The organism is Bosea sp. PAMC 26642 (assembly GCF_001562255.1).
In the GTDB taxonomy this organism is placed as follows: Bacteria; Pseudomonadota; Alphaproteobacteria; order Rhizobiales; family Beijerinckiaceae; genus Allobosea.
The window spans coordinates 451,879-506,788 of sequence record NZ_CP014301.1 but is presented as its reverse complement, the minus strand read 5'-3'; the positions used below and the strand labels follow the sequence as shown (position 1 = coordinate 506,788).

The 54,910-nt window shown below is 66.1% G+C and carries 60 protein-coding genes (1 of these 60 cut by a window edge); 10 read left to right on the top strand and 50 right to left on the bottom strand.

The features are described 5' to 3' along the window. From AXW83_RS02370 to AXW83_RS02355, 4 genes are all read right to left on the bottom strand, one after another. A protein-coding gene (locus AXW83_RS02370) for an ABC transporter permease (RefSeq protein ID WP_066610287.1) crosses the window boundary here: on the bottom strand, positions 1–693 show its 5' portion. It extends 24 nt beyond the left edge of the window; the window shows 693 of its 717 coding nt (coding positions 1–693); its start codon is at positions 691–693; its stop codon lies beyond the left edge, outside the window. Next, positions 690–1,418, bottom strand: a complete 729-nt coding sequence (locus tag AXW83_RS02365) for an ABC transporter permease (protein WP_066610286.1) — start codon at positions 1,416–1,418, stop codon at positions 690–692. The genes AXW83_RS02370 and AXW83_RS02365 overlap by 4 nt, the downstream gene beginning before the upstream one ends. Positions 1,419–1,740: 322 nt before the next feature. Further along, a complete protein-coding gene (locus tag AXW83_RS02360; protein WP_066610284.1) occupies positions 1,741–2,517 on the bottom strand; it encodes a transporter substrate-binding domain-containing protein in 777 nt (258 codons plus the stop codon). Between the two features lie 209 nt (positions 2,518–2,726). Next, positions 2,727–3,947, bottom strand: coding sequence for an MFS transporter (locus AXW83_RS02355; RefSeq protein WP_082766900.1), 1,221 nt, complete (start codon positions 3,945–3,947; stop codon positions 2,727–2,729). Positions 3,948–4,179: 232 nt separating this feature from the next. On the opposite strand from AXW83_RS02355, the gene AXW83_RS02350 reads away from it, so the two are divergent. Further along, positions 4,180–4,851: a spermine/spermidine synthase domain-containing protein gene (locus tag AXW83_RS02350; protein WP_066610283.1), complete on the top strand. Its 672-nt coding sequence runs from the start codon at positions 4,180–4,182 to the stop codon at positions 4,849–4,851. 5 nt (positions 4,852–4,856) lie between these two features. Here AXW83_RS02350 and AXW83_RS02345 read toward each other — a convergent pair whose 3' ends face one another. After that, a complete protein-coding gene (locus AXW83_RS02345) occupies positions 4,857–6,056 on the bottom strand; it encodes a Fic family protein (protein ID WP_066610282.1) in 1,200 nt (399 codons plus the stop codon). A gap of 167 nt (positions 6,057–6,223) precedes the next feature. Further along, entirely contained in the window at positions 6,224–7,276 is a 1,053-nt protein-coding gene (speB, locus tag AXW83_RS02340; RefSeq protein WP_066610281.1) for an agmatinase, read from the bottom strand. Positions 7,277–7,576: 300 nt separating this feature from the next. On the opposite strand from speB, the gene AXW83_RS02335 reads away from it, so the two are divergent. The 3 genes from AXW83_RS02335 (at position 7,577) to AXW83_RS02325 (ending at position 10,588) form a co-directional block, all read left to right on the top strand. After that, positions 7,577–8,662 (top strand): TRAP transporter substrate-binding protein, encoded by a 1,086-nt coding sequence (locus AXW83_RS02335; RefSeq protein WP_066610278.1) that lies wholly within the window; start codon positions 7,577–7,579, stop codon positions 8,660–8,662. A 289-nt stretch (positions 8,663–8,951) separates the two neighbouring features. Then, complete coding sequence (locus tag AXW83_RS02330; protein ID WP_066610276.1) at positions 8,952–10,046, top strand: TRAP transporter substrate-binding protein; 1,095 nt, start codon at positions 8,952–8,954, stop codon at positions 10,044–10,046. Between the two features lie 164 nt (positions 10,047–10,210). Next, positions 10,211–10,588, top strand: coding sequence for a porin (locus tag AXW83_RS02325; protein ID WP_066610275.1), 378 nt, complete (start codon positions 10,211–10,213; stop codon positions 10,586–10,588). A gap of 10 nt (positions 10,589–10,598) precedes the next feature. On the opposite strand, the gene AXW83_RS02320 is transcribed toward AXW83_RS02325, so the two are convergent. The 5 genes from AXW83_RS02320 to AXW83_RS02300 all read right to left on the bottom strand — a co-directional run bounded on the left by AXW83_RS02320 (position 10,599) and on the right by AXW83_RS02300 (position 13,441). Beyond that, complete coding sequence (locus AXW83_RS02320; protein WP_066610274.1) at positions 10,599–11,219, bottom strand: uracil-DNA glycosylase family protein; 621 nt, start codon at positions 11,217–11,219, stop codon at positions 10,599–10,601. 2 nt (positions 11,220–11,221) lie between these two features. Further along, complete coding sequence (locus tag AXW83_RS02315; protein WP_066610268.1) at positions 11,222–11,695, bottom strand: hypothetical protein; 474 nt, start codon at positions 11,693–11,695, stop codon at positions 11,222–11,224. Beyond that, positions 11,695–12,174 carry a hypothetical protein gene (locus AXW83_RS02310; RefSeq protein WP_066610266.1) on the bottom strand — a complete coding sequence of 160 codons (480 nt, stop codon included), beginning with the start codon at positions 12,172–12,174 and terminating at the stop codon, positions 11,695–11,697. Before AXW83_RS02310 ends, AXW83_RS02315 begins: the two co-directional genes overlap by 1 nt. After that, a complete protein-coding gene (locus AXW83_RS02305) occupies positions 12,174–12,785 on the bottom strand; it encodes a glutathione S-transferase family protein (RefSeq protein WP_066619696.1) in 612 nt (203 codons plus the stop codon). Before AXW83_RS02305 ends, AXW83_RS02310 begins: the two co-directional genes overlap by 1 nt. A gap of 104 nt (positions 12,786–12,889) precedes the next feature. Next, on the bottom strand, positions 12,890–13,441 hold the full coding sequence (locus AXW83_RS02300; protein WP_082766899.1) for a thermonuclease family protein: 552 nt from the start codon (positions 13,439–13,441) through the stop codon (positions 12,890–12,892). 84 nt (positions 13,442–13,525) lie between these two features. On the opposite strand from AXW83_RS02300, the gene AXW83_RS02295 reads away from it, so the two are divergent. Beyond that, positions 13,526–15,043, top strand: coding sequence for a sensor histidine kinase (locus AXW83_RS02295; protein WP_066610263.1), 1,518 nt, complete (start codon positions 13,526–13,528; stop codon positions 15,041–15,043). 42 nt (positions 15,044–15,085) lie between these two features. Here AXW83_RS02295 and AXW83_RS02290 read toward each other — a convergent pair whose 3' ends face one another. From AXW83_RS02290 to cobT, 3 genes are all read right to left on the bottom strand, one after another. After that, positions 15,086–16,843 carry a cache domain-containing protein gene (locus tag AXW83_RS02290; protein WP_236841797.1) on the bottom strand — a complete coding sequence of 586 codons (1,758 nt, stop codon included), beginning with the start codon at positions 16,841–16,843 and terminating at the stop codon, positions 15,086–15,088. A gap of 16 nt (positions 16,844–16,859) precedes the next feature. Then, the gene (locus AXW83_RS02285) at positions 16,860–17,840 is read right to left on the bottom strand and encodes an ABC transporter substrate-binding protein (RefSeq protein ID WP_066619691.1); all 981 of its coding nucleotides are present in this window, start codon (positions 17,838–17,840) and stop codon (positions 16,860–16,862) included. 238 nt (positions 17,841–18,078) lie between these two features. Beyond that, positions 18,079–19,140 (bottom strand): nicotinate-nucleotide--dimethylbenzimidazole phosphoribosyltransferase, encoded by a 1,062-nt coding sequence (cobT, locus tag AXW83_RS02280; protein WP_066610262.1) that lies wholly within the window; start codon positions 19,138–19,140, stop codon positions 18,079–18,081. A 114-nt stretch (positions 19,141–19,254) separates the two neighbouring features. Here cobT and AXW83_RS02275 point away from each other — a divergent pair, with 114 nt between their 5' ends. After that, the gene (locus tag AXW83_RS02275; protein ID WP_066610261.1) at positions 19,255–20,109 is read left to right on the top strand and encodes an adenosylcobinamide-GDP ribazoletransferase; all 855 of its coding nucleotides are present in this window, start codon (positions 19,255–19,257) and stop codon (positions 20,107–20,109) included. Further along, positions 20,106–20,282, top strand: a complete 177-nt coding sequence (locus AXW83_RS02270) for a DUF1289 domain-containing protein (RefSeq protein WP_066610260.1) — start codon at positions 20,106–20,108, stop codon at positions 20,280–20,282. The genes AXW83_RS02275 and AXW83_RS02270 overlap by 4 nt, the downstream gene beginning before the upstream one ends. Before the next feature lie 4 nt (positions 20,283–20,286). Here AXW83_RS02270 and AXW83_RS02265 read toward each other — a convergent pair whose 3' ends face one another. Both AXW83_RS02265 and AXW83_RS02260 read right to left on the bottom strand, forming a co-directional pair. Then, positions 20,287–20,790 carry a GNAT family N-acetyltransferase gene (locus tag AXW83_RS02265; RefSeq protein ID WP_442855215.1) on the bottom strand — a complete coding sequence of 168 codons (504 nt, stop codon included), beginning with the start codon at positions 20,788–20,790 and terminating at the stop codon, positions 20,287–20,289. Positions 20,791–20,803: 13 nt separating this feature from the next. Further along, entirely contained in the window at positions 20,804–21,637 is an 834-nt protein-coding gene (locus tag AXW83_RS02260; RefSeq protein WP_066610259.1) for a sulfite exporter TauE/SafE family protein, read from the bottom strand. Positions 21,638–21,955: 318 nt separating this feature from the next. Between AXW83_RS02260 and AXW83_RS02255 the strand changes: the two genes are divergently transcribed. After that, positions 21,956–23,182 carry an SMP-30/gluconolactonase/LRE family protein gene (locus AXW83_RS02255; RefSeq protein ID WP_066610258.1) on the top strand — a complete coding sequence of 409 codons (1,227 nt, stop codon included), beginning with the start codon at positions 21,956–21,958 and terminating at the stop codon, positions 23,180–23,182. Between the two features lie 102 nt (positions 23,183–23,284). Here the strand turns inward: AXW83_RS02255 and AXW83_RS02250 are convergent, their stop codons facing one another. From AXW83_RS02250 to AXW83_RS02140, 23 genes are all read right to left on the bottom strand, one after another. Further along, positions 23,285–23,995 (bottom strand): DUF1428 domain-containing protein, encoded by a 711-nt coding sequence (locus AXW83_RS02250; protein WP_066610257.1) that lies wholly within the window; start codon positions 23,993–23,995, stop codon positions 23,285–23,287. An 87-nt stretch (positions 23,996–24,082) separates the two neighbouring features. Further along, positions 24,083–24,841 (bottom strand): DUF899 domain-containing protein, encoded by a 759-nt coding sequence (locus tag AXW83_RS02245; RefSeq protein ID WP_066610256.1) that lies wholly within the window; start codon positions 24,839–24,841, stop codon positions 24,083–24,085. 147 nt (positions 24,842–24,988) lie between these two features. After that, complete coding sequence (locus AXW83_RS02240) at positions 24,989–25,429, bottom strand: SRPBCC family protein (protein WP_066610255.1); 441 nt, start codon at positions 25,427–25,429, stop codon at positions 24,989–24,991. A 25-nt stretch (positions 25,430–25,454) separates the two neighbouring features. Continuing rightward, positions 25,455–25,775 (bottom strand): ArsR/SmtB family transcription factor, encoded by a 321-nt coding sequence (locus AXW83_RS02235; protein WP_236841796.1) that lies wholly within the window; start codon positions 25,773–25,775, stop codon positions 25,455–25,457. A gap of 72 nt (positions 25,776–25,847) precedes the next feature. Beyond that, positions 25,848–26,309 (bottom strand): PaaI family thioesterase, encoded by a 462-nt coding sequence (locus AXW83_RS02230; RefSeq protein WP_066610249.1) that lies wholly within the window; start codon positions 26,307–26,309, stop codon positions 25,848–25,850. Between the two features lie 9 nt (positions 26,310–26,318). Beyond that, positions 26,319–27,326 carry a tRNA dihydrouridine(20/20a) synthase DusA gene (dusA, locus tag AXW83_RS02225; RefSeq protein WP_082766898.1) on the bottom strand — a complete coding sequence of 336 codons (1,008 nt, stop codon included), beginning with the start codon at positions 27,324–27,326 and terminating at the stop codon, positions 26,319–26,321. 43 nt (positions 27,327–27,369) lie between these two features. Beyond that, on the bottom strand, positions 27,370–28,395 hold the full coding sequence (locus tag AXW83_RS02220) for a DNA topoisomerase IB (RefSeq protein WP_066610247.1): 1,026 nt from the start codon (positions 28,393–28,395) through the stop codon (positions 27,370–27,372). Between the two features lie 99 nt (positions 28,396–28,494). Continuing rightward, complete coding sequence (locus tag AXW83_RS02215; protein WP_066610245.1) at positions 28,495–30,078, bottom strand: sulfite reductase subunit alpha; 1,584 nt, start codon at positions 30,076–30,078, stop codon at positions 28,495–28,497. Positions 30,079–30,283: 205 nt separating this feature from the next. Next, positions 30,284–32,080: a NirA family protein gene (locus AXW83_RS02210; RefSeq protein ID WP_066619675.1), complete on the bottom strand. Its 1,797-nt coding sequence runs from the start codon at positions 32,078–32,080 to the stop codon at positions 30,284–30,286. 165 nt (positions 32,081–32,245) lie between these two features. Beyond that, positions 32,246–33,037: an ABC transporter ATP-binding protein gene (locus AXW83_RS02205; protein ID WP_066610243.1), complete on the bottom strand. Its 792-nt coding sequence runs from the start codon at positions 33,035–33,037 to the stop codon at positions 32,246–32,248. A gap of 10 nt (positions 33,038–33,047) precedes the next feature. Next, positions 33,048–33,956 (bottom strand): nitrate ABC transporter permease, encoded by a 909-nt coding sequence (gene ntrB / locus AXW83_RS02200; RefSeq protein WP_082767436.1) that lies wholly within the window; start codon positions 33,954–33,956, stop codon positions 33,048–33,050. A gap of 38 nt (positions 33,957–33,994) precedes the next feature. Then, entirely contained in the window at positions 33,995–36,703 is a 2,709-nt protein-coding gene (locus AXW83_RS02195) for a nitrate reductase (protein ID WP_066610241.1), read from the bottom strand. Between the two features lies 1 nt (position 36,704). Beyond that, complete coding sequence (locus tag AXW83_RS02190) at positions 36,705–37,931, bottom strand: NAD(P)/FAD-dependent oxidoreductase (RefSeq protein WP_066610236.1); 1,227 nt, start codon at positions 37,929–37,931, stop codon at positions 36,705–36,707. Between the two features lie 4 nt (positions 37,932–37,935). Then, complete coding sequence (locus tag AXW83_RS02185) at positions 37,936–39,249, bottom strand: CmpA/NrtA family ABC transporter substrate-binding protein (RefSeq protein ID WP_066610234.1); 1,314 nt, start codon at positions 39,247–39,249, stop codon at positions 37,936–37,938. 302 nt (positions 39,250–39,551) lie between these two features. Beyond that, on the bottom strand, positions 39,552–40,598 hold the full coding sequence (locus AXW83_RS02180; protein WP_066610232.1) for a CmpA/NrtA family ABC transporter substrate-binding protein: 1,047 nt from the start codon (positions 40,596–40,598) through the stop codon (positions 39,552–39,554). Next, on the bottom strand, positions 40,595–41,179 hold the full coding sequence (locus AXW83_RS02175; protein ID WP_066610229.1) for an ANTAR domain-containing response regulator: 585 nt from the start codon (positions 41,177–41,179) through the stop codon (positions 40,595–40,597). Before AXW83_RS02175 ends, AXW83_RS02180 begins: the two co-directional genes overlap by 4 nt. A 44-nt stretch (positions 41,180–41,223) precedes the next feature. After that, entirely contained in the window at positions 41,224–41,802 is a 579-nt protein-coding gene (locus tag AXW83_RS02170; RefSeq protein ID WP_066610228.1) for a HupE/UreJ family protein, read from the bottom strand. Between the two features lie 28 nt (positions 41,803–41,830). Then, a complete protein-coding gene (gene ureG / locus AXW83_RS02165; RefSeq protein WP_066610227.1) occupies positions 41,831–42,463 on the bottom strand; it encodes an urease accessory protein UreG in 633 nt (210 codons plus the stop codon). Then, positions 42,460–43,137, bottom strand: a complete 678-nt coding sequence (locus AXW83_RS02160; protein WP_066610226.1) for an urease accessory protein UreF — start codon at positions 43,135–43,137, stop codon at positions 42,460–42,462. The genes ureG and AXW83_RS02160 overlap by 4 nt, the downstream gene beginning before the upstream one ends. 9 nt (positions 43,138–43,146) lie before the next feature. Then, positions 43,147–43,794 (bottom strand): urease accessory protein UreE, encoded by a 648-nt coding sequence (locus tag AXW83_RS02155; protein WP_066610224.1) that lies wholly within the window; start codon positions 43,792–43,794, stop codon positions 43,147–43,149. 28 nt (positions 43,795–43,822) lie between these two features. Beyond that, positions 43,823–44,131, bottom strand: coding sequence for a putative quinol monooxygenase (locus AXW83_RS02150; RefSeq protein ID WP_066610223.1), 309 nt, complete (start codon positions 44,129–44,131; stop codon positions 43,823–43,825). A 138-nt stretch (positions 44,132–44,269) separates the two neighbouring features. Continuing rightward, positions 44,270–44,725, bottom strand: coding sequence for a hypothetical protein (locus AXW83_RS02145; RefSeq protein ID WP_066610220.1), 456 nt, complete (start codon positions 44,723–44,725; stop codon positions 44,270–44,272). 83 nt (positions 44,726–44,808) lie between these two features. Further along, the gene (locus AXW83_RS02140) at positions 44,809–45,228 is read right to left on the bottom strand and encodes a winged helix-turn-helix transcriptional regulator (protein WP_066610217.1); all 420 of its coding nucleotides are present in this window, start codon (positions 45,226–45,228) and stop codon (positions 44,809–44,811) included. Between the two features lie 76 nt (positions 45,229–45,304). Between AXW83_RS02140 and AXW83_RS02135 the strand changes: the two genes are divergently transcribed. After that, positions 45,305–45,928: an FMN-dependent NADH-azoreductase gene (locus AXW83_RS02135; protein ID WP_066610215.1), complete on the top strand. Its 624-nt coding sequence runs from the start codon at positions 45,305–45,307 to the stop codon at positions 45,926–45,928. 25 nt (positions 45,929–45,953) lie between these two features. Here AXW83_RS02135 and AXW83_RS02130 read toward each other — a convergent pair whose 3' ends face one another. The 11 genes from AXW83_RS02130 to AXW83_RS02085 all read right to left on the bottom strand — a co-directional run bounded on the left by AXW83_RS02130 (position 45,954) and on the right by AXW83_RS02085 (position 53,283). Next, positions 45,954–46,211: a GSU2403 family nucleotidyltransferase fold protein gene (locus AXW83_RS02130; protein ID WP_066610213.1), complete on the bottom strand. Its 258-nt coding sequence runs from the start codon at positions 46,209–46,211 to the stop codon at positions 45,954–45,956. 49 nt (positions 46,212–46,260) lie between these two features. Then, complete coding sequence (gene ureC, locus AXW83_RS02125) at positions 46,261–47,997, bottom strand: urease subunit alpha (protein ID WP_066610212.1); 1,737 nt, start codon at positions 47,995–47,997, stop codon at positions 46,261–46,263. Between the two features lie 8 nt (positions 47,998–48,005). Beyond that, complete coding sequence (locus AXW83_RS02120; RefSeq protein WP_066610211.1) at positions 48,006–48,404, bottom strand: PIN domain-containing protein; 399 nt, start codon at positions 48,402–48,404, stop codon at positions 48,006–48,008. Then, positions 48,401–48,688: an AbrB/MazE/SpoVT family DNA-binding domain-containing protein gene (locus AXW83_RS02115; RefSeq protein WP_066610210.1), complete on the bottom strand. Its 288-nt coding sequence runs from the start codon at positions 48,686–48,688 to the stop codon at positions 48,401–48,403. Before AXW83_RS02115 ends, AXW83_RS02120 begins: the two co-directional genes overlap by 4 nt. 58 nt (positions 48,689–48,746) lie before the next feature. Next, on the bottom strand, positions 48,747–49,367 hold the full coding sequence (locus tag AXW83_RS02110) for an urease subunit gamma (protein ID WP_066610208.1): 621 nt from the start codon (positions 49,365–49,367) through the stop codon (positions 48,747–48,749). Next, complete coding sequence (locus AXW83_RS02105) at positions 49,364–49,696, bottom strand: hypothetical protein (RefSeq protein WP_066610206.1); 333 nt, start codon at positions 49,694–49,696, stop codon at positions 49,364–49,366. Before AXW83_RS02105 ends, AXW83_RS02110 begins: the two co-directional genes overlap by 4 nt. 10 nt (positions 49,697–49,706) lie before the next feature. Beyond that, positions 49,707–50,561, bottom strand: a complete 855-nt coding sequence (locus AXW83_RS02100) for an urease accessory protein UreD (protein WP_066610204.1) — start codon at positions 50,559–50,561, stop codon at positions 49,707–49,709. A gap of 98 nt (positions 50,562–50,659) precedes the next feature. Next, on the bottom strand, positions 50,660–51,553 hold the full coding sequence (locus AXW83_RS02095) for a PfkB family carbohydrate kinase (RefSeq protein WP_066610202.1): 894 nt from the start codon (positions 51,551–51,553) through the stop codon (positions 50,660–50,662). 4 nt (positions 51,554–51,557) lie between these two features. After that, positions 51,558–52,607: an aldose epimerase family protein gene (locus AXW83_RS02090; RefSeq protein WP_066619665.1), complete on the bottom strand. Its 1,050-nt coding sequence runs from the start codon at positions 52,605–52,607 to the stop codon at positions 51,558–51,560. Positions 52,608–52,621: 14 nt separating this feature from the next. Beyond that, positions 52,622–52,786 carry a hypothetical protein gene (locus AXW83_RS26900; RefSeq protein WP_156639704.1) on the bottom strand — a complete coding sequence of 55 codons (165 nt, stop codon included), beginning with the start codon at positions 52,784–52,786 and terminating at the stop codon, positions 52,622–52,624. Between the two features lie 47 nt (positions 52,787–52,833). Next, positions 52,834–53,283 (bottom strand): VOC family protein, encoded by a 450-nt coding sequence (locus AXW83_RS02085; protein WP_066610196.1) that lies wholly within the window; start codon positions 53,281–53,283, stop codon positions 52,834–52,836. Positions 53,284–53,377: 94 nt separating this feature from the next. Between AXW83_RS02085 and AXW83_RS02080 the strand changes: the two genes are divergently transcribed. Further along, positions 53,378–54,811 carry a cation diffusion facilitator family transporter gene (locus tag AXW83_RS02080; protein ID WP_082766896.1) on the top strand — a complete coding sequence of 478 codons (1,434 nt, stop codon included), beginning with the start codon at positions 53,378–53,380 and terminating at the stop codon, positions 54,809–54,811. Positions 54,812–54,910: the final 99 nt, after the last annotated feature.

Here is a 54,910-nt window from a genome sequence, read left to right as displayed (position 1 = left end):
CAGCCTGGCCTCCCAGGCGTCCCAAATCCGGCGGACGACCTCCACCAGGAGCAGATAGATCAACGCCGCATAGAGATAGATCGTCAGGTCGAAGGAACGCGAGAAGGCGAGTTTGGTCGCGCCCATCAGATCGTAGATCGTCACCAGCGACGCGACCGCGCTGGATTTGACCATCACGATGAGTTCGTTGCCGAGCGGGCGCAGGGCCAGGATCATCGCCTGGGGCATGATGACGTGGCGCAGCGTCGCCCACCGGTGCAGGCCGAGTGCCAGCGCGCCCTCGAACTGGCCGCGCGGGATCGACTGGATCGCACCGCGCAGGATTTCGGCCTGGTAGGCCGCCGTGTTGATGGTGAAGGTGAACACCGCGCAATAGAACGGCTCGCGGAAGAACCACCACAGACCGACATCCTGCCAGAACAGGCGGAACTGGCCGAGGCCGTAATAGACGAGGAAAAGCTGGCAGAGCAGCGGCGTGCCGCGAAAGAAGGTGGTGTAGCCGTTGATCGTCATCTGCGCCCAGCGCGGCCCGTAAAGCCGTGCTATCGCGAGGCCGACCGCCAGCGCGAATCCAAGTGCGACCGAGACCGCCACCAGTTCGAAGGTGATCCAGAGGCCGGAGAACATCCGGCAGCCATAGTTCTGGAAGACCTCGCTGCCGAGGGCGTAGCCCGGATACTCGCACCAGTTCATCGCGTCGCGCCCCCGAATGTGGCCATGCCGCGATTGGTTCGCGCTTCGAGTTTGCCCAGACCCCAGGCCGAAGCGAGCGAAAAGGCGAAATAGATCAGGATTGCCGCGCCGAAAAACAGGAACGGCTCCTTGGTCACCACATTGGCGCGCGTCGTGATGAACATGATATCGGGCAGCGTGATGACCGAGACCAGCGAGGTCTCCTTGAGCAGCACCATCCAGTTGTTGCCGAGTCCCGGCAGGGCGACACGGATGAGCTGCGGAAACACCACGAGCCGGAAGGCATGGGCCTTGCTCAGCCCGAGAGCGGCGGCAGCCTCGCGCTGGCCCTTCGGGATCGCGTTCAGCGCGCCGACCCAGACCTCGCTGGTGAAAGCAGAGAGCACGACGCCGAGCGCGACCATGCCGGCGACGAAAGGCGGCATCGAGAAGGCGCCCGGCAGACCAAGCCACTGCCAGAATTCCTGAAGGACGATCTGGACGCCGAAATAGATGATGTAGAGGGTCAAAAGCTCGGGAACGCCGCGAAAAACCGTGGTGTACCCGGTCGCCAGCCAGCGCAGCACGACATTGTCGGAGCGCTTGCCGAGCGCGACCAGAAGCCCGAGCACGAGCCCGAATGGCAGCGTCGCCAGCGCGATCGATATGGTGATGAAGGCGCCCTGGAGAAGCGGCTGACCCCAGCCGCCGGGTCCGAAACCGAGCAATGCGAGCTTGTCGAGCATGGGGCTCCTGAGAGACTGCCCACAGTCCGTTCCTCAGAGGCTGGCCTGAAAAGAATTGGATGATTCAGGATTTGCCCTCGGCGTCATTCCGGGCGTAGCGAAGCGGAGACCCGGATCCATTCCTGAAGCTAAATGATAGCCGATCAGGCATGGATTCCGGATCGGCGCGGCTTCGCCGCTTGTCCGGAATGACGGCGCGTTGGAGAAAAACCAGAAAGAATCATAAGCTTCTTTTCGAGCCAGACTCTCAGGATGGGCGGTGGCAACAGTCGCGTTAAACCGGAGCGGCTAACCCGCCCCGGTTTCGGTTAATCCGACCACCTCACATGATGGCGATCTTGAACCACTTGTCCTGGATCTTCTTGTGCGAGCCATCGGCGAGCGACTCGGCGATCGCCTTGTCCCACATCTCCTTGAGCGCCGTGTCGCCCTTGCGGACCGCGCCACCGACGCCAGGGCCGTGGATCGTGGGATCGCGCGTCACTTCGCCGGCCTTCTTGCAGCAGTCCTTGCCCATGCCGTCGAGGAAGTCCTGCAGCGCCAGCGAATCGGCGATGATGTAGTCGAGGCGACCGTTGATCAGGTCGAGATTGGCCTCTTCCTGCGTCGGGTAGAGGCGGATGTTGCTGTCCTTGTAGTACTTCTCGAGGAAGTTGGCATGGATGGTCGAGCCCTGCGTGCCGACCGCCTTGTCCTTCAAGGCCGCAGGCGAGATGTCCGTGCCGGCCGCCTTGGCGCCGATCGCCCAGATCGGGGTCTTGGTATAGACGGAGGTGAAATCGACGCGCTTCTTGCGCTCGTCGGTGGCGTTCATGCCGGCGATGATGATGTCGTATTTATTGGCGAGCAGCGCCGGGATGATACCGTCCCAGTCCTGGACGACCCAGGTGCACTTCACCTTCATCTTCTCGCAGAGCATGTTGGCGTAGTCGATCTCGAAGCCTTCGAGCTCCTTCTTGGCGTTCAGGTTGTTGAAGGGCGGATAGGCGCCCTCCGTGCCGATCCGGATCTCCTTCCACTCCTTGGCCTGAGCCAGGGCGCCGGTGGCACCGACGACCGTCAATGCGGCCGCGGCGATGAAACGAACGAAACCTTTCATAGGACCTCCCACAGGTTTGACCGGCCGGGCGTTTCGAGTTCCCAAGTCCGGCTTGTGCCTACAGATTGGGCGATGAGGGGCCATGGCCGCAAGAGGGCGCGCGCAGCTTTTGTAAGCCGCCGCGCTCAATTAATTTGCAGAATAATCGGCTGTTTTCGTTGGGAAAATTCGGGTTCCCCAGACGACAACGTGTAGTGGCGCCGGTCGTTCTACCGCACCCTGGCGGCGCGAACGCGATCGTCGAGCAGCGAAACCGCCCAGATCGCCAACCCGCCCAGTGCCAGCGCGACGCCGACCCAGCCTGTCGAGGTCCAGCCGAATCCGGCCGCGATCGCCATACCGCCGAGCCAGGGCCCGAGCGCGTTTGCGGTGTTGAAGGCGCTGTGGTTGAGCGCGGCGGCCAGCGTCTGCGCCTCGTCTGCGACATCCATCAGCCGCGTCTGCAGCATGGGGCCGAGACCACCGCCGCAGCCGATCAGAAAGATCACGCCCGAGATCGCCCAGATGTTGCCGGCGGTGAACGGAAACAGCGCGAGCGAACCGGCGCTCCACAACAACATCCCGCCGATCGAGGGCATCAACGCGCGGTCGGCGGCCCAGCCGCCGAAAAGCGTGCCTACCGTCAGGCCGATGCCGAAGACACCGAGCACCAGCGGAACGAGATGCGGCGACACCTGCGTCACCTCGATCAGGGTCGAGGCGACATAGGTGTAGACCGCGAACATGCCGCCGAACCCGATCGCGCCGATGCCCAAGGTCAGCCAGACCTGCCGGCGCTTGAGCGCGCCGAGTTCGCGCAAGGGGCTCGCTCCGGGCTGGAGTACGTCGCGCGGGGCATAGCGCCAGACCAGCAAAACGGTCACCAGCGCCAGCACGGCTGTGATCCCGAAGCCCCAACGCCAGCCCAGCGCCTGCCCCGTCAGATTGGCCGCCGGCACGCCGAGAATGGTCGCGATGGTCAGGCCGAGCATGACCCGCGCCACGGCCTGAGCCCTGCGGTTGGGCGGCGAGAGCGAAGCTGCCACCAGCGAGGCGACGCCGAAATAAGCACCGTGCGGTAGGCCACTGAGGAACCGGAAGGCCAGCATCCAGCCATAGCTCGGCGCCAATGCGCTCAAGAGGTTCGCCACGGCAAAAACCGCCATCAGCGCGATCAGCAGGGTACGGCGCGTGACCTTGGCCGCCAGAACCGCAATGACCGGCGCACCGACGACGACGCCCAGCGCATAAGCGCTGATGACGTGCCCGGCGGTCGGTTCGTCGATGCCCAGTCCGACGGAAAAGAACGGCAGTAGGCTCATCGAGGCGAACTCGGTCGTGCCGATCGCGAAGCCACCCATCGCCAGGGCAAATAGCACGAGGCCGACATGCGCCGGCTCTCGGGTGGCGGCCATGGCGGTCGGAGAGGGGTCAACAGCGGCGACGGTCATGCTAACGTCCAGGAACATAACGCGCCGCAGCAATTATGCTGCGGCGCAATGTGTCTAGATAGTCATGCCGCAGGCGCTGCATCAACAGGATAAAGGCAGCATCCTCATGAGCCTTCCGCATGACGGGACGGTCGCCATCCGCATGTCTGCCGCGAGAGTGGCCCGCCGTGCGTCCGACCGGCTATAGGCTTTGCCGGACGAACCGCCCTGCCCTCACCAACCGAGACGGCCCGTGCTGCCCTGGATCCTGCTCGACACAGCGACATTGCCCGGCGAGGCGGGCGAACTGCGCCTGAAGCAGCGCGGGACCGAGTTCTCGATCATGCTCGGCGCGAACGAATTGATGAACAGTCGGCTCAGCGGCTCCGAGGAGGCGCTTGCGACGCTTGCCGCCGCACGTCTCGCAGGCCGCGAGCAACCTCATATCCTGATCGGCGGGCTCGGCATGGGCTTTACCCTGCGCGCGGCGCTGGGGAGCTTCGGGGCGCACGCGCAGATCGAGGTGGTCGAGCTCGTGCCGCAGGTCGTGGCGTGGGCGAAGGGTCCGATCGCGGAGGTCTTCGCCGACAGCCTCGACGACCCGCGCGTGACGGTGACGGTCGCGGACGTCGCCGCGGTCATCGTCAAGGCAAGCGCTCGTTATGACTCCATCCTGCTCGACGTCGACAACGGTCCCGATGGTCTGACGATCCAGGCCAATGACGGCCTCTACAGCGAGTCCGGTTTGGCGGCGGCCATGCGGGCGCTGCGGGCCGGCGGGGTGCTGGCCGTCTGGTCGCAGGGGCCGGACCCGCGCTTTACGCAGAGGCTCGGGCGCGCGGGTTTCAAGACCGAGGAAATCGGCGTCCGCGCCGGGCGCGGCCGCGGAAAGCGGCATGTAATCTGGCTGGCGACACGGCCGTGACGAGGTCAGGTCTGCGGGTATAGACGCGGAAACAGAACATCCAGAGAGGCCGCAGGGAAACGAAGCGAAACGGGCCCCTTGGGCGTCTCGGAAGCGAGCAGGCCATCCGCGACGACATCGTTCAGCAGGCGCCGGGCTGTTCGTTCGGGCACGCCAGTAATTCTGGCCGCCTCGCCGCGCTCGAACTCGCCCCGGAACAGAGCTTCCTCCAGCAGACGGGCCGATTCCGGCTTGAGCTTTTCATGTTGCTCGACATAGCCGCGCAGCCGACGGGCCAGGGCATCGAGTTCGAACAACCCGGCCATGAAAGTGACCTGATCCAGGCAGACGCGCAGGAACCACAGGACGTAATCGATCAGTGCGCGCTCGGAGAGATTTCCCCGGCCGTCCCTGTCACCCTGCCGCGGCATGTCGGCATGGCTTATCATCGCCTTGTACTCGGTCCGGCTCTCGAGGCCGCGCGCAAGCCCCCGCGAGACGGACCACAGCCCCTGCGCGCCAATGCCAGCAGAGTGTGCCATCGCGTGACTCATCAGGCGGCTGACGCGGCCGTTCCCATCGGGAAAAGGATGGATGTAGTTGAACCGGTGATGAGCAGCCGCCATCGCCATGATCCGACCGGCCTTGCCAAGATGCTCGAAGCGAAAGCGCGCCTCGAAATGCTCCATGAAGGCATCGACGTGATCGCTTGACGGAGGAACGTGCCGCCCAACCTGAACGTCGTGCTCGGGACGCGAGCGCCACTCGCCTGGCTGCATGACGAAACTCCGGCCGGCGCCTTCGATCAAAATCATCGCGTCAGGAGCATCGTGATAGAATTGCCAATGCAGCCAACGCAGGAATTTTTGAGAGGCGGGCTCAGGGAGGAGCTCTTGCCGCTCCATGCTGTCGATGCTCGCCTGCAACCTTACATGCGCCGCGGCCTCAATCTGCAGGTTGCGGCTTCCTTCGTCCTCGTTAAATCGGCCGGCCAAAGCGCGTTCAATATCGCGGGGACGGGTGTCGTGGCCCTCGATCAGATTGCTGTAGTATGTGTTCATGATCCGAACGAGGCCGGACAAGTTTGCTGCCGTTTGAGGATGAAGCCTGTGCCCCAGCGCCGCCGATGCGGCGGACAGGTCGGCGATCGCATCGGCTATTGCGGCCGTCGGCTCTTCGAGCAGGGCGGGCTCGATTCGACTTGGCGATTCGATTGCTAACGACATTCGCTTGGCCGATCTTTCATCTTGCCACTTCGTCCCTTCTACAGAACGAATCCTAAGATAGGCCAATACCTTATTCAGGCCGTTCGTTCAGAACCGCTTTCCCTGAGCAAGGCTCTGGCCGATCCTCTGGCCGATCCTGGCTGCAGTGGTGAGAACTCATTCAGCTCTCAGGGCCTGCCTTTGCCCCGCGCCCTCGCCTCGGCGATCAGGCAGAGTTCTGTGAACAGCACCTGCGCGGCGCATTGGGCGGTGTTGGTGGTCGCATCGTATTGCGGCGCAACCTCGACGACGTCGGCGGCGACGATGTTTGCGCCCTTCAGCCCGCGCAGGATGGCGAGCGCCTCGCGCGGCGTCAGGCCGCCGACCTCGGGAGTGCCGGTGCCCGGCGCGAAGGCCGGATCGAGCGAATCGACATCGAAGGAGACATAGGTCGGCCCGTCGCCGATGACCGTGAGCGCCTTCGCGATGACGGCGTCCAGCCCAAGATCATCGACCTCGTTGGCGTGGATCACGGTCATGCCGCTCTCATAGGAGAACTCCCAGAGGTATTCCGCGCCGCCGCGAATGCCGATCTGGATCACGCGCTGCGGGTCCAGCACACCGTCGAGCACCGCCTGCCGGAACGGGCCGCCATGGTGGAATTTCGAGCCTTCATAAGGACCCGAAGTGTCGCAATGGGCGTCGATATGGACCATGCCGACCGGCTGCTTTTCGCCGACCGCGCGCATGATCGGATAGGTGATCGAATGGTCGCCGCCGACCGCGAGTGGCGATACGCCCGCAGCGACGATGGTCTTGAACGTCGCCTCGATATCCTCGTGGCAGCTTTCGAGCGAATAGCGCGAACGGAACGGCACGTCGCCGATATCGGCCGCCTTCACCATGCCGAAAGGCGCGGTGCCCAGGACATGGTCCATCGGCCCCATGCGCTCGACGGCCCGAACCGCACGCGGGCCGAGCCGGGTGCCGGCGCGGTTGGTAACGCCGAGATCCATCGGCAGGCCGATGATCGCAACGTCGAGCCCGCCGAGGTCCGGCAGGCCCAGCGCATCGGGTCGGTAGGGCGCGCTGAGGAAGGTCGCGACATCGGAGAACGGCCATTTCCGCTTGTCGCCCTTGAACTGGTCGGCGGCGACTTTGGCGAAGCGCGGATCGTGGATGTCGGCACCGCTCGCATAGGCGTAGCGAGCCCTCAAGCGGGCGAGTTTGTCCTGATCCATGTCGCTTTGCCTTTTGCGTTTCGTCCGTGGAGGTTGACCACGCGCGCGAAAAGTTTCATGCGCTTGCCGCGCAGCCGTGCCATGTCCAAGACGCAATTGCCGCGCCTGCTGGCGATATCCGGTTCCAGGGGCTCGCGAAGATGCCGATACAAGGCTCGAATGGCGAAAGGCTTTCCACTAAAGAACAAACGCCTTCCAGCCGCCATGCTTGCTACAACCACCCATCCTCGTTTTGAAACGCCGCAAGGCGGGATCAACCCGCCTGCCCGTTGTCGCTACCCGATCCCCAAGGAGATGCTTATGAAGCGCCGTCAATTCATCCAGACCGCCGCCGTCGGTGCAGCCGCCGCGGCTGTTGCCGCGCCCGCGGTCGCACAATCCAACCCCGAGGTGAAGTGGCGCCTGGCGTCGAGCTTTCCGAAGTCGCTCGACACGATCTATGGCGGCGCCGAGGTCATGGCCAAAATGGTCTCCGACCTGACCGACGGCAAGTTCCAGATCCAGGTCTTCGCGGCCGGTGAAATCGTGCCCGGCCTGCAGGCGGCCGACGCGGTCACCAACGGCACGATCGAGATGTGCCACACCGTGTCGTATTACTATGTCGGCAAGGATCCGACCTTCGCGGTTGCGGCCTCGGTGCCGTTCGGCCTCAATGCCCGCCAGCAGAACGCCTGGCTCTACCAGAACGGCGGCAACGAGCTGTTCAACGAGTTCTACAAGAAGTTCAACATCTACGGCATGCCTTGCGGCAACACCGGCGCGCAGATGGGCGGCTGGTTCCGCAAGGAGATCAAGACCGTTGCCGACATGCAGGGCGTCAAGATGCGCATCGGCGGCATCGCCGGTTCGGTGCTGCAGAAGCTCGGCGTCGTGCCGCAGCAGATCGCCGGCGGCGACATCTATCCGGCACTCGAGAAGGGCACCATCGACGGCGCCGAGTGGGTCGGCCCCTATGACGATGAGAAGCTGGGTTTCTCCAAGGTCGCGCCGTTCTACTATTATCCCGGCTTCTGGGAAGGTGGCCCGACGGTCCACGCCTTCGTCAACCTGGACAAGTGGAACGCGCTGCCCAAGGCCTATCAGGCCGCACTGACCGCCGCCTGCACCTATGCCAACACGCAGATGGCCGCGAAATACGACGTGCAGAACCCGGCGGCTCTGAAGCGTCTCGTCGGCGCCGGCACGCAGTTGCGCCCCTTCTCGCAGGAGATCCTCGAGGCCTGCCTGAAGGCGTCGAACGAGCTCTATGCGGAGATCTCGGCCAAGAACCCCGACTTCAAGAAGGCGATCGAGTCCATGGCTGCCTTCCGGTCCGACCAGTATCTCTGGTGGCAGGTCGCGGAGCTGAGCTTCGACGTGTTCCAGGTGCGGTCGCGCGCGCGCTGAGGCGGCGCGGCGCGCCACCACCAACTGAGCGATTCGACCAGGAAGGCCCGGCTCATGCCGGGCCTTCGGCGTTTGCGGAGCCCGACATCGGCCGGGATCTCTGCTCGGGTGAACCCGCGTTTAGAGATCGTCCGCCCACGCGGAGGTCGAAGCCTGTTATCTATTATGTGAATTTCGCATACCAGCCATGCTTTCTATCTTGCGCTTCCCGATAGACCTGCTTTGTTTGTGAAATCGCGAAAACCGGGCTCAACCGGTGCGTCATGTCTTTGAGGGAGGACAGGTCCAGATGAAGCGTCGTCAGTTTTTGAAGGTGGCCGGAGCCGGAGCCACAGCCGGCACGATCGCCAGCCCGGCCATCGCGCAGACAACCCCGGAGGTGAAATGGCGCGTCACCTCCTCCTTCCCCAAATCGCTCGATACGATCTACGGCGCATCCGAGGTGATGGCGAAGGCGGTCTCCGAGGCGACTGACGGCAAGTTCCAGATTCAGGTCTTCGCGGCAGGCGAAATCGTGCCCGGCCTGCAAGCCGCCGATGCCGTCACCAACGGCACCGTCGAAATGTGCCATACGGCGTCCTACTACTATGTCGGAAAGGATCCGACCTATGCTTTCGGTACGGCAGTGCCCTTCGGCCTGAACTCACGGCAGCAGAATGCCTGGTTCTACCATGGCGGCGGCATGGAGCTGCTGAACGAGTTCTACAAGAAATCCAACATCTACGCACTGCCAGGCGGGAACACCGGCTGCCAGATGGGCGGCTGGTTCCGCAAGGAGATCAAGACCGTCGCCGACCTCCAGGGCGTCAAGATGCGGATCGGCGGCTTTGCCGGCCAGGTGCTTCAGAAGCTGGGCGTGGTGCCGCAGCAGATCGCCGGCGGTGATATCTACCCGGCGCTGGAGAAGGGCACCATCGATGCGGCGGAATGGGTCGGCCCCGCCGATGACGAGAAGCTAGGCTTCAACAAGGTCGCGCCCTATTATTACTATCCCGGCTGGTGGGAGGGCGGCGCCGCGCTGCATTTCTTCATCAACACGGCGAAATGGGACGCGCTGCCCAAGACCTACAAGTCCGTTCTGACGACCGCTGCCGCGCTCGCCAATATCGACATGCAGGCGAAATATGATGCCCGCAACCCGGCCGCGCTCAAGCGCCTGGTCGGCGCCGGCGCGCAATTGCGGCCGTTCTCGCAGGAGATTCTCGAAGCCTGCCTGAAGGCGTCCAAGGAGGTCTATGCCGAAACTTCCGCCAAGAACGCCGACTTCAAGAAGATCTACGACGCGATGTCGGCCTTCCGTGGCGACCAATATCTCTGGTTCCAGATCGCCGAATACACCTATGACAATTTCCTGATCCGCGCGCGCGCGGCCAACCAGCTCTGAAGAGAGCGACCGGCCGGCCCACCGGCCCAACTCGAAGCCTCTCGAACCCTGGCCGCAAGGCCGGGGTTTTTCATGGCGGGCCATCGTATATAACCATGCGCAAGTGCCATCGCTTCGCCATGACGCCCACGTAGCAAGGCCAACGCCGCCAGGAACCGTCCGCCATGCGCCCTTTCGCCACCGCTCTCGGCCTTCTGCTCGTCGCCACAGCACCGGGCGCCGCGCAATCGATCGGAGAGCCGCTTCCCGGACGCGGTGCGCCCAGGACGAACCCGAAACCGGCGCAGGCCACACAGGCCGCACGACCCTGCCCCGCTTACGGTCCAGGCTTCGTGCGGGTCGAAGGCTCGTCGCTGTGCGTGCGGGTCGGCGGGGCGGTGCGGGTCGAATACGGCAAGAGTTCGCACAACGGTTATGGCTCGTCGGCCGGTGGCGCGGTGCGAGTCGAGAGCAGGGGCGAGACAAGCCTCGGGCCGGTCCGCTCGTTTGTGCAGATGCGCGGACAGGTCGATCGCGGACTGGAATCGTCGCCCTTCCGCTGAGTCTCGGCGCTCAGCCGAGCAGGCGCCGGACCTCCGTGCGGAGCACGGGCAGGCAATCGACTTCGAACCAGGGATTACGCTTCAGCCAGGTGTTGTTGCGCCAGGAGGGATGCGGCAACGGCAGCACGCGTGGATGAGCGGGTCGGGCCAGAATGTCTTGCCAGTTCGCCATCGTCTCCGACAGCGTCGCCGCCTTGTCGGGTCCCAGGTGCCAGGCTTGCGCATAAGTGCCGATGGCAAGAACAAGCTCGATGTCGGGTAGCGCAGCGAAGACGCGGACGCGCCAATGCGGCGCGCATTCGCGCCTTGGCGGACGGTCTCCGCCCTTGGCATCGAGGCCGGGGAAGCAATGGCCCATCGGCACGATCGCGACCCGGCGCTCGTCATAGAATGTCGCTTCGTCGAGCCCGAGCCAGCCGCGCAGGCGCACGCCCGACGGATCGGTGAACGGCCTGCCGCTGGCATGGACGCGGGTTCCCGGTGCCTGGCCTGCGATGCAGAGCCGGGCACTCGCCGCGGCCTGGATCACCGGGCGCGGCTCATGGGGAAGCGGCGGCGGATAGAGCGGCGCATCGCGACAGATGCGGCAGGCGCGCAGTTCGCCCAAGACGGTCTGGAGCGGTTCCGACATGCTCACCGCTGCGCGATGGCGCGTGCGCCCGGCGCGCGGGAGATCAGGCCGTCGCAGGTCCATTGCGGCGGCGTGTCGCCAAAACTGTGCGTATCGCCCGGCTCGACCGTGGCGATGCCGTTGATGCGACCGCTCGGACGGCTGCGCAAGACGGTGAGCCTGCCGCTGAGCTCGACCTTGAAGCAATAGGTCCGACGGGTCTCGTGCGGCCCGTAATAGTAGCAGACCGCATTCTCCGTCGTGGTCCAGCAGGCGTCGCGGTTGGGGACGTTGCGGTTGTGGCCCAGCGCGCGGCCGTCGGGGTGATGGAATTCGGAGAAAGGCAGATTGCTGCCGGAATAGCGGCCGCTGACGGTATTGCCCTCGAATGCGCTGCGGATGGCAGCGCCGTCGAGGCGCTCGGCCGCCTGTCCGCTGCCGGCGCAAGCGGCAAGCGACAGGGCGAGCAGCAGCGATCCACCGGCGGAGTGGCGCATCAGCGGGCCGCGAGGCGACGCCGCGACATCGGCGGAAAGGCCGGGAGGTTCGGCGCCTTCGAGATCAGGCCGTCGCAATACCAGGGCTCGCCTTGGTCGGAATGGTTGCGCGGATTGCCCGGCTCGACGGTCGCCAGCGCGTTGATCTGGTTGCTTGCGACGTTGCGCAGGACGTAGAGCCTGTCGGTGAGTTCGACCGTGAAACAATGCACCGTGCGGTCGCTCGCCGGGCCGTAGTAATAGCAGATCTGGTCTTCCTTGGTGATCCAGCACGCGTCCTTGTTCGGCTGCCAGCCATTGTGACCGAGCGCGCGGCCATCCGTGTCGTGATATTCGGTGAAGAAGCCGCCATTGGCATAGCGCCCGCTGACCGTATTTCGCTCAAAGGCCTGCTTGATCGCCTCGCCGCTCAGCTTCTCGACGGCACGGGCCGGCGCAAGCAGCGCGACCAGCGCCAGAACGACGACGACGAGCCGCATCAGGCTTTCCAGCTCGGCCGGGCCGAGAGTTCGCCATGCCAGCGGCGGATGTGGACGAAATCCTCCGGCAGCGGAATGCGCGAGGGCTTCATGAAGTCGATCGCGATGCCGGCGGTGATGTCGGCGACCGTCAGCGTCTCGCCGCAGAGGAAGGTATTGCCGGCGAGCTGCAATTCGAGGATCCAGAGATGGTCGTCGATCTGCTCGCGATTGGCTTCCGCCCATTCGGGCACCTGGTCCTCCAGCTCGGCCATGGAGGGATGGGAGTGGCGGAAGACGGCGGCGACGGCGGAAAACAGGCCAAGCTCGATGCGCCGGTTCCACATCTCGACGAGAGCCTGTTCTCTGGCGTCCTCGCCAAAGAGCGGCGGCCGCGGGTGAAGGCTCTCGATATAGCGACAGATCGCGATCGTCTCGGCCAGCGCGGTGCCGTCATCGAGCACCATTACGGGCAGGCGCTGCGCCGGGTTCAGCCTCGTGAAATCCTCGCTCTTGTGCTCCTTCCTCGCGATGTCGATCGGAACGATCTCCGGCAGGGGAACGCCTTTTTCCGAAAAGAAGATCCGCACCCGTCGCGGATTGGGAGCCCGCCCGCCATCGTAGAGCTTCATCTCGTCCTCTCCCGTATCCGCGCCCGACCCGACCATGCCGAGGCCGGCGCGGTCAACCTCGTGGCGTGACTTCTTGACGATGGCAAGGCGCCGATCAGCGCTCCTCAGCGGCCCTGTCCGCGCCGCCAGGCCTCCGGACGTTCGAAGCGCAGCGCCCAGAGGCCACGCCCGGCAGCCTTCGCCTCGTCTTCCTCGCTGCGATAGCCGCCATAGGCCACGGCCTGCCCATCGCGTACCATCGTCGCGTTGATGTCGGTGTCACCCTGGCGGCAGCGGGCGAGGCCCCGGCCGTACCGATCGGCCCGGCCGATCTCGCAGGTGACGATGCCGCGTTCGAGAAGAGCGACCAGAGCCCGCCGCGCGGTACGTCCGCAATCGACCTGGGCGCCCGACCTCGCCGTGCAGCTCTGGCGATATTCCGGCGCATCGATGCCCTCCAGCCGCAATTCCTCGCCGCCGAGCCGCAGCGAGTCGCCGTCGATCGCCTGAGCCGCTCCGACCAAATGTCGCGCCGGGCCGAGCCGGTATTGCAGAACGGCCCCTGCGATCGCCAATAATCCAATGATTCCAAACGCGACCACGAGATCGACCCCACGGCCGACGCGGCGCCAGCCTAACGGTCCCGAGCGGGAATGAGGGAATCCGAAGCGTGCCATCAGGAAGAGCTTAACGATTTACCGACCATGATGGCGAGCCGGTCGCGCATGGCGAGCCGAGGAGCGGAGCGACGCGTCTTTCACATGGCGGAAGTGACGGCCGAACAGGTGCAGCGCGGGCGTGGGCCCGACCCTTCCGTGCTGGCACGCCGCAAGCTCGTCACGCGCGAGGTGAAGTCCGTTCGCGAGCGCCTGACCTCTTCGACCGGACTGGTGCGCGCCTTCGACTACGAATTGCTGAGGCTCTTCGCCCAATATCGAATGAACAGCATGATCGGCGCCCTGGTGCTGGCGCTGTGCATCGCGACCGCGGCGTTCCTCTGGGTGCCGATCTATCGGGTCACGCCATGGCTTGCCTTCATCGCCCTGAGTGCGATGCTGCAGGTCGTTCTGGGCCGGCGGTTCCTGTCGCAAGCGACGGGCGACGTGCGGATCGGCCTGTGGCGGAAGCTGTTCACGCTGGCGGAGGGGCTGCATGGCCTTGCCTGGGCATTGCTGCCGCTGCTGTTCGTCCAGATCGAGGCGCCGGGCATCAAGGTGTTCGTCACGACGACGCTTCTGATCGTCAGCGCGCTGACGGTGATGCTGTCGGCCTCGATCCCGGTCGCCGTCTATACCGGCCTGTTCCCGATCGCGGTCAGCATCACACTGTTCTTCTGGGGCCGCTCCGATATCGACAGCGTCACCATGGCGATGATGGCCGGTTCGGCGCAACTCTTCTTCGTCTTCCTGGCCAACCGGCTCTATTCCAGCTCGGTCTCGACCATCGAGTCCCGAGCTGAAAAGGACGCACTGATCGCGGAGCTGGAAACCGCCACCGCGAATTCCGACGAGGCCCGGCGCAAGGCCGAGGAGGCCAATCTCGCAAAATCGCGCTTCCTCGCAACGATGAGCCATGAGCTGCGCACGCCGCTGAACGCGATCCTGGGTTTCTCCGAGGTGATGAAGAACGAGGTTTTCGGTGGACACGCCAATAGCGCCTACAAGGAATATTCCGCCGATATCCACGGCTCGGGCCAGCATCTGCTGAACCTGATCAACGAGATCCTCGATTTATCGCGCATCGAGGCCGGCAAATACGAGCTGAACGAGGAAGCGCTGAGCCTGGCCGCGATCGTCGACGACTGCCAGCACATGCTGAACCTGCGCGCCAAGGCCAAGGGCCAGACGATCCGCGCGGCGATCGAGCCGGAGCTGCCGAAAATCTGGGCCGACGAGCGTGCGATCCGGCAAGTGGTGCTGAACATCCTGTCGAACGCGATCAAGTTCACGCCCCAGGGCGGCGAGATCTCGATCAAGGTCGGCTGGACCGCCACCGGTGGGCAATACGTCTCGATCACCGATACCGGCCCCGGCATTCCCGAGGAGGAGATCCCGGTCGTGCTGCAGACCTTCGGACGCGGCTCGCTGGCGATCAAGACGGCCGAACAGGGCTCGGGCCTCGGCTTGCCGATCGTCAAGGGCCTGATCGACCTGCACAAGGGCGGCTTCCACCTGAAGTCGAAGCTACGCGCCGGGACCGAGGTGACGATCACCCTGCCCGCCGAGCGCGTGATGGATACGCTGGCAGCCCTGCCGGAGCCGAAGACGCGGGCGGCCTGAAGGCGGCGGGACGGTTTGGCGGAGCGGATCGGGCCCAGCGCCTCAGGCGTCTATTTGCCCGAGACCGATGGCGAAGACCGGAACCGGCTCCTCGAACCCCTTCAAGGTCCGCGCTTCCAGTTCGACCAGAGGCAGGCTCGATCCGACCGCTTCCGCCGCGACGCGGTCGATCAGGATTTCGAAATCGTCCGCGCTCGAACACAGGCGCGATGCCAGATTCACGACGTTGCCGATCGCGGTGTAGTCGAGCCGCCCCCGGGAGCCGATCCGTCCGACCGTGGCGGGTCCCATGGCCAACCCCACGCCGAAGCCCAGCCGGTCGTCCAAGGCGCGCCAGCCGACCATAAGCTTCTGGACGCTCGTCTGCATGTCGCACGCCATGGTAACGGCTCGCAGGGCCGGATCGGGACATGGCACGGGCGCGTTGACCAGAATCATCATGCCATCGCCGGAGAAGTTCGTCAGGGTCGCGCCATGCGCGCTGACGATGCTTTCGAGCGAGTCGTAATATGCGCTCAACACGTCCATCACGGTCTCGGGTTCCGTTTGAGCCGAGAAGGCCGTGAAGCCCCGCAAGTCGCAGAACACGACCACCACCTCGACGCGCCGGCTGTCGAGAACGTGGGCGTCGCCCGTGCGGTCGACCAGTTCGGCAACCTGCGGGGCGAGAAAGCGCTTGAGCCGGCCTATCCGCTCCGACCTTTCCTGCGAAACCGCTAGCTCGCTGGCCATCTCGTTGAAACGGGTCGCAACCCGCTCGAATTCGTCGCCGGTGGCGAGGTCGATCCGATGGTCGAACTGGCCGGCACCGATCCGCGCGACGCCGTCCTCCAGAAGGCGGATCGGGCCTATCATGTGCTGGGCCAGCAAATAGGCGAACAGCAGCGCGAGCGCCGCGCCGACGACAAGCAACGTCCCGGTGCGCCAAAGCGCGGCGTAAATCGGCCCAAGCGCCTCGGTGACGGGCTGCTTGACGATCACGCTCCAGTCGAGGCCTGGAATCTGCGCCATCGCGGCCAGGACCGTGTTTCCCCCCGTATCCCGGCCGGCGACCGCCTCGCCGGATCGCGCGAGGATCCCGGCGCGCAAGGCTTGCAGCGGCCGCGTCGCCGCTGCGTCGGCCCGCAAAACGAGGCTGATGTCGGGATGGGCGACGAGACGTCCCGGCTGGTCGAGAACGAAAGCCTCTCCGGTTCGACCGACCCGTATCGCCGAGATCACCTCCCAGATGAATTTGAGGTTGATCTCTGCCAGTACCACCCCGACCGCCGATCGGTTGCCCGCGATCGCGATCGTCATGAACGGCTCCGAACCGCCGTGAAACGTGACGGGCCCGAACCAGACCCCATTTGCACGGGCTCCGATCACTGCCGGGCTCGCGGAATGGTCTTCCCCGCCCTCGACCCTGTTCAGACCGATGCGCGAAACGAAAAGGCGTTCCTTGCCGACCGCATCGACGAGGGTGAGGCTGACGACGGCCGGAACCTGCCGCAGCAGGCGCAAGGCGTCGAGCCTTCGTCTTTCATCGGCACTCGCCGACCACGGCAACTGCACGGTCCATTGCAGCTGATCCTGGATTCCTTCGATGTAGTCCTGGATGCGCGCGCCCGCCGACCGGGCTTCCGCCTCGAGCAGATCGTTCAGTCTGGCTCGCTGGTCGCGGTAGCCGAACCATGCCTCGCTTCCGCCCGCGACGAGAAGCGGCACCACGACCGCTGCGAAGAGGGCGATAAAGTATTTCGCGAACAGCGAGGTCCGTGGGGCGGGAACCGGATCGGCCACCGCATTCAAGCCAGGCACGGGCTCGCCAGCCGAGTCATTCGATCACCATGTCGGCGCTGCTCAGGAGCGAAGGCGGAAAGGGCGTGCCAAGCTCGCGGGCTGCCTTCAGATTGATGAACAGTTCGACCTTGGTGACGCGCTGGACCGGCAGATCGGCAGGCTTCTCTCCCTTGAGGATACGGCCGGCGTAAACCCCGGTATGGCGATGCGACTGACGGAAATCGCCACCATAGCTCATCAGGCCGCCGGCAGCCGGAAAGTCGCGGGCCTGGGTGATGGCAGGCATACCGTATTGGACCGCCAGTTCGGCCAAACGTTTGCTGCGATAGGCGAAATAGGGGTCCGAGGTGAAGACGATTCCGCCTGCCTGCATCTGCTGTGCGCCTGCAAACACCCCGTCGAACTCCTGTTCGTTGCTGGCCGTCAGGAAGCGCAGGCGCACCCCCAGGCTGTCGGCCGCCGCCTGCAGATTTGCCGCTTGCAGCTTCGAGGTCGGGCTCGACGGATTGACGGCGGCAGCCAAAAGCCGGGCCGTGGGAAGCAATTCCCGCATGAACTCCAGGCGCTTGCTGGACGCCTCGACGCTCAGGCTCGACACGCCGGTCAGGTTGCCTCCCGGCCGGGACAGGCTGGCGACGACGCCGAGCGCGACGGGGTCGCCCCCCATTTCGAAGACGATCGGGATCGTTGCGGTCACAGACTTCGCGGCGAGCGCGACCTCGGCGCCTCCGGGCGCGACGATCACGCTCACCTGAAGGCCTGCGAGCTCCGCCGCGAGCGCCGGGAGCCGCTGATACTGGCCTTCCGCCCAGCGAAACGCGATCGAAACATCCCGCCCCGCGATGTACCCGGTCTCCGCGAGGCCCTCGCGGAAGGCATCGAGGCGACTGGCATAGGCTTCGGGGGTTTCGGAGCCGAGATATCCTATGACCGGCATGGCCGATCGCTGCGCGAAGGCGGGGGCGCCGTGCACCGCAGCTGCGCCCGCGAGCGCGATGACATCGCGGCGACTTATTCTACCGGCGGCCCGCCATGTCACGGAGGACATGTAACGCAAGATTCGTCCCCCTCCAGCCAAGGTCGAGCTTCGCAAACGAGTGATCAGCAAGGCGATCGTCGCCGAATCGCGGCACCGCCATGCGACATGCGCTGCGGAAGCGGTTAACCAATACCAGAAACCGCACTGCGGCACGACCGATAAGTGGCGTCTCAGCCATCAGCAAGGCCGATCTTCAGGTGCCACCCAACCTTCTTCAGCCAGCCCCACCGGCGTCGTAAACCACTTCAGACGTTCCTAAATCCTTCCCCGCGACGCCGGCCTGCGCGAAGGTCGCCATGCCGGCGTGGATCGCGGCGGCAGCCTTGACCAGGCTTGCTGCAAGCGCCGCGCCAGTGCCCTCGCCAAGCCGCATGTCGAGGGCCAGCAGCGGCTGCTTGCCGAGGCGGGCGAGCACCTGCGCATGGGCGCCCTCGGCCGAGAGATGGCCCGCGAGGCAATGGTCCAGCGCCAAAGGCTCCAGCGCATGCAGGATCGCGGCGGCGGCCGTGACCACATAGCCGTCGAGGATGACCGGTATGCGCTGCTGGCGCGCGGCGAGGATGGCGCCGCAGATCGCGGCCATCTCGCGCCCGCCGAAGCGGCGCAGAACTTCGAGGGGATCGTTCAGATGAGCGGCGTGGAGCGCCAGCCCCGCCTCGACGGCGGCGACCTTGCGCCTTAGCCCGTCATCGTCGAGGCCGGTACCGCGCCCGCACCAGAACGCGGCCTCGCCGCCATAGAGCGCGGCATAAATGGCTGCCGCCGAGGTGGTGTTGCCGATGCCCATCTCACCGAGGCAGAGCAGGTCGGTGCCGCCGGCGAGCGCCTCCATGCCGAAAGCCATGGTGGCGACGCAAGACCGCTCGTCGAGCGCATCTTCCCTGGTGAAATCGCCTGTCGGCAGGTCGAGCGCGAGATCGAAGACCTTGAAGCCGAGGTCGAACGCCGCGCAGATCTGGTTGATCGCCGCGCCGCCCGCCGCGAAATTCTCGAGCATCTGGCGGGTCACGGCCTGTGGGAAGGCCGAGACACCTTGCGCCACCACGCCGTGATTGCCGGCGAAGACGCAGACAAGCGGCCGGTCCACCCGGGGCTGCGCCTTGCCCTGCCAGGCGGCGAGCCATTCGGCGATCTCCTCCATGCGACCGAGGCTGCCTGCGGGCTTAGTCAGTTCCTTGTCGCGGGCGCGCACGGCATTGGCGGCGGCCATGTCGGGGCCGGGCATAGTGGCGAGCAGGGTGCGGATATCGTCGAAGGGAAGGCCTGAAGCGGGCATGGCATCTCGTCGGGGTTTGGAACAGGCGTTCGCCGCTGCATCCGCATGGCGACAGGCTTTGCGCTGCTGCTATAGGCTCACGTCCACGAAGACAATCGAGGGTGCGAAGCCGGCATGGCCGAGGCTGAGAGGGAGGCCGCGGGCGAACCGCAGACGACCGAGCCCGCATGGCCCGGCTGGCTCGTCGCGACCGCGATCTGTATCCGGTTCTATTCCCGGCTGCCGGTGCCGCGGCTGCCCGGCGAGACCGACATTCACGCCTTGCCGGATTTCAGGCTGATCCCGCGCGCGGTGCCGTTTGCGGCGCTGGTCATCGCGCTGCCGGCGGCGCTGGTCATGCTGGCGGCGGGGAGCGCGGGCGTCGCCCCGCTGCTGGTCGCGACGCTCGCCGTCACTACGCTCGTGCTGACGACGGGCGCGCTGCACGAGGACGGGCTCGCCGACACCGCCGACGGGCTGTTCGGCGGGGCGACGCCGGAGCGGCGGCTGGAGATCATGAAGGACAGCCGCGTCGGCTCCTATGGCGCGTTGGCGCTGGGGCTGTCGCTGCTGCTGCGCGTGACGGCGCTGGCGGCGATCCTCGATGCGGCGGGTGTGTGGAGTGCAGCCGGCGCGATCCTGATTGCCGCCATGTGGTCGCGGGCCGAAGGGGTGAGGCTACTCGCAGATCAGCCGCCCGCGCGTGCGAATGGCGCGGCGGCAGCCGTCGGGCGGCCGGTCTCGCAGACAGGGTGGATCGCGCTGGCGCTCAGCGTTTTCATCGGGTTCGGGCTGCAGCTTACGACGTCTCTGCCGGCTTGGGGTCTGCCGCTCGGGCTCGCCCTGGCCAGCCTCGCCGCGACCGGGCTGGCACGAACAGCGCGACGGCTGATAGGCGGCCAGACCGGCGACATCATCGGCGCGGCGCAGCAGCTTGGCGAGATCGGGATCTATCTCGGATTCGCGCTGGTGTTGGGCGCGACGCGATGAGCCGCATTTCGACGCCCTGCGTGAAAATCTGCGTGATCGACCCGATCAACCGGCTCTGCGAGGGCTGTGGCCGGACGCTGTCCGAGATCGCGGCGTGGTCGAGCATGAGCGAGGCGGAGCGGTTGGCGGTGATGGCGAGGCTGGCGGAGCGGGGCGCCGCGCGGACGACATGACGCGTCAACGCGACTGGGTGTCCGGATCGTTCGCCATCTGCGCCAGCGCCTCCCCCGTCAGCCGGTAAAAGATCTTTTCCGTCTGCGCGACAGCACCAAGGCTTTCGTAGAACCGCAGCAGTCCGGGGTTTGCTGCGTCCGCTGTCCAGTCGATGCGCCTGTGGCCGTGAGCCAGCGCCAGTTCGGCGAGCGCCCGCATCAGGGCGCGGCCGATGCCGGCACCTCGCGCCGCCCTCGCGACATAGAGTTCCTTCAGGAAGAAGCCGGATTTCAGGCCGGGCCCCGGGTAAACGTTCGCCGCGAAGGCGAAGCCGACCAGAGCGGTGCCGTCATGAGCGACTAGGACCTCGATGCCCTGCGGCAAGCCCGCCAAGCCGGACAGGATATCGGCCCGGTCGGGACGGGGCACGCGGTAATGCGCCTGCATCTCGGCCATCAGATCGGCCAGGGAGCCATGCGCATCCGCGCCAAGCAGGCCGATCCGAACCGTCGCGCTGCCGCTCGTCACAAGTGCGCTCCGCTTAGAACACCAGCGACCAGAGGAAGCGCGCCGCCACCACCAGCAGGAAGATGCCGAAGGCGACTTCGAGCCTGCGCTTGGACAGCCGATGGGCCATGCGGGCGCCGATGGGGGCCAGCCAGATGCTGGTCGGGATCAGAAGAATGAAGCCTATCAGCGAGACGTAGCCGAGCGACAGAGGCGGCAACTGATCCATCTTCGGCCAGCCGGCATAGATGTAGCCGAGCGCGCCGGGAATCGAGATCAGCACGCCCAGACCCGAGGAGGTCGCGATCGCCTGATGGATCGGCCGGCCGTAGAAGGTCATGAACAGGCTCGAGAGCTGTCCGCCGCCGATGCCCATCAGCGCCGACAGCACGCCGATGATGACGCCGTAGATAGCCATTACGGCTTTGCCCGGCATCGTATCGGCGATCCGCCAGCGGTCGGATGCGAAGAGCAGGCGCATGGCGCTGAAGATGGCCACGACCACGAAGACGATCTTGAACAGGTCGGCGGGCGCATAGCGGGCGATGAAGCTGCCGCCGATGACGCCGAGCACGACCGGTACGGCCCAGATCTTGAGGATGTCGAGATCGACCATGCCCTTGGCGCGATGGGCGTTGAAGGAGCGGATCGAGGTCGGAATGATGATGGCGAGCGAGGTGCCGATGCAGAGCGGCATACGGACGTCCTCGGGCACGCCGATGACACGGAAGACCTCGTAGAGGATCGGCACGATGACCGCGCCGCCGCCGACGCCGAAGACCCCCGCGAGCATGCCCGTGAGCGCGCCGGCGGCAACGAGCGAGACGGCGAGGAAGACGAGATCGCCCAGGGGTATTCCAGCAAACATGAGAGCGGTCCGGCGGCGGAGGAACGCTGACCGTGTGGTCGATTTCCGCGCCTTGGGCAAGGCGCGGACGGCAGGGCCGTCATGCTGCCGGCACCGCAAAGGAAGCAAGACCCGGACCGGAACGGGCGGCATCTCATGCGGCTGCGGCAATGCTGCTCTGCCGTCATGAGGGCTCGACCGGTCGGGGAGACGCTGATGATCTGGCCTGCGCGCTCTTACGGCGCGACCCAGCGCAATCGCCGGAAAGGATGCCAAAGGCCCGAGATCAGCATAAAAACTGCTTAAATCGTTTCAATCAAAAAAACCAGGGAGGATACGATGGCAGACCCTATTTCCGCCGAAGATCGGCGCAGCCCGCTTTCGCGACGCCGATTGCTCGAAGCCGCAGGCGTCGGCGTGCTCGCCGCCGCAGCCGGCCCGGCGCTCGGCCAAACCGCGGCAGGCCCTGCGGCGCCGCCGAGCACGATCACCAATCCGCCACGCGACTTCAGCCGGCGCGGCGCGCCGACGACCTATTTCTGGGATCCCGACATCCTGACGATCGACCCCTCCTTCGGCGGCCTTGCGCAGCCCAACAGCGCGATCGAGCGCCTCTGGACCGGCGCGCTCTGGTCGGAAGGGCCGGCCTGGAACGCGCAGGGGCGCTATCTGGTCTGGAGCGACATTCCCAATAACCGGCAATTGCGCTGGCTCGAGGATGACGGCCGGGTCAGCGTGTTCCGCACGCCGTCGGGCAACAGCAACGGCAACAGCTTCGACTTCCAGGGCCGGCAGCTTTCCTGCGAGCATCTCAACCGCCGCGTCGTGCGCTACGAACTCGATGGCTCCGCGACGGTGCTGGCCGACAGCTTCGAGGGCAAGAAGCTGAACTCGCCCAACGACATCGTTGCCCATCCCGACGGGAGCTACTGGTTCACCGACCCGCCTTATGGCGGGCAGCTTTATGAAGGTGCGCCCGATATCGCCGGCGGCCCGAGCAACGCCAACGGCAAGATCAATCCCCGTCTCGGCCAGCCGCCAGGCATCGGCTTTGCGCGGCGCGAACTGCCGACGAACTGCTACCGCATCGATCCGACCGGACGCATCGATCTCGTCGTCACCGAGGCGCAGGTGCCCGATCCCAATGGGCTGTGCTTCTCGCCGGACTACAAGAAGCTCTATGTCGCCTCGACCGGCAAAGGTCCCGGCGACACCGGGCCCGGCGGCAAGGGCGACATCCATGTCTTCGATGTCGGCGCCGACAACAAGCTCTCGAACCAGAAGCTGTTCTCGGACTGCATCATCGACGGCATCGGCTGCGGGCCGGACGGGCTGCGCTGCGATGTCGAGGGCAATCTTTGGGCCTCGTCCAATGCCGGGCGCGCGGTGGGCTACAGCGGGGTCTCGGTGTTCAACCCGGCCGGGAAGCTGATCGGTCGGATCAGGCTGCCAGAGATCTGCGGCAACATCTGCTTCGGCGGGCCGAAGCGGAACCGGCTGTTCATGGCCGCGAGCCAGTCGCTCTATGCGGTCTATCTCGGGACGCAAGGGGCCGGACCGGGCTGAAGCCAGGCCGACGCACTAGCCCGAAACCTGCCGTCATCCCGGACAAGCCGCGTAGCGGCGCCGATCCGGGATGACGGCTCGGTTTTGGACGTACCAACTCGGTTACGCGTCAAGGATCGGCGCGAAGCCGCCATGGATCAGGCGCTTGCCGTCGAAGGGCATCTGACGCTGCATCCGCGGATCGGCCATCACCTTCGGCCAGCCGGCGTCGCGGACCGCCTTCGAGGGCCACTCGATCCAGGAGAAGACCACCGTCTCATCGTCGGTCGCCTTCACAGCGCCCTTGAAATCCGTGATCTTTCCATCGGGCACATCCTCGCCCCAGGTATCGACGACGCGTGCGGCTCCGTGTTCACACAAAATCGAGCCGTGGAGCGTCGCGAAGTCGCGATAGGCGTCCTTGTTGCCGGTTGGAACCGGCGCGACCATGCCGTCGATATAGGCCATGCTGTTGCCGGCCCCCTGATGCGCGAGCGAGGCAAAGCCGCCATAGATCATGCGCTTCCCGTCGAAGGGCATGTTGGCGCCCATCTCCTTCATGCGCGGATCGTCCATCATCTTCTGACTGGCGGCGTCGGCTGCTGCCTTGTCCGGATATTCGAGCCAGGAGAAGACGACGACCTCGTCGGGCGTCGCCTTCACGGAGCTTTTGAAGTCGGTGAGCTTGCCTTCGGGCACGTCATCGCCCCAAGCCTCGACCATCCGGGTGGCGCCGAACTCCTTGAAGAACGGCAGGGCGTCCGCGGCGTGTTTGAGATAGGCCTCCTTGTTCGCAGCCGGTACGGCGACGACGAAGCCTTGGACATAGGTCATGTTCTTTCCTCCTGTCTCTATCGAGGCCGGCAGGTTCCTGCGAGGCCAGGTTGATTGCGAAACAGTGTCGACGACCCGACGCCAAACTCAGCCGCAGCAGGACGCCACGGCCGTCAGCGGCAGGGTGGCCGGGGCGGCCGTAGCTAGAGCCGCCACGTCGTAGCGGTCATGGTGGCGCATCCAGTTCATGATCGCCGTTTCGTTCCGGCCCTTGGGCATCATGTCGAGAAAGTTGTAGGTGCCGACCAGCAGGTCGCAGCCGCGTCCGTAGGACGAGTAGGTGTGGAAGATCGCGCCGGTCTCGTCGCGCTGGAACACGCTGAAGCCGGGCATCTCGCCGCCCTCCCCGTCATGCATCGCGTAATTGTATTCGTAGCGGCCCGCAGAGCGCTCGGCCTCGCTCGGCGTGACGCGGAAATCGGAGTTGAAGTCGCTGCCGGCCGAGGAGACCCAGTCGAAGGCCCAGCCCATGCGTTTGCGGAAGGGCTGGAACTCGGCATAGGGCGCTCGCGACACCGCGACGAGGCTGACGTCGTGATGTTTGAGATGGAGGTTCGCGCCATCGAAATGGTCGGCGAGGAAGGAGCAGCCTTCGCAGCCCTCGCTCCAGCCCGGCGCGAACATGAAATGATAGATCAGAAGCTGGCTGTTGGCGCCGAAGAGATCGGCGAGGCTGAGGCGACCGTCGGGGCCCTGGAAGGCGTAGTCCTTCTCGATCCGGACCCAGGGCAGCGCGCGCCGCTCGGCACTGAGCACGTCGCGCTGGCGGGTGAACTCCTTCTCGCGGGCCAGATGCGTCTTGCGGGCGACGAGCCAGTCCTCGCGGGATACGACAGGATGTTGCATCGGTTTTACTCCCTTGCTGTGATGCAGCCTTGCGCTCCGACACAGGAGCCCGGCTGCGTTTCCCCAGTCTTCATCCGGCGCTGGTCTGCGCCCGGCATTCGGCGATCTCTTCGGTCCAGTCTTGCGCATCGCGCCGGCAGAACCGCGTCAGGCGAACAGCTCTTCCAGCTTGACCATCGAGCCGGTCCAGCCATGGGTGTGGCCCTTCACGGCCTGCTCATCGAAGAGCTGTTCGTGAAGCAGCGTCAGGATGGTGACGTCGCCGTCGGGCTTCAGCGTCACCGTGACGCGCGAGACGCGCTCTGGCGTCGTGACCCAGGACCAGCTGAAGACCAGGCGCTCGTTCTCGACGACCTCGTGATAGGTGCCCGAGACCTGATGGCGCTCGCCGGTATTCTCCAGCATGACGACGCGGTAGACGCCGCCGACCCTGACATCGAGTTCGGCTTCCAGCGTCTCGACATTCTCCGGCCCGAACCAGCGGGCGAGCAGCTTCGGGTCGGTCCAGGCGCGATAGATCTCCGCCGGGCTGGCATTCAGCCGGCGCTTCATGGTCAGGCTCGGCGTGGTCGCGGCGGCATCGTTCATCGGTTCGTCCCGCGGTTGTCGAGCCTCAGGGGGCATCCTTGCGCTGCTCGGCCAGCATGGCCTCGAGCGCATCGAGGCGCTGCGTCCAGAAGCGCTGATAGCGTGCGAGCCAGCCCATCGCCTCCTCCATCGGTTCGGCCTTGAGGCGGCACGAGACCGTGCGCCCCTGCTTCTTCCGTTCGACCAGACCGGCATCCGAGAGCACATCGAGATGCTTCATGATCGCCGGCAGCGAGACCGAGAAGGGTTTGGCCAGCTCGCTGATCGACAATCCGTCCTCCCCTTCGAGGCGCGCCAGAAGCGCACGCCGCGTCGGGTCGGACAGAGCCGAGAAGGTGCGGTCCAATTGAGTCTCTTGAAACTTAACCATTGAGTTAAGTTTAAGCGCGCAATCGGCCGTCGTCAAGCCCTGTCCGGCTCAGTCGGCCACGCCCTCGCGCCCGGCGATCGTCATGCAGGTCGCCGTCATCATGGCGCAGAGTTTTTCCGTTCCTCCAGAAACTGCGAAGACCTCCGCCATCGCCAGCGTCAGGGTACGGCCCGCCTTGACCACCCTGCCCTTCGCCACGAGGCGATCGCCTGCCGCAGGTGCCAGCAGGTTGATCTTGAACTCGGCGGTGAGGACCCCGGCTCCCGCCGGCATCACGGTCAGCGCGGCATAGCCGCAGGCGGAATCGGCGATGGTCGCGACCGCGCCGGCATGGACGAAGCCGTGCTGCTGCGAGAGATGCGGCGAGACCGGCATCTCGATCTCGACCTCGCCGGCGGTGACATGAACGAGCCGCGCACCGATCGTCGTCATGAACGCCTGCTTGGCGAAGCTCGCGGCGATCCGTACGGCGATCTCGTCTCGTGTCGGCGCAGGGCTGGCTGTCGGCATGACGAAGTCCTATTCGGCAGCGAGCGGCATGTCGTCGTATCGCGCGACATGCGCCACCGCAGCGCGCAGATCGGCAAGCCCCGCATCGGTACCGACGCAATGCTCGGCCAGATGCCGGCGAAAGGCCCGCGCCCCGCGCCGGCCCGGAAACAGGCCGACGAGATGGCGCGTGAAGGCATGCAGCCGGCCGCCGGCTTCGAGATGGGCGGCGATATGCGGCTCCAGCGCCTCCAGCATGGCGAAGGCATCGGCAACCGGCGCGGCATCGCCGAACAGCTGCGGATCGACGCAAAGCAGGATTTCCGGGTTCTGATAGGCCTCGCGGCCGATCATCACGCCATCGAGACAAGCGAGATGGCCGGCCCAGTCGTCGGGCGCACGGATGCCGCCATTGATCGCGACGACGAGATCGGGGTTTGCTGCTTTGAGCCTGTAGGCACGCCCGTAATCGAGCGGCGGCACCTCGCGGTTCTCCTTGGGCGAGAGGCCCTGCAGCCAGGCCTTCCGGGCATGAACGATCAGGGCATCGACGCCGGCCGCACGTACCGACACCGTCAGCGCATCGAGCGCTTCCTCAGGATCCTGGTCGTCGACGCCAATGCGGCATTTCACAGTGACGGGGATCGCGACAGCGGCCTTCATCGCCGCAACGCAATCGCCGACGAGCGCCGGCTCGCGCATCAGGCAGGCTCCGAAGGCCCCGCCCTGGACGCGGTCGGAGGGGCAGCCGCAGTTCAGATTGATCTCGTCATAGCCGAAATCAGCGCCGATCCGGGCGGCCTGCGCCAAGAGCGCGGGATCGTTGCCGCCGAGTTGCAGAGCGACCGGGTGCTCGATGGCATCAAAGCCGATCAGCCGCTGGCGATCGCCCCGGATCACGGCCTGCGCCGTCACCATCTCGGTATAAAGGCGGGCGCGGCGCGACATCAGGCGATGGACGACGCGGCAATGCCGGTCGGTCCAGTCCATCATGGGGGCGACGGAGAAACGCTGATCCTGTGGTGAAAGGCGGCTCATGCCTGCCCATTATCGCAAAAGGCGCGGCCGCGCATCCCGTCCGCTACGCCGCCACCAGCCCCAGCGCCCGTTCGATCCGCGAACAGCCGGCGCGGGCGCGGGCCTTTTCGTAGCAGCGCTTGAGCTTACCGCTGGCATAGGAGCTGACGACGATGGCGTGGACGTAACTCTTGCGGACCACGGCGGGCGTGTTGACCAGCCGCTCCGAGATGGCGCGCATGATGTCGGCGAGCTGGCGCTTGCGGCCGGTCTCGCTGGCGATCACCTCGCTGGCCAGCAGCAATTCGGCGGCGGCTGCGTTGGCGGCCAGCATCCGCAGATCCTTGCTGCTGATGGCGAGGCCTGAAACGCGCTTGAGATAGGCGTTGATCTCGCTCGCATTGAGCTGCGCCACGGTGCCGTCGTCGCGGCGGTATTGCAGCAACCTGTCTCCAGGCAGCGTCATGATGCGGGTGAGCGCCCTGGCCAGCGTCTGGTCCTCGGTGGCGCAAGAGACGTCCTTGCGACTCTTGCCGCGGAAGGCGAGCTCGATCCGGCTGCCCTTGATCGCGACATGGCGTTTCAGCAAGGTCGAGGCGCCGTGGCTGCCATTGGTCTTGGCATAGGTCTCGTTGCCGACGCGGATGTGACAGCGGTCGATGATCGCGGCGGCGCAGGCGAGCGCCTTCTCGCGCGTCAGGCTCCTGTCCTTGAGGTCGCGGGCGACGGCGGTGCGCAGTTTCGGCAGCGCCGCTATGAGCTGGCTCAGGCGCTTGAGTTTCTTGCGCTCGCGAACCTTGTCCCATTCGGGGTGATAGCGGTGCTGGACACGGCCTGCCTCGTCATGGCCGACCGCCTGGAGATGCGAGCGCGGGTCGGCTGCGATGCGGACATCGACATAGGCGGGAGGGATGGCGAGCGAGCGGATGCGGGCGAGTGTTTCCGTATCCCTGACCGGTTTGCCGTCAGCGTCGCGGTAGGAGAAGCCCTTGCCCGCCTTGCACCGCCGGATCGTCAGCGCGGCGGCGTCCGTTCGTTTGAGACGGATCGGTGCAGCAGGCTTTTCGCGTTTGGCGGCTGTGCTGGGCATGGCGGCGTCCCGATGGATGCGATTTCCTCGCGGGAGATAATCGCGCGAGGGCCATGCGGGTTCCGCCGATGCGACAGGCTGCGACGCCGAGACGTGATTTCAGTACACGTCCGCCTGATAGCGCCCGGCCTTCTTGAGCGCAGCGACATAGGCCACCGCCTCGTCGGCCGAGCGCTTGCCATGCTCGGCGACGACATCGACCATGGCGCGCTCGACATCCTTGGCCATGCGCTTGGCGTCGCCGCAGACGTAGAAATGCGCGCCCTCCTCCAGCCAGGCGAAAAGCTCGGCGCCGCGCTCGCGCATACGGTCCTGGACATAGACCTTAGCCGTATCGTCGCGCGACCAGGCCAGCGTCAGGCCGGTCAACACACCCTCTTCCTTCATCGCGTTGAGCTCGTCCTCGTAGAAGAAATCCGTGGCGCGGCGCTGGTGGCCGAAGAAGAGCCAGTTCCTGCCCGTCGCCCTCGTCGCCTTGCGGTCGTGCAGGAAAGCGCGGAAGGGCGCGATGCCGGTGCCGGGACCGCACATGATGACGGGCGTGTTCGGGTCCTGCGGCAGGCCGAAGCCATGGGCGCGCTGGACATAGACCGGCACCTTGTCGCCGGGCTGGACGCGCTCGCCGAGATAGGTCGAGGCGACGCCCCAGCGCGGGCGGGTGCCGACCTTGTAGCGCACCGTATCCACCGTGAGCGAGATCTGGCCGGGCGTGGCGTTGATCGAGGACGAGATCGAATAAAGACGCGGCTGGAGCGGGTCGAGCGCCTCGACGAAGGCCTCGGGCGAGAGCCTCGCATTGCCGAATTTGTGCAGCGTGCCGAGCACGTCGAGCCGGTCGAGATCACCGTCCGGGTCCTCGCCCGCCGCCAGCCGCTTCGCCTTGGCGCGGGTCTCGCCGCCGGTGACGTAGGAGATGAGCTGGAAGAGTGCGTCGGGTGCTGGGCCGAGCGCGACGTCGGCGACAAGGATATCCCGCAACGTCTTGCCGTTGATGAGCGCATCGGGCCGCGCGCCCAGCAGCGCGATCACGGCGTCTGCCAGACGCGGATCGTTTTGCGCCACGATGCCGAAGGCGTCGCCGACGATGTAGTCGAGACCGCATTCCGAAAGATCGAACTCGACATGCCAGGTTTCCTTTTCGGAACCCTCGCCATTGAGCTTGCGTCGAGACAGGAAGGTCGCCATCGCCGGGTTTTCGCGCGAGCGGCCGACGGGGCCTGCGGGCGCAGCGGGAGCCGCCTCGGTCGAGGGCGCGGCGGGGGCGGAACCGCCCTCCTCCACCAGCGTCTTCAGCATCCGCAGCGTGTCCTTGCCGCCGGGCGCGCAGAGGTTGAGGCGGGGCTCCTTGCCCTCGGCGATCGCGGCCGAATAGGTCTCGCAGACATAGCCGCATTGGCCGCAATCCTGCTGCGCCATCGCCGCGAAGAGCTTGCGCGGCATGGGTTTGCCCTCGGCGAGTTTCATCCGCTCCGGCATCTCCATCGCCGGATCGTGCCAGGGCGCGCCGTCATCGGCCTCGCCCATGACGGCGGCGTTCTCAGCGGGCGAGAGCGCGGTGACGCCGGCATTGTCGAGCGAGAGCAGGCCAGCGAAGAAGCCGTTCAGCCAGGAGCGCTGCTCCTCGCTGAAAGGCGCGGTCTCGGGCAGGACCTGAACGATGGGGGATGGGGTTTGGAGGGTCATCGAACGAACTCGCGTGCCGAGCAGAACGCCGGAGCCACGACAGCCCCCTCCGCCCGCTTGCGGTGGGGAGGGTTGGGGTGGGGGGCAGTGCCGCCTGGTGACGCCGTCGGGATTTGTCCTGCACGCCCCCCCATCCCTAACCCTTCCCCACCGCAAGCGGGGGGAAGGGGACCGGAATCCCTGGCGCCAAACTTCAGAAGGACGCTCATGCCGCCTCTCCCATCTGCGCGACCAACGCCTGCAGCGCCTCGATCTCGTGGCGACGGGCGAAGGAGACGAAGCTTTCCTCGGGCGTGGCGCGATGGGCTTGCCAGGTCCGCAGCACGGCCTCGACCAGTGCCGGCGCCTCCTCGGCCTTGACCTTCTCGCGGAAGGGACGGGCCATGCCGCCGTCGACGCCGTAGCCGCCACCGACGAGGAGGTCGTAGCCGGGCACCGTGTCGCCCTCCTCGTTGATCGGGACCTTGGCGCCGATCAGCCCGATATCGCCGATATAGTGCTGGGCACAAGAGTGGTGGCAGCCGGTCAGGTGGATGTTGACGGGCGTATCCAGCGTGATGCGCGGTTCGCAATGGGCGGCGATGGCGAGCGCGTCCTCCTTGGTGTGGGCGGCGGCGAATTTGCAGCCGGTGGCGCCGGTGCAGGCGATCAACCCGGCGCGCAGGATCGAGGTTTCCGCGGAGAGGCCGATCGCGATCAGATTTGCGACCACATCGTCGACCTTCGCGTCGGGTACGCCGGAGATCAGCAGGTTCTGCCAGACGGTCAGGCGGATATCACCATCGCCGCTCGCCTGCGCGATCGCGGCGATGGTGCGCATCTGGGCGACGGTGAGCTTGCCGACAGGCAGCGCGACGCCGATCCAGTTCAGGCCGGGCTGGGCCTGCCTGTGCACGCCGATATGGGCGAGGCGGTCATAGACCGGGCGCGGCTTCACGAAGGCGGCCTCTAGGCGGATCAACTTGCGATCGAGCTTCTCCTCGACGGCGGCAAGGAATTTGTCGAAACCCCAGGCGTCGAGCACGTATTTCAGGCGCGACTTCGCCCTGTTGGTCCGGTCACCATTGGCGATGAAGACGCGCACGATCGCGTCGGCCACGGCGACTGCGTCCGAGGGAGCGACGATCACGCCGGTGTCGCGGGCGAGATCGTGATGGCCGGTGATGCCGCCGAGCGCGAGGCGATACCAGATGCCGGGCGCGACCGGCTCGCCGTCGAAGCTTGCGCCCTCGATAACGTCGATCGCCTGGAAGCCGATGTCGTTGGTGTCCTCCAGCGTCGCGATCGAACCTGCTCCGTCGAAGGCGACGTTGAATTTTCGCGGGAGCCCATAGAGCGAGCGGTCGTTCAGGATGTGGTGGTGCCAGGCGCGGGCATGGGGACGCGTGTCGAGCAGTTCGAGCGGGTCGATGCCGGCGGTGGCCGAACCCGTGACGTTGCGGATGTTGTCGGCGCCGGAGCCCTTGGCGGTCAGGCCGAGATCCGACAGGCCCTCGATCAGCAGCGGCGCGTTCTCGGCCGAAATTTCACGCACCTGGAGATTGGCGCGGGTGGTGACGTGGCTGTAGGGGCCGCAAAGTTTTTCAGTCAGATCGGCGACGCCCGCAAACTGCCAGGCCTTGAGGATGCCGTTGGGGATGCGCAGGCGGCACATATAGCTGTTCTGCGCCGGGGCCACATAAAACAGGCCGTGATAGCGCCAGCGGAAATTGTCCTCGGGCTTCGGGTAGGTGCCGGCTTCGGCCTGCGTCTTGAAGCGGGCATAGGCGTCAAACGGGTGCTCGGCGGCCTTCCACTTCTCCTGGTCGGCAAGCTTGCCGCCGGCCGCGACGGTTTTTGCCTGAGCTTCCTGATGCTCCCGGTCGGGTCCGGACGGCGCAGCCTTGCCGGCTCCTGGCGCACCGCCGAGCGGGCCGAGCCCGCGTGCGGTACGGGCAGACTGCATGCCGCTCATGAAGCCTTCGAGATAGCGCTTCTGGTCGGGAGTGAAATCGTCGCTCATGGCTTTGCTTTTCACGATCGGGGAAGGCGACGCCGTCGCCTCCATCCGCCACCGTCATCCCGGGCTTGACCCGGGATCCATCATAGGGCTCGGCAGCGCTCTAGGATGGATCCCGGATCTCCGCTTCGCTGCGTCCGGGATGACGTGGAGGGTGACAAAGAGGGTTCACGCCGCCTCGACGAAGCGGTGGCGTTCGTAGAGGAACTTCAGCACCGCCTCGCGGGCGGCGATGTAGGTGCGGTCGGCGACGAGGTCGAGGCGCTTCCGCGGGCGCTCCAGCCGCACGTCGAGCACCTCGCCGATGCGGGCCGAGGGGCCGTTGGTCATCATCACGATGCGGTCCGAGAGCAGCACGGCCTCGTCGACGTCATGGGTGATCATGATCATGGTGTTTCCCAACGACGCATGGATCTGCATGATCGAATCCTGCAGATGGGCGCGGGTCAGGGCGTCGAGAGCGCCGAAAGGCTCGTCGAGCAGCAGGATCTTGGGTTCCATGGCCAGCCCGCGGGCGATGCCGACGCGCTGCTTCATGCCGCCAGAGATTTCGGCAGGGCGCTTGTCCCTGGCATGGGCCATCTGGACGAGGTCGAGATTGTGCATGATCCAGTCATGCCGCTCGGCCTTGGATTTCTTGCCCCCGAAGACCTTGTTCACGGCGAGCGCGACATTGTCGTAAACGGTCAGCCAGGGCAGCAGCGAATGGTTCTGGAAGACGACGGCGCGCTCGGGGCCCGGATCGCGGACCTCCTTGCCTTCGAGCAGTACGGCGCCGGACGTGATCGGCGTCAGCCCCGCGATGATGTTGAGCAGGGTCGACTTTCCGCAGCCGGAATGGCCGATCACCGAGACGTACTCGCCCTTCTCGATGTCGAGGCTGATGTCCTTGAGGACGTTGGTCGAGGAACCACCGTGCTGGAAGGTCTTCTCGACATGGTCGATCTTGAGATAGCTCATGCTCGCCTCCTCAGTTGGTGATGGTGCCGCGGGTGACGATGGTGCCGACGAAGGCGACGAGACGGTCGAGCACGAAGCCCACCACGCCGATGTAGACGAGCGCCACGATGATGTCGGACAGGCGCGAGGAATTCCACGCATCCCAGATGAAGAAGCCGATGCCGACGCCACCGGTCAGCATCTCGGCCGCGACGATGGCGAGCCAGGACAGGCCGACGCCGATACGCAGGCCGGTGAAGATGTAGGGCGCGGCCGAAGGCACCATGATCTTGTAGAAGAACTCGACCTGGTTCAGCCGCAGCACCTGCGCGACATTGCGATAGTCCTGCGGGATGTTGCGGATGCCCACCGCCGTGTTGATGATCACCGGCCAGATCGCGGTGATGAAGATCACGAAAATCGCCGAGGGCTGGCTGTCCCGGAAGGCCGCGAGGGCCAGTGGCAACCAAGCCAGCGGCGGCACGGTGCGCAGCACCTGGAAGACGGGGTCGAGCCCGCGCATCGCCCAGACCGATTGGCCCACCAGCGTGCCCAGCAGGACGCCGACGATCGCCGCGAGGCTGAAGCCGATGGCGACGCGCTGCAGCGAGACAAGGATGCGCCAGCCGAGACCGATATCCTGAGAGCCGTTCCAGAAGAACGGCTCGGTGATCAGGTCCCTGGCTTCGGCCCAGATCTTGGTCGGCGTCGGCAGCGAGGATTGCGGGCCATGCGCGGCGAGCTGCCAGAACAGCAGGATCAGCGCGACGGTGATCAGCGGCGGCACGACGTTGACGAGCACCGCCCTCAGCCAGGAGGCGAGCCTGTCGCGCGACGGCTTGCCGGCAGCGGCCGGCAGCGACACCACCTTGGCCTCGACGCCCGGCAGGGCGACGATGTTCGCGCCCGTGGCCGCGTTCTTCAAGACAGCCTGACCCATCTCGACACTCCTCTGGTTGATCTGTTCAAAAGCGCTCGTCATGCCGCCACCGTCTCGCGCGACTGCGCGCCGATGCGCCGGATTTCCGGCAGGCATGACCCACAATTCGTGCCCGCCTTGAGTTGGCGGCCGATATCCTCGGGCGTCATCGCGCCACCGCCGGCGAAGGCTGCGCGGATGGCGTTGAGTCCGACGCCGAAGCAGGCGCAGACGGTCGGGCCGGGATCGGCGGCGCCGTCGAGCCTGCGGCCGGCCAGCAGAGCGAGCCGGTTCTCGGGCGCAGCGCCGGTCTCGGCGAAGGCGAGCTTGACCGTGTCCCAGAGCGGGGCGCGTCCGGCGGGCGCGACGAAGAGCGCTGCGAGCAGCACGCCGTTTCGAGTCGCTGCGCAGCGATAAACGCCGCCCTCGCGGTCGATCATCTCGGTCAGCCCGTCCTCGCCGAAGGCGGCGCGGACTTGGCCCATCAGGTCGTCGACCGTGGCGTCGGTGGCGAAAAGCCGGCCTTCGCCACCCTCGACCGCGACTTTCGCCCACCAGCTGCCGGCCGGCAGTGCGAAATTTTCGCGCGAGAGCACGAAGCCCTGTGCCGCATAGGCGACGGGCGCGATCGAAGACGGCGTCGCCTTCAACTCGGGCTGGCCGGAATACGGGTCGCAGGCGGGCTGGACGGCGGCCCCGACGCGCGCATGAGAGGCCGTCTCGGCCGACCAATGGATCGGCGCGAAGAGCGAACCGGGCTGCGCGCCGGGGTCGAACGCGACCTTGAGCACGACCGCGCCATGGGCATTCTCGACGCGGGCGAAGCCGCCATCGGTCAGGCCGAAGCGCGCGGCGTCGCGGGGATGTACGAGGACGCAGGGCTCGCTGACATGGGCCGAAAGCCGCGGGCTCAGCCCCGTGCGCGTCATCGTGTGCCAGTGGTCGCGGACCCGGCCGGTGTTGAGCAGCAGCGGCAATTCGTCGCTCGGCATGGCCGCGAGCGCCGGCACGGCCAGCGGCTGCATCCGGGCGCGGCCGTCCGCCGTGTAGAAGCTGCCATCGGCGAAGAGGCGCGGCGTGCCCTGCGGTCGGCCCGCCGGCACCGGCCATTGCACCGGCTTCAGCACGTCATAGGCGCGGCGGGACAGGTTCGCGTGGCCGCCGATGTCGAAATCGCGCGTGCCGTCGTTTTCGAAGGCGGAAAGCGCGGCATGCTCGGCGTAGATCTGCGAGGCGTCGGTATAGGCAAAGGCCTCGCCGAAGCCGAGGCGCCTTGCGACCTCGCAGACGATCCACCAATCGGGCCTGACCTCGCCCGGCAGCGGCAGAAAAGCGCGCTGGCGCGAGATGCGTCGCTCGGAATTGGTGACCGTGCCGTCCTTCTCGCCCCAGGCGGCGGCGGGCAGGATCAGATGCGGGCCGGCCGCCAACGTGTCGTTGGAGAGCACGTTCTCGGAGACGACGAAGAGTTCGAGGCCTTTGAGCGCAGCGGCGACATGGTCGGCGCGCGGCAGCGAGACGGCGGGGTTGGTCGCCATGACCCAGAGCGCCTTGATGCTTTTTTCCGCCACAGCGTCGAGCATGGCGACGGCTTTCAGTCCCTCGCTCTGCGCCATGTTCGGCGCCTTCCAGAAGCGGCGGACGCGGTCGATCTCGGACGTGGAATAGCCCATATGGGCGGCCAGCATGTTGGCGAGCCCCCCGACCTCGCGGCCGCCCATGGCGTTGGGCTGGCCGGTCAGCGAGAACGGCCCGCCGCCGGGCCGGCCGATGCGGCCGGTGGCGAGGTGGCAATGCAGGATCGCGGCGACCTTGTCCGTGCCCTGGGCCGACTGGTTGACGCCCTGGCTCCAGGCGGTGACGACAGCCGGCGTGCCGGCCCAGAGCGTGTAGAAAGCGGCGAGATCGGCCTCGCTCAGGCCGGTGCGCGCTGCGACCGAGGCGAGATCGGGCGAGATCTCCCGCGCATTTGCCAGCACCTCGTCGAAGCCAGCGGTGTGGCGCGCGAGATAGGTGGCATCGGTCAGGCCGTGATCGGCGAGATGCACCAGCAGGCCGGCGAACAGGACGCTGTCGGAGCCGGGCTTCAGCGCCAGGACCATGTCGGCATCTTCCGCCGTCGCGGTGACGCGCGGGTCGATGACCACCACTTTCGCGCCGCGCTCACTGCGGTTCTGCTGGATGCGCCGGAACAGGACCGGGTGGCACCAGGCGGTGTTTGACCCGACCAGCACGATCAGGTCGGCGCTGTCGAGATCCTCGTAATTGCCGGGCACGGTGTCGGAGCCGAGCACGCGCTTGTGGCCGGCGACCGTGGACGACATGCACAGCCGCGAATTGGTGTCCACATGGGCTGAGCCGATGAAGCCCTTCATCAGCTTGTTGGCAACGTAGTAGTCTTCGGTCAGCAGCTGGCCGGAGAGATAGAAGGCCACGGCTTCCGGGCCGTTCTCCGCGATGATCGACTTCAGGCCGCTGGCGACGACATCGAGCGCCGCATCCCAGCTCACACGGTCGTAGCCGCCCGCCGCGTTGCGCATCATCGGATGCAGAACGCGCTTGCCGAGTCCAAGCGTCTCGCCGAGCGCCGAACCTTTGGAGCAGAGCCGGCCGAGATTGGCGGGATGGGCCGGGTCGCCCGCAATGGCGGCGCCGCCCTTGCCGTCGGGCGTGGCGAGCACGCCGCAGCCGACGCCGCAATAGGGGCAGGTCGTGCGGACGCCTGCGTCGGGAATGCCGGGGCCGGGGCTGGCGTGGTCGACGCGCATGTCAGGCGGCCTCCCTTACAAGGCCGCTTGCACAATAGGGCTCGCCAAAGGGCAGGTCGGCGCGGATCGCCGTGATGTCTTGGCCGGAGCGGATCAGCCCGAGATAAAACAGCGCGCCCTTGGTGTCGCCGACCAGGACGCAGCCCGCGAGCCTGCCCTCGCGCAGGACGAATTTGCGATAGATGCCGGCCGTGCGGTCGCTCAGCAGGACGGTCTCGGCGCCCTCGCCCGCCTCGAACTCGCCGGCCGAGAAAACGCCGACACCGCTGACCTTGAGATTGGTCGCGAGCAGCGAGCCGGCATAGACGGCCGCCTTTCCGGCCAGCCGCGTCGCCAGCACGCGCGCCTGCTCATAGGCCGGCTCGACCAGGCCGTAGACGCTGCCGCGATGCTCGGCGCATTCGCCGATGGCGAAGATGTTCGCATCGTCGCTGCCCATGCCATCATCGACGACGATGCCGCGATTGACCGTCAGGCCAGCCGCCTTGGCCAGATCGGTGTTGGGGCGCACGCCGATGGCGATGACGACGAGGTCGGCGGGGATGATCGTGCCGTCCTCAAGCTCGACGCCCTCAACCTTGTCAGTCCCCACGAAACCTTTGGTCGCGGCGTTGAGGCGCACATTGATGCCGCGGGCGCTGATCGCCGAGGCCAGCAGGGCCGCGCCCTCGGCGTCGAGCTGCCTCTCCATCAGCCGGTCGACGAGATGCAGCAGCGTCACCTCACCGCCGGCCCGCGACAGGCCATAGGCGGCTTCCAGTCCAAGTAGTCCGCCGCCGATGACGACGATGCGGGCGCCGCGCTGCGCATAACTCCGCATCATGCCGACATCGGCAGTGTCGCGGAAGGTCGCGACGCCGGGCAGGTCGCCGCCGGGGAAAGGCGGCTTCAGCGGTTTCGAGCCGGTCGCCAGCACGAGCTTGCCATAAGGGAGGCTCAAGCCGTCCTCCAGCGTCACGGTCTTCGCCGCACGGTCGATGCCGGCCACGGAGCGGCCGTAGATCGTCGAAACACCGCGCGCCCGCCACCAGGCGGCCGGCTTGAGCTCGATGTCGGTCTCCGCAATCTCGCCCGCCAGCAGGGGCGAGAGCAGCACCCGGTTATAGGCAAGCCGGTCCTCAGCCCCGATCACCGCGATAGAATAGCGCCCGAGCGCGCGCTGGCTGAGTTCGTCGACCAGCCGCGTCGCGGCCATTCCCTTGCCCACGATGATCAGCGGCTCGGCCATCGGATCAGGCGACCCGCTTGATCTTGAGGGCCTTCAGGTAGTCCATCGGCGCCGCCGGATCGAACTTCACGCCGTCGAAGAAGGTCTCGACGCCGCGCGAATCACCGGTCGGAGCGCCGGCCACGCCGAGCGTCTTGGCCGCCTCACGCCAGAGATCGGCGCGGTTGGTCTTGTCGACCAGCGCCTTGATGTCGATCGTCGGCTCGAACTTGCCCCAGCGGATATTCTCGGTGACGAACCAGGTGTCGAGGCTCTTCCAGGGATAGGATGAGGAACCGCCCTCGCTCCAGAACTTCATCTGGAGATTGGTGCCCTTCACCTCGCGGCCGTTACCGTAGTTGATATCGCCCTGCAGGCGCTTGTTGATGTCGGTGACCGGCACGTTGAACCACTGCCTCCGGCCGACGATCTCCGACAGTTCCTGCCTGTTTTCCATCTTGTCGGCCCAGATCTGGGCCTCCATCACCGCCATCAGGATGGCCTGCGTCGCCTTCGGGTTCGCATCGACGAAGTCGGCTCGCATTCCGAGTATCTTTTCGGGATGGCGGGACCAGAGCTCTCCCGTCGTCAGCGCCGTATAGCCGATGTTCTGGTTGACGAGCTGCTCGTTCCAGGGCTCGCCGACGCAGAAGCAGTCCATCGTGCCGACCTTCATGTTCGCCACCATCTGCGGCGGCGGCACGGTGATGACCTTGATGTCGGTATCGGGGTCGATGCCGCCGGCAGCGAGCCAGTAGCGGATCCAGAGGTCGTGGGTGCCGCCCGGGAAGGTCATCGCGGCGGTGAGTTCCTTGCCGGCCGCCTTCTTGCGCTCAAAGGCCTGCTTCAGCGGCGAGGAATCCTTCTGGACGTTGAGGTCCTTGTATTCGTTGGAGACCGAGATCGCCTGCCCGTCCTCGTTGAGGTTGAGCAGGGTGTACATCGGCAGCGGCTGGCTGTTCTGCATCACCTTGCCGGTGGTGTAGAGATGCGTCTTCGGACGCAGGATGTGGCCGCCATCGATGCCGTTGGATTTGAAGCCGAGCGCCATGTTGTCGCGCGTCGCACCCCAGGAGGCCTGCTTGGCGATGTCCATGTCGGGCACGCCATGCTTGGCATAAAAGCCCTTCTCCTTGGCGATGATCAGAGGAGCGGCGTCCGTCAGCGCGATGTAGCCGAGGCGCGTGCCCTTGACCTCGGGCCCGGCGCTCTGCGCGAACGCTCCCGACGGCAAGGCGAGCCGGGCAGCACTCAGCAGGGCGGCGGTCCCCGACAGCTGCAGGAGGCGACGGCGGCTCGTGCCGGAGGACTTGGCCTTGGTCTCGATTGTCTGCGTCATCGAAAAGCCTCTTGCTCAGGTTGACATGCGTGTCGGGCCAGCCTCCGAAACCAAAAAACGCCGCGCGAAATGCGCCCAAGGGGCACCTTTCGACAGCGGCGTTGCTGTGCATTCCGGTTCGGAGGATGGCGCGGGCAGCGTTGGCCGCGTTGCGCACTTCCATACAAGGATCGTGCCAAGTCCCGGCAGGGACGGCTTTCCTTGAATTACAATAGTTTAGCTATGTTCCCATCCGGCCCGCCGTTCATGCCGCGCCGCACAATTCAAGCGCAGTCGCACAAAAAAAGCGCAACAGGCAGGCATCAGCCGCTGCTGCCTTCAAACAAGGCAGGCCGATAGATCGCCCTGCCGAGTTCGCTCATCTCCGGCGTGCGGACGGTCTGGCCGGCGTGCGCCATGCCGGCCAAGATCCAATCGGCATGGCTCGGATCGGGTCGCAGCGCAGCCCGGTCGAAGCGGATGAAGCGCTCGACCTGACGAGGCGGGCGGCCCGCCCCCTGAAGGAGACTGAAGCGCAGCACCGGCTCGAGGATGTCGACCGGCAGCGCCAGCCTGTCGGGCGCCGAGAGATGCCGGGCGAAGCCCGGGATATTCGCCGGGTCGCAGGCCCAGTCGCTGGCGCGCAGAATCGCGGCGTTGAGCCTGGAGACCGCTTCGGCCCGCCGCTCGGCATCGTCGGCGCGCCAGGCCAGCACCTTGTCGGGACAATCCCGGCGCAGATCGACGCCGCATAGCACCATCGCGCCAATGCCTGCCGACACCGCCGCCGCGTTCCAGGGCGCGCCGGCGCAGAAGCCATCGACCCGGCCGCTGGTCAGCGCCGCCACCGTCTGTGGCGGCGGCACGACCTCAAAACGCACATCCTCGCCGAGCTCGATCCCGCCCTTGGCCATCCATTCGCGGAGCAGATAGGTGTGGCTGGAAAAGCCGAACACCGCCGCGAAGGTCAAAGGCGGCAGGCCCGACGCCTTGCGGCGCGCGACCATGGCGGCCAAAGCCCTCGCCGAGACAGCCGGGTCGGCCATGTCGCCATCGGCCAGCCGCGCCATTTCCTCGTATCGGCGCACCGAGACGGTGATCGCGCTGCCGTCGAGATTGAGCGCGATCGGCACGGCCATCGGCGCCCTGACGCCGCCGATGCCCAGCGTGGCGGCGATCGCGGCAGGCCCCAGCATATGGGCTGCATCGAGCAGGCGGACATTGAGCTTGTCGCGCAGGTTCGACCAGGAGACCTCACGCACCAGTTCGAGGCTGAGCCCTTCCTGCTCGGCGAAACCCTCGTCCTTCGCAAGAACGACCAGCGCGCAATCGACCAGCGGCATGAAGCCGACGCGGAGATGCAGGGTCATTTCAGCACCTCGAAAGCCGTGATGATGGAGCGGGCGATATCGACGAGCTTGCGCTTCTCGTTCATGGCGCTGCGGCGCAGCAGAGCATAGGCCTCCTCCTCGGAGAGCGATTTCATCCGCATGATGATGCCCTTGGCGCGATCGACGAGCTTGCGCTCCTCAAGCTGGGAGCGGGCCTCGTCGAGTTCCTCGCGCAGCCTGCGGAAGGCGTTGAAGCGGCTGATGCAGGTCTGCAGGATCGGCTGCATACGCTCCTTCTTCAGCCCATCGACGATGTAGGCCGAGACCCCGGCCTCGACGGCGGCCTCGATCGAGGCGGAGTCCGACTGGTCGACGAACATGGTGATCGGCCGCTTCACATGGCGGCTGACCAGGAACATGTCGGCCAGCGCATCGCGGCTGGGATCTTCGAGGTCGATCACGACGACGTCGGGGTCATGCGTCTCGATCGCGGCGACGAGCCCGTTGGTGGCGCCGATGCGCACGAGATCGGTGAAGCCGGCCTCGCGCAGGCCCTCGTCGATGATGGCCGCGCGCACCGGGTTGGCATCGACGATCAGGATTTTCAGGTCCGACCTCATCGGTGACGGCCCATCGGCCTTTCGCAGCGAAGGACGAGTGCGCCTCAGCCCGCCAGCAGCGCGACGCCGGCCAGCACCAGCCCGCCACCAGCGACGCGCGCGACCAGCGGCGCTCGCGCCGCCAGCGTGCCGGCCAGTGCCAGGCCGACGCCGTGCAGAGCCGCCGTCGACAGCACGAAGCCGAGCGCGTAGGCGAGACTGCTCGCGCCTTCGGGCAATTCCGCGCCATGGGCATAGCCGTGGAAGATCGCGAAGAGGGCACAGGCGGCCGTGCCCGCTGCCAGCGGCGGCGTGGCCTTCAGCGCGATGGCGAGGCCGAGGATGACGACAGAGGCGGCGATGCCGATCTCGACGCCGGGAAGGCTGGCGCCCGACATGCCCCAGAGGCCGGCGACGACCATCATGGCGACGAAGGCGAGCGGGTAGGCCACGCGCGCCCTGCCCCCGACCAGCCCGGCCCAGAGGCCGACGGCGACCATGGCGAGGAGATGATCGGGCCCCGTCAGCGGGTGCATCAACCCCGCACTGAGGCCGTGCACGGCACCGACGCCGGTATGCGCCAAGGCCGGCCCGGCGACGCCCGAAAGCGCCAGAACCAGACCCGTGATCGTCTTCGTCCGCATCGTGATCGTCCTTCTCGTCCCGATTTCGTCACGCGGCCGGCGCCGCCCTGAGCCCGCCCGCAGTCTCGATGAAGTCCACCACCACGTCGATCCCCTCGCCCGCCCGGGTGTTGGTGAAGACGAAGGGCCGCTTGCCGCGCATGGTGCGCGAATCCCGGTCCATGACTGCAAGATCCGCGCCTACATGCGGTGCGAGATCGGTCTTGTTGATGACGAGCAGGTCCGAGCGCGTGATGCCGGGCCCGCCCTTACGCGGGATCTTTTCGCCCGCCGCGACGTCGATGACGTAGATCGTGAGATCCGCGAGTTCCGGCGAGAAGGTCGCGGCGAGGTTGTCGCCGCCGGATTCGATCAGGATGATGTCGAGGTTCGGGAATTTTCCGCGCATCTCCTCGACGGCGGCGAGGTTGATCGAGCAGTCCTCGCGGATCGCCGTGTGCGGGCAGCCGCCGGTCTCGACGCCCATGATGCGCTCCTGCGGAAGCGCGCCGGCGACCGTCAGAAGGCGCGCATCCTCCTTGGTGTAGATGTCGTTGGTGATGGCGCAGAGGTCGTATGTGTCGCGCATTCGCTTGCAGAGCACCTCCATCAGCGCGGTCTTGCCGGAGCCGACGGGGCCGCCGATGCCGACGCGGAGCGGGCCGTGGGGAGAGCGTGTCATGAGCGGAACAGCCTCGAATACTGGGTTTCGTGTCTGAGCGATGCGAGATCGGAGCGCAAAGTGCAGCTTCCGAGATCGTCGAGTGAGGCGGCTTCCGCACCTGCCGCCGCTCCATGCAAGGCCGGCACCAATCCGGCCGTGATCCGCTGCCCGTCGGTCTGGCCGATGATGCCGAGCCTGACCGACGCGGAGACGAGGTTGGCCACGAAGGCGAGCCCATACGCCTCCAGCGCCGGGCGCAGCGGGATGTCGTGGCCGGCGCTCGCGACCGCCACCGCGACGGGATAGGCGACGTCCTGCGACCAAGCCGCGCTCAACATGGCGAAGGCCTCGCAGGGCCAGGCGGCGCGGCCGGCGACGACGAAAGCGTTGCCCTGCGTGACGGTCTCCAGCCGCCGCTCGGCGGAATTGGCGAGCGCGAGCGCCAGTTCGGCCGCTTCCCCGAGCGCGGCCGCGTCGCCTGCCTTTGCGGCACGGAAGGCCGTGGCGAACAGGATCAGGTCATTGCGCAGCGAGCCCTGCTCGACGAGCGCGCCCAGCCAGTCACTAAGGGTCGGGGCGTCGTGCAGATCGCCGACCTCATAGGCCCATTCCAGCCCGTGGGAATAGGCGAAGGCGCCAACCGGGAAGGACGGCGACAGCCAGACCATGAGCGGCAGATGCGGGCTCGACATCGCCCGGCGTCAATGATCGTGGACGTGGCTCTTGTGACCATGAGCGTGGCCGTGTGCATGTTCATGATCGTGCTTGTGACCGTGGTCATGGTCGTGCTTGGCGTGATCATGTTTGGCATGGTCGTGGTGACCATGGTCATGCCCGCAGCCGCAGGCGGCTTCATGGGCATGGTCGTGACCGGAATGGTCATGGCCCGCGTGGTCGTGACCGGCATGATCATGCCCATGGTCGTAGGCGCCGCGCTCGGGCTGGAACGGGCGCATAACCGCGCTCATGGCGCAGCCCTGGCCGCGGACCATCTCCGCCAGCACATGGTCGTTCTCGATGTAGAGCGCGTCCGCCGTGATCTCGGCGGGGGTGTGGCGGTTGCCGATATGCCAGGCCAGACGCATCAGCCGCAGCGGGTTATCAGCCCGAATTTCGAGCAGGCTCTGCGGCGCTGCCCTGACGAGCACGAGGCGGCCATCCTCGAGCCTGACGGCGTCGCCGTCGTTGAGGCCGGTCGGCTTGTCGAGATCGAGCAGAATGTCGAGCCCACCATCGCCTTTCAAGGCGAGGCGGCGGCGGGTGCGGTCCTCATGATCGAGCGTCAGCGTCTCGACGACGCGGTCGGCCTTGACCGCAGCCTTGCGAACGACGGAGGTGGCACGCAGCATGATGGAAAACCCGTTGTTGGACGATGGATCAGAGGCGATCGACCGATCGCGGCTCGATCACTTCGACCACCGCAGGGCGCTCGACGCAAGCCCCCGCGATCTCGGCAAAGGCGAGGCGGTGGGGTTTGCGCAGATGCGCATCGACATGCTCGCGCTGCTCCCAACTCTGCAGGAATACGAAATGCCCGGCCTGCGTGACGCTCTCATGCATGTCGTAGGCGATGCAGCCATGCTCCCTGCGGGTCGCGCTGATGCAGTCGCGCGCCGCGGCGATGAAAAGCGTGCGGGCCTCGGCGCGAACCTGGGTTCGCGCGATGACGATGACCGGATCGGACATTCGGCCTGACCTCCTAGGTTCTGGCGCGTTGATCGCCGATTACCGAGGAGATCCGCTCCTGGATGCAAGGCCGCGTTTACTGGGTGAATCGCCGGTTAACACGAGCGCCGACCATTGGCCCAGTGCCGATCGGTGGGCTCAGATGCGCTTGCGCGAATACCCATAGAGCAGAGCGAGGCCGATCCCGAAGGCACCGCCGATCAGAAGGCCGTTCAACAGGCCGAGAGCCGCGAAATTGGCGAAGAGCGGGCGGCCCCGGAGACCCGGTACAAGCAGCCAGTTGCCGATCACCGTGGGGCCGATGATCCCGAAGATGAGGCCCTTGAGCCAGAACTCGCTGCCCGGGATGTGCGGCCAGATGGCTGCGAACAGCATGCCCCAGAGCCCGCCCCAGAACATCTGGCTGAGCAGCGAGGGCACACCAAGCGGCGGAACCGGAATGAACAACCAGGGCCCCGTCGGCAACAGGCCGAGAAGATGCAGGATCATGACCATGCCCTGATGAAAGATCACGACGGAAATCGCCCCGGCCAGAAAACCGATCAGCAGGTTCTTGGGCGCAATGCCGGGTTCGGATGATGTTTGCAGGGTCATAGGGGGTAGCTTTCGACAAGCATTGATCGCGGAGGGAGACTGGCATGGCCAGAGAGGCGCCGCAATCGACGCCTACCGCTCGCTTAGCGGCCCATTCCTTCAGGCAACCTGATCTTGTCGGCCTCCCGGACGAGCGCGGCAGCGCGCCGATCGAAAATCTCCTGCGACTTGCGGATTTCGCCGCGATGTTCGAACGCCCAGAGGCCGAGCGCATGGACCGGCTCCCAAAGCGAGCGGCCAAGATCGGTGAGTTCGTAATCGACGCGCGGCGGAATCGTCGGGAAGACGGTGCGGCTGACAAGGCCGTCGCGCTCCAGACCCCGCAGGGTCAGGGTCAGCATCCGCTGCGAGATGCCGTCGACCTGGCGCTTGATGTCGTTGAAGCGACGCGGCCCGTTGCCGAGCAGGCGCACGATCAGGACGCTCCATTTGTCGCCGACGCGGGCGAGAACCGGCGCCACCGAACGGCAGTCCTCGGTCACATGGATGTGCCTCTGTTCCAAAAAAGTGCCTCCTTGTCGCTAGTTAGGCAGGATCGTACTTAGCCTCGGTATCAAACATATACCACGGAGGCTTCTCATGAAACTGCTTCATCTCGATTCCAGCATCCTCTCTGAAAATTCGGTCAGCCGCGAGGTTTCGGCCGCGATCGTGGCGCGCCTGCGCCAGACCGATCCCGGCCTCGACGTGACCTATCGTGACCTCGCCGCCGATCCCGTTCCGCATCTCTCGGGCGCCTATCTGGCCGCCGCGTCCGGAGCGCCCGGCATGGAGGACTTTCGCAGCGAGATCGCAACCGGCGCCGCAATCATGGACGAGTTCCTCGCGGCCGATATCGTCGTGATCGGCGCGCCGATGTATAATTTCTCGATCCCGACGCAGCTCAAGGCCTGGATCGACCGTATCGCGGTTGCCGGCAAAACCTTCCGCTATACCGAGAAGGGTCCTGAAGGACTGGCAGGCGGGAAGCGTCTGATCGTCGCCATCTCGCGCGGCAACAATTATTCGGCCGGCGCACCCGCCGCTCCGAACGACTTCCAGCAGCCCTATCTGCGCGCCGTCTTCAGTTTCCTCGGCGTCACCGATATCGAATTCATAACGGCGGAGGGCATCGCCTTCGGGCCGGAGCAGCGCAAGGCGGCGCTGGCGGGCGCGCGCGAAGCGGCTGCCGTGCTGAAGGCACCGCTGGCGCAGGCTGCGTAAGCTGCAGTTCAGTGCTCCACCCTGCTCAGGGCAGGGCTTCGATCTGCGAGAGAGAGCGCTCGATCGGGCGGGCCCAGCCATCCCGCCCCATCGCACGCGCTTCGTCCAGCGCGTCGTCCAGCGCAAACGGGGCAGCCTGACGCAGAGCCGTCAGCAAGGCAGCGGCCTGAGCCAGATCCTTGCGGCTCTTGGCGAGTTCATGCGCGCCCCGCTTCTGGGCAAGAATGAGCTTGTGAACGGCAAAGCGCGCCGGACGTGGCAACGCGACCGGGATGCGCTGCATGGATCTTAGTAGCACAGATTGATGTTTGTGCTGCTAAGTCTACACGCGTTCAGAACAGGAAATACCTCTGCGCCAGCGGCAATTCCCGCGCCGGTTCGCAGACCAGCAATTCGCCGTCGGCCACCACCGCATAGGTCTCAGGGTCGATCTGGATGTCGGGCGTGGCGTCGTTGTGGATCATGCTCTTCTTGGAGATGCCGCCGCGCGTGTTCTCGACCGCGACCATCTCCTTTTCCGTGCCCAGCCGGTTGCGCAGGCCGTTCGCCATCGCCGCCTGCGAGACGAAGACCAGCGATGTCGAGGTCACGGCCTTGCCGAAGGCGCCGAACATAGGGCGGTAATGCACCGGCTGCGGCGTCGGGATCGAGGCGTTGGGGTCGCCCATCGGGGCGGCCGCGATCATGCCGCCCTTGATGATCAGATCCGGCTTGGTCGCGAAGAACGCTGGCGACCACATCACAAGGTCGGCGAGCTTCCCCACCTCGACCGACCCGATATGGCGGGAGATGCCATGCGAGATCGCCGGGTTGATCGTGTATTTCGCGACATAGCGTTTTGCGCGGAAATTGTCGGCGCCGGTACCGATGTCCTCTGCGAGAGCGCCGCGCTGCACCTTCATCTTGTGGGCGGTCTGCCAGGTGCGGGTGATGACCTCGCCGATGCGGCCCATCGCCTGGCTGTCGGACGACATCATCGAGAGCGCGCCGAGATCGTGCAGGATGTCCTCGGCCGCGATCGTTTCCTTGCGGATGCGGCTCTCGGCGAAGGCGAGATCCTCGGGGATCGTGGGCGACAGATGATGGCAGACCATCAGCATGTCGAGATGTTCGTCCAGCGTATTGACCGTGAAGGGCCGCGTCGGATTGGTCGATGAAGGCAGCACATTGGAGAGCCCTGCGACCTTCATGATATCGGGCGCATGGCCGCCGCCGGCGCCTTCGGTGTGGAAGGCGTGGATAGTCCGGCCTTTGAACGCCGCGATCGTGTCCTCGACGAACCCGCTCTCGTTCAGCGTATCCGTGTGGATCATCACCTGGATATCGTAATCGTCCGCAACCGATAGGCAGTTGTCGATCGCAGCGGGAGTCGTGCCCCAATCCTCGTGCAGCTTGAGCGCGCAGGCGCCGGCCTCGACCATCTCGACCAGCGCGCCAGGCAGCGCGGCATTGCCCTTGCCGGCGAAGGCGAGGTTCATCGGGAAGGCGTCGGCGGCCTTGATCATCTGGCCGAGATGCCAGGGACCCGGCGTGCAGGTCGTCGCCAGCGTACCATGGGCGGGGCCGGTGCCGCCGCCGAGCATGGTGGTCAGCCCGCTCATCAGCGCGTCCTCGATCTGCTGCGGACAGATGTAATGGATGTGGCTGTCGAAACCACCGGCCGTGATGATCTTGCCCTCAGCCGCGATGACCTCGGTGCCGGGGCCGACGATGATGGTCTCGGCGGGGTCGAAATTGCCGAAGCCGGCCTGGATGTCGGGGTTGCCGGCCTTGCCGATGGCGCAGATGCGGCCCGCGCGGATGCCGATATCGGCCTTGACGATGCCCCAATGGTCGAGGATCAGCGCGTTGGTGATGACGGTGTCGACCGCGCCGTCGGCGTTCCTGACCTGGCTCTGGCCCATGCCGTCGCGGATGACCTTGCCGCCGCCGAACTTCACCTCCTCGCCATAGGTGGTGAAATCCCGCTCGACCTTGATGAGAAGCTCGGTGTCGCCGAGCCGCACCGTGTCGCCGGTAGTGGGGCCGAACATCGCGGCATAGGCATTGCGGGGGTAAGGGAAGGGCATGGCTGATCCTACAGTGCAGCTGGTCTGAAGCCGGCCTCAAAGGGGGCCCCACTATCGAACGTCCAAGTCGCGCGGCAGTCTGCCCGCTGATTCAAAAAGCCGATAAGCGCGTCGGAAAATCCATATTTCCCCACCTTCGCCAAAGACAATGCCGCGATGACTTCGTCCCGGCCCTGAATGACATAGGGCGATCCACTCAACAGGCTCTCAAGCGCCGCGTGCAGATATTCCGGCTTTCCCTTGAAACGAGTCCGAATGGTCCAAACGACCTCCATCAGCACAACAAGGTTGATGTAGCCGGCCCTTGCGGGCGTCAATTTTTCAAGCAACTCCCGGGCCATCGGAGATTGGATCGGGTCGTCGTCAAGCAGGACCCGCAGCAGAATGTTCGCATCGAGGCCAATCACGCCGCACGGGGCTTTCGGCGCTTCGACTTGGTTGCCTCGTCATCCGCCACGATCTGGGCGCCGATCGCGTCGTCGTCGCTTTCATAGGCCGGATCCGGGGTCAAATGCGCCAGCAACCCGAAGATCGCCGACGCCGGCAAGTTGCGGGGCCTGAGACAAACTCTTCCATCGTGTGTGTGATAAAATTCAACGGCATCGCCCTCTTCCAACTTCCACTCCCGTCTCAATTCGACGGGCAGCGTCAACTGGCCCTTAGAGCTGATCTTGACCTCGTAGCTCGCCATTCCAACCACCCTCCACATTCCAACTTATGCCAAAATGTAAGGAAAAACTACCGCGCCCTTACAGCTTTCCCATCACCTCCTGGCGGAAGCCATAGACCTCGCGCTTGCCCGCCAGCGCTACCAGGCGCACCTCCCGGGTCTGGCCGGGCTCGAAGCGCACGGCCGTTCCGGCGGGTATGTCGAGGCGGAAGCCGCGCGCCTTGTCGCGCTCGAAGGCGAGCGCCGGATTGGCTTCGTAGAAATGGTAATGCGAGCCGATCTGGATCGGCCGGTCGCCGGTGTTGGCGACGGTCAGGCTCAGGCTTTCGCGGCCCTCGTTCATGATCAGGTCGCCGGGCAGCGTCGTGACCTCGCCGGGCCTCATCGCATCGGCGGCGCCACGGATCGGCTCGTGCACGGTGACGAGTTTCGTGCCGTCGGGAAAGGTCGCCTCGACCTGAACGTCGTGGATCAGCGCAGCGATGCCGTCCATCACCTGATCGGCACCGACGACATGGGCGCCGGCCTCCATCAGGTCGGCGACGGACCTGCCGTCGCGCGCACCCTCGACGACGAAGTCGGTGATCAGCGCGACGGCTTCCGGATAGTTCAGCTTGACGCCGCGCTCGAGTCTGCGCCGCGCCACCATGGCAGCCATGGCGACGAGCAGCTTGTCCTTTTCGCGCGGCGTCAGATTCATGCGTGCACCTTCTTCTCTTCGTTCTCGGCGGTCTCGTCTTCCGAGACCTCCTCCTCGCCGTCCTCGTCGCCTTCGTCTTCCTCGTCCTCGTCTTCCTCGTCTTCGTCGAGTTCGGCGTATTCATAGGCGAAGACGATCTCGCCGGTGGCGGGATCGAAGGTGGCAGAGGTCGAATCGTCGAAGGCCTCGATCAGCATCTCGGCATCGTCAGCGCCATCGACGTCGAAGCGGCGCACCGCCTCATCGCCCTCGCCGCCGAGCACGAGCTCGATCGCCCAGCCCCGCGCGCCGGTATCATAGATGCATTTCAGACCCTGGATCGCCAGCATGATGCTCTCCTCAAGTTGACCAGGTGCGCGGCAGCGCACGGCCGGTCACTTGCACCAGCAGCGTGACGAGGGCGCGACGCAGGGCCTGGGCATCGACCGAGAGCATGCGGATGACGAGGAGGTCGGCGACGATGCCGGCGCCGGCCTCGACGTCGGCGAAGGCGTCCTGCGCCAGCAGGGTTCGCAGGTCGTCGCAGGAGGCAAGGTGACGCGGTCCGGCCGCGACGATCGTCGCCGCAGCACGTGAGCCGGCCCCAATCGCAGGGCGCGCGAGGTGGGCTGCGATGGCGCCTTCCAGCCGCATATCGTCGGCGAAGATGAGCCGGCCGGCGCGGCGAATGCGCCAGCGATCGCGCAACGAGCCGCGCAGCATCGTCTCGCCCATGGCGGCGCGGCCGAAGAAGACGGATTCGCAACCGATCAGTTCAGAATCCGGAGCGAGATCGATCGTCAGGCTGCGCGACAGCCGGGCGCCCGAGAACAGGATGCTCTCCTGCGGAAGCCAGGCGAGCCTCGCGCTGGCCTCCACCGACAGCGTCGTCTGGATGCGGGTGTCGGAGCCCTGGCTGCGATAGATCTTCTCGGCGGCCTGCGTGGTGATGATCGCGTCGCTGCCGGGGCCGAGCGCCACTTCGACACGCATGGCGTCGCCGCCCGCCATGCCGCCGCCCGTGTTGATCAGCACCGCCTCGCTGGTGGCGTCGAAGGTCGTCGGGAAGCGGGCGCGATAGCCGCCGGACTCGGCGACGTCGAGCCGCTGCGTGCGAGCGCCTACGCGACCGAAGCGCAGCCTGACACCGCCCGCAGCCCTGACATAGGCGGGAAGAAGCGGATCACTGGCGGCCGGGACGGGCGGCGCAAACATGAAGGGTTCCGAAACGAAAAGGCCGCGCCAATGTTCCGCGCGACCGTTTGCCGGGCAAGAGGCTGGCCGGCTAAAGCTGCCTCAATTTCAGGCACACATCAACGGTTCGCTTCCAGGAAGGCTTCGATCTCCGGCCGCGTCGGCGCGCCGGCACGGCCGCCGAAGCGGGTACATTTGATCGCGGCCGCCGCCGAGGCGAAGCGGATCGCCTGGCGCTCGCCCTGCCCTTCCGCCAGCCCCAAAGCGAAGGCGCCGTGCCAGACGTCGCCCGCTCCGAGCGTGTCGACGGTCTCGACCTTGAAGGCCGGGATATGGGCGATCGTACCGTCCTCGACGAAGAGCACGCCCTCCTTGCCCAGGGTCACGGCGAGCCAGGTCGTCGCATCGCGCGAAACCTTCTGCAGCCCCAGGCGCGGATCGTCCTCGCCGGAGAGTTCCCGAAGCGCCTGCTGGCTGAAGGCGACGTGGCTCGCCATGCCGACGAGGTCGGGATGGGGCGGCTTGCGATCGGCATCGAGCACACCTGGGAGACCAGCAGAACGCGCCAGCGCGAGGGCAGCCAGAGCGCCCTCGCCCCAGCGTGTGTCGGCCAGAACCGCGCCAGCGCCTTCCGGCAATCGCTGCGGCAGCCAGTCCGTCGCCACCGGCATGTCGGGATCGGAATAGGAGATCACCATGCGCTCGCCTTCGGCATCGACGAGAATGGCCGATACCGGAGAGCGCAGGCCGGCGACACGGCGCGCGAAGGCGGTTTCGACGCCCTCGGCCGCGAGATCGGCAGCGATCTTGTCGCCGGTCAGGTCGTCCGCGAGCCGCGTCGCCAGCCAGCAACGGCTGCCGAGCCGGGCGATCGCGACGGAAGCGTTGCCGGCGCAGCCCCCGCCGACGACAACGAGGCCCTTCGAGCGATATTTCTCGCCGCGGGTCGGCATGGTCTCGACGCTGTAGACGTAATCGAGCGTGGCGATGCCAAGGCAGAAGACTCCGGCCATCGCCTTAACCGCCGAACCGGTATTCGCTGACCTGTCGGTAGACCTCGCCCGGCCGCAGCACCGTTGAGGGCATATGCGGCAGGTTAGGCGAGTCGGGAACGTGCTGCGGCTCCAGCGCGATGCCCGCGCACGCGCCGTAGCGTTCGCCGTCCAGGCCCGGCACGGGAATTTTCAGCTTGGCGCCGTCATAGACCTGCAGCGCCGGCTCGGTGGTCCAGAGCTGCATCGACAGGCCGCTGCGAGCCGAACGCAAGGTCGCGGCATGGGCGAGTTCGAGCCCCGCTGCGACGCTCGGCTCGCGCCGGTCGCGCCGCAGCATGAAGTTGTGGTCGTACCAGATGCGGGCGCCATCGGCTGCGTGTCGCCGGATCGGTCGGGGTTTGCGGAAGTCGAAGGGCGTGCCGGCAACATGGTCGAGTGCGCCGTCGGGGATCAGGTCGGCATCGACGGGTGTCGTGAGATTGGCGCGCAGTTCGAGTTCGTGGTCGAGGATGTCGGGCGCGTCGTCGAGGCGGAAATAGGAGTGATGCGCGAGGTTGACGATCGTGGCCGCGTCGGTCGTCGCCGAGAGTTCGATGCGCAAGGTCGCGTCACCGACGAGGCTGTAGCGACACCAGACCTGCAAGGTGCCGGGATAGCCAGCATCGCCGTCGGGCGAAACCAGCGCCAGCGTCACGCAGGCGGCATCGTGATGGACAATCGTCCAGGGCAGCTTGCTGAACCCGGCCTCGCCGCCATGCAGCGAGTGACGCCCGTCCTGGTTCAAGGGCGCCTGGTAATCCTTCCCGTCGAGCATGAATCGGCCATGGGCGATGCGGTTGGCATAGCGGCCGGCGATCGCGCCCATATGGGGCGAATGGGTCGGATAATCGGCAAGGTTGTCGAAGCCGAGCACGACACGCTGCGAACCGCCATCAGGCCGCGGCACGACGAGATCGCGCAGCACAGCGCCCCATTCCATGACCTTTGCCTCTGCGCCGGATGGCGAGCGCAGCGTGACCTCGTGGATGGGCGTGCCGTCGGCAAGCGTGCCGAGGAGGGATTTAGAGTTCACGGACAAAACGACTTTCAGGCCCCGTCACGGGCCGACACAGCTTCCCGGCGGGCTGCGAGTTCGGCCGAAACAGCAATGCCGATGGCCTCTTCTTCGGTGCAGCCATCCATCGCCGCCAATCTCGCGATCATGGCGAGAATGACGGGATCATCGACAAAGATGGGTTCTTCTGTCTGCACCGAGTCATCGTCTCACAAACCGATGGCTCGCGCCAGATGATCTCCCCTCACCACACCCCGGTGTTCGGCATGCTCAGCCACGGCTCGGCAGGCGCCTTCGGATCGCCCTTCTGGAGGATCTCGATCGAGATGTTGTCGGGGGAGCGGACGAAGGCCATGTTGCCGTCGCGCGGCGGGCGGTTGATGGTGACGCCAGCCTTCATCAGCTTGTCGCAGGTGGCGTAGATGTCGTCGACCTCATAGGCGAGGTGGCCGAAATTGCGGCCGCCGGTATAGACTTCCGGATCCCAGTTATAGGTCAGTTCAAGGGTCGGGCGGCCGCGGCTGCCCTGCTGCTTCACCGTCTCCTCGTCGTCGGGCGCCGCCAGGAAGACCAGCGTGAAGCGCCCCTTTTCACTTTCGATGCGGCGGGTTTCGACGAGTCCGAATTTGGTCACATAGAAATCCAGCGCGGCGTCGAGATCGGTGACACGCACCATGGTGTGGAGATATCGCATCGGGCAGGCTCCTGTTTCGGTTCCGGGCGGGTTGATCTCGCCTCTAGATCGGGCGACACCCGGCCCTTGCCAAGAGGGGCGAGGCGAGAGGTCCATGACAAGCACGCAGGACGACGGCGCGAGGTTGCCCCCGACTGCCCAGCAGATCGGCGCGATCAAACGGCGCGCCGCGATGCTGTCGGTGATGGCGACGATCCTGCTGACGGGCGCCAAGGGCGTGGCGGCGCTGCTTTCGGGCTCGCTGGCTCTGCTCACCGACGCGCTGCAGGGGCTGGTCGACATCGGCTCGACGCTGTTCACCTGGTTTGCGGTGCACGCCGCCGACAAGCCGGCCGACGACGAGCACCATTACGGCCATGGCAAGCTCGAATCGCTCGCGGCGCTGGTCGAGACCGCGATCCTGTTCACGCTGGCCGGCGCCATCCTTTGGGAAGCCGGCTCGCGGCTGTGGATGGGCATCATCGAGCATGTCGCGGTGACGCCGGTCGTCATCGGGGTGATGCTGCTCTCGATGACGGTCGATGCGCTGCGCTGGCGCTCGCTGGCGCGCGTCGCCAAGGAGACCGGCAGCGAGGCGCTGGCTGGCGAAGCAACGCATTTCTCGGCGGATTTCGTCGGCTCGGCCATGGTGCTCGCTGGCCTGATCGGGGTCTGGGCGGGCGTGCCGCGCGCCGACACTGTCGCCGCTTTCCTGATCGCCGCCTTCACCGCCTATTCGGCCTTCCGGCTCGGCCGGCGGACGATCGACACGCTGATGGACGCGGCACCCGAGGGGGTCGGCGAACGCCTGAACAAGGTGGCTGCGGCCGTGCCGGGCGTCGTCGCCGTCGATTGGATCCGGGTCCGGCCCGCCGGCGGCCGGACTTATGGCGAGATCGGCATCCGCGTTTCGCGCACCCTGCCGCTCGACCGCGTCGTCGCGATCAAGCAGGCCCTGCTCGACGCGGTTGAAAAGGAGCAGCCGGGCGCCGAGCTCACGGTCGCGGCCAACCCGATCCAGGTCGACGACGAGACGGCACTGGAGCGGGTGCTGCTGATCGCGCTCAAGATGAAGATCCCGGTGCATCACGTCACCGTCCATACGATCGGCGAGCGGCTCTCGGTCAGCCTTGATATGGAAGTGGACGCCCATCTGCCGCTCGGCGAGGCGCATGAGATCGCGACGCGCCTGGAGGCGGCGATCCGCGCCGAGTTCGGCGGCGAGACCGAGGTCGAGACCCATATCGAGCCGATGGAGACGGGCCAGCCGGCCGGACATAACGCCGCCTGGGAAACCGTCGAGGACATCGGCAAGGCGCTGGCGAGCGAAGCCGCGAGGCTGGGCGGGCCGATTCACGACATCCACAGCGTGCGCGTGCGCCAGACCGTCAACGGGCTCGTGGTGAACTACCACTGCCGTGTCGATCCCTCGCTGAACGTCGCGACCGTCCATGCGGCGGTCGATGCGATCGAGCGCGCCGTCCGGCTCGCCAGGCCGCAGGTCTGCCGGCTTGTGAGCCATGCCGAACCGATGCAGATGGACGGCTGACGGGCGTGCCGTCATTCCGGGCGACCGCAGGGCGACCCGGAATCCATGCCTGACCATTTCCGACAAGCGTTCCGGCATGGACTCCGGGTCTTCGCTCCG

Bases quoted from the DNA above. Each gene is read 5' to 3' on its own strand.
- AXW83_RS02100 (WP_066610204.1), bottom strand. From the start codon at position 50,561: ATGTTTGCGCCGCCCGTCCCGGCCGCCAGTGATCCGCTTCTTCCCGCC.
- dusA (WP_082766898.1), bottom strand. From the start codon at position 27,326: ATGAGCCGCCTTTCACCACAGGATCAGCGTTTCTCCGTCGCCCCCATG.
- AXW83_RS02355 (WP_082766900.1), bottom strand. From the start codon at position 3,947: ATGACCGTCGCCGCTGTTGACCCCTCTCCGACCGCCATGGCCGCCACC.
- AXW83_RS02245 (WP_066610256.1), bottom strand. From the start codon at position 24,841: ATGCAACATCCTGTCGTATCCCGCGAGGACTGGCTCGTCGCCCGCAAG.
- AXW83_RS02135 (WP_066610215.1), top strand. From the start codon at position 45,305: ATGAAACTGCTTCATCTCGATTCCAGCATCCTCTCTGAAAATTCGGTC.
- AXW83_RS02190 (WP_066610236.1), bottom strand. From the start codon at position 37,931: ATGGCCGAGCCGCTGATCATCGTGGGCAAGGGAATGGCCGCGACGCGG.
- AXW83_RS02205 (WP_066610243.1), bottom strand. From the start codon at position 33,037: ATGAGCTATCTCAAGATCGACCATGTCGAGAAGACCTTCCAGCACGGT.
- AXW83_RS02150 (WP_066610223.1), bottom strand. From the start codon at position 44,131: ATGTCCGATCCGGTCATCGTCATCGCGCGAACCCAGGTTCGCGCCGAG.
- AXW83_RS02210 (WP_066619675.1), bottom strand. From the start codon at position 32,080: ATGAGCGACGATTTCACTCCCGACCAGAAGCGCTATCTCGAAGGCTTC.
- AXW83_RS02365 (WP_066610286.1), bottom strand. From the start codon at position 1,418: ATGCTCGACAAGCTCGCATTGCTCGGTTTCGGACCCGGCGGCTGGGGT.
- AXW83_RS02250 (WP_066610257.1), bottom strand. From the start codon at position 23,995: ATGACCTATGTCCAAGGCTTCGTCGTCGCCGTACCGGCTGCGAACAAG.
- ureG (WP_066610227.1), bottom strand. From the start codon at position 42,463: ATGACACGCTCTCCCCACGGCCCGCTCCGCGTCGGCATCGGCGGCCCC.
- AXW83_RS02330 (WP_066610276.1), top strand. From the start codon at position 8,952: ATGAAGCGTCGTCAGTTTTTGAAGGTGGCCGGAGCCGGAGCCACAGCC.
- AXW83_RS02270 (WP_066610260.1), top strand. From the start codon at position 20,106: ATGAGCCGCATTTCGACGCCCTGCGTGAAAATCTGCGTGATCGACCCG.
- AXW83_RS02325 (WP_066610275.1), top strand. From the start codon at position 10,211: ATGCGCCCTTTCGCCACCGCTCTCGGCCTTCTGCTCGTCGCCACAGCA.
- AXW83_RS02215 (WP_066610245.1), bottom strand. From the start codon at position 30,078: ATGACCCTCCAAACCCCATCCCCCATCGTTCAGGTCCTGCCCGAGACC.
- AXW83_RS02095 (WP_066610202.1), bottom strand. From the start codon at position 51,553: ATGGCCGGAGTCTTCTGCCTTGGCATCGCCACGCTCGATTACGTCTAC.
- AXW83_RS02145 (WP_066610220.1), bottom strand. From the start codon at position 44,725: ATGACCCTGCAAACATCATCCGAACCCGGCATTGCGCCCAAGAACCTG.
- AXW83_RS02195 (WP_066610241.1), bottom strand. From the start codon at position 36,703: ATGCGCGTCGACCACGCCAGCCCCGGCCCCGGCATTCCCGACGCAGGC.
- AXW83_RS02345 (WP_066610282.1), bottom strand. From the start codon at position 6,056: ATGTCGTTAGCAATCGAATCGCCAAGTCGAATCGAGCCCGCCCTGCTC.
- AXW83_RS02300 (WP_082766899.1), bottom strand. From the start codon at position 13,441: ATGGCACGCTTCGGATTCCCTCATTCCCGCTCGGGACCGTTAGGCTGG.
- AXW83_RS02275 (WP_066610261.1), top strand. From the start codon at position 19,255: ATGGCCGAGGCTGAGAGGGAGGCCGCGGGCGAACCGCAGACGACCGAG.
- AXW83_RS02220 (WP_066610247.1), bottom strand. From the start codon at position 28,395: ATGCCCAGCACAGCCGCCAAACGCGAAAAGCCTGCTGCACCGATCCGT.
- AXW83_RS02080 (WP_082766896.1), top strand. From the start codon at position 53,378: ATGACAAGCACGCAGGACGACGGCGCGAGGTTGCCCCCGACTGCCCAG.
- AXW83_RS02360 (WP_066610284.1), bottom strand. From the start codon at position 2,517: ATGAAAGGTTTCGTTCGTTTCATCGCCGCGGCCGCATTGACGGTCGTC.
- AXW83_RS02310 (WP_066610266.1), bottom strand. From the start codon at position 12,174: ATGCGGCTCGTCGTCGTCGTTCTGGCGCTGGTCGCGCTGCTTGCGCCG.
- AXW83_RS02335 (WP_066610278.1), top strand. From the start codon at position 7,577: ATGAAGCGCCGTCAATTCATCCAGACCGCCGCCGTCGGTGCAGCCGCC.
- AXW83_RS02160 (WP_066610226.1), bottom strand. From the start codon at position 43,137: ATGTCGAGCCCGCATCTGCCGCTCATGGTCTGGCTGTCGCCGTCCTTC.
- AXW83_RS02130 (WP_066610213.1), bottom strand. From the start codon at position 46,211: ATGCAGCGCATCCCGGTCGCGTTGCCACGTCCGGCGCGCTTTGCCGTT.
- AXW83_RS02155 (WP_066610224.1), bottom strand. From the start codon at position 43,794: ATGCTGCGTGCCACCTCCGTCGTTCGCAAGGCTGCGGTCAAGGCCGAC.
- AXW83_RS02295 (WP_066610263.1), top strand. From the start codon at position 13,526: ATGGCGGAAGTGACGGCCGAACAGGTGCAGCGCGGGCGTGGGCCCGAC.
- AXW83_RS02255 (WP_066610258.1), top strand. From the start codon at position 21,956: ATGGCAGACCCTATTTCCGCCGAAGATCGGCGCAGCCCGCTTTCGCGA.
- cobT (WP_066610262.1), bottom strand. From the start codon at position 19,140: ATGCCCGCTTCAGGCCTTCCCTTCGACGATATCCGCACCCTGCTCGCC.
- AXW83_RS02175 (WP_066610229.1), bottom strand. From the start codon at position 41,179: ATGAGGTCGGACCTGAAAATCCTGATCGTCGATGCCAACCCGGTGCGC.
- ntrB (WP_082767436.1), bottom strand. From the start codon at position 33,956: ATGGGTCAGGCTGTCTTGAAGAACGCGGCCACGGGCGCGAACATCGTC.
- AXW83_RS02320 (WP_066610274.1), bottom strand. From the start codon at position 11,219: ATGTCGGAACCGCTCCAGACCGTCTTGGGCGAACTGCGCGCCTGCCGC.
- speB (WP_066610281.1), bottom strand. From the start codon at position 7,276: ATGGATCAGGACAAACTCGCCCGCTTGAGGGCTCGCTACGCCTATGCG.
- AXW83_RS02240 (WP_066610255.1), bottom strand. From the start codon at position 25,429: ATGAACGATGCCGCCGCGACCACGCCGAGCCTGACCATGAAGCGCCGG.
- AXW83_RS02185 (WP_066610234.1), bottom strand. From the start codon at position 39,249: ATGACGCAGACAATCGAGACCAAGGCCAAGTCCTCCGGCACGAGCCGC.
- ureC (WP_066610212.1), bottom strand. From the start codon at position 47,997: ATGCCCTTCCCTTACCCCCGCAATGCCTATGCCGCGATGTTCGGCCCC.
- AXW83_RS02085 (WP_066610196.1), bottom strand. From the start codon at position 53,283: ATGCGATATCTCCACACCATGGTGCGTGTCACCGATCTCGACGCCGCG.
- AXW83_RS02170 (WP_066610228.1), bottom strand. From the start codon at position 41,802: ATGCGGACGAAGACGATCACGGGTCTGGTTCTGGCGCTTTCGGGCGTC.
- AXW83_RS02180 (WP_066610232.1), bottom strand. From the start codon at position 40,598: ATGACCCTGCATCTCCGCGTCGGCTTCATGCCGCTGGTCGATTGCGCG.
- AXW83_RS02110 (WP_066610208.1), bottom strand. From the start codon at position 49,367: ATGAATCTGACGCCGCGCGAAAAGGACAAGCTGCTCGTCGCCATGGCT.
- AXW83_RS02115 (WP_066610210.1), bottom strand. From the start codon at position 48,688: ATGGCGAGCTACGAGGTCAAGATCAGCTCTAAGGGCCAGTTGACGCTG.
- AXW83_RS02305 (WP_066619696.1), bottom strand. From the start codon at position 12,785: ATGAAGCTCTACGATGGCGGGCGGGCTCCCAATCCGCGACGGGTGCGG.
- AXW83_RS02105 (WP_066610206.1), bottom strand. From the start codon at position 49,696: ATGCTGGCGATCCAGGGTCTGAAATGCATCTATGATACCGGCGCGCGG.
- AXW83_RS02260 (WP_066610259.1), bottom strand. From the start codon at position 21,637: ATGTTTGCTGGAATACCCCTGGGCGATCTCGTCTTCCTCGCCGTCTCG.
- AXW83_RS02230 (WP_066610249.1), bottom strand. From the start codon at position 26,309: ATGCCGACAGCCAGCCCTGCGCCGACACGAGACGAGATCGCCGTACGG.
- AXW83_RS02315 (WP_066610268.1), bottom strand. From the start codon at position 11,695: ATGCGCCACTCCGCCGGTGGATCGCTGCTGCTCGCCCTGTCGCTTGCC.